The 57,347-nt window shown below is 70.1% G+C and carries 51 protein-coding genes and 1 tRNA gene (1 of these 52 running past the window's edge); 31 read left to right on the top strand and 21 right to left on the bottom strand.

The window, feature by feature from the left end:
* Positions 1-1,059: the 3' portion of an ATP-dependent DNA helicase gene (locus HYV14_17335; GenBank protein ID MBI2387753.1), read on the top strand. 867 nt of this gene lie to the left of the window's left edge; 1,059 of the gene's 1,926 nt are visible here — the last part of the coding sequence; its start codon lies off the left edge, out of view; its stop codon occupies positions 1,057-1,059.
* Here HYV14_17335 and HYV14_17330 read toward each other — a convergent pair.
* Entirely contained in the window at positions 1,037-1,372 is a 336-nt protein-coding gene (locus HYV14_17330) for a DUF962 domain-containing protein (protein MBI2387752.1), read from the bottom strand. The genes HYV14_17335 and HYV14_17330 overlap by 23 nt on opposite strands.
* Positions 1,373-1,395: 23 nt before the next feature.
* Here HYV14_17330 and HYV14_17325 point away from each other — a divergent pair, with 23 nt between their 5' ends.
* Complete coding sequence (locus HYV14_17325) at positions 1,396-2,592, top strand: hypothetical protein (protein ID MBI2387751.1); 1,197 nt, start codon at positions 1,396-1,398, stop codon at positions 2,590-2,592.
* Positions 2,593-2,645: 53 nt separating this feature from the next.
* Here the strand turns inward: HYV14_17325 and HYV14_17320 are convergent.
* Positions 2,646-2,736, bottom strand: a tRNA-Ser gene (locus tag HYV14_17320).
* Positions 2,737-2,878: 142 nt separating this feature from the next.
* Here HYV14_17320 and HYV14_17315 point away from each other — a divergent pair.
* The 3 genes from HYV14_17315 to HYV14_17305 all read left to right on the top strand — a co-directional run bounded on the left by HYV14_17315 (position 2,879) and on the right by HYV14_17305 (position 5,449).
* Positions 2,879-3,841, top strand: a complete 963-nt coding sequence (locus HYV14_17315) for a magnesium transporter (protein ID MBI2387750.1) — start codon at positions 2,879-2,881, stop codon at positions 3,839-3,841.
* Between the two features lie 70 nt (positions 3,842-3,911).
* Positions 3,912-5,207 (top strand): HAMP domain-containing histidine kinase, encoded by a 1,296-nt coding sequence (locus HYV14_17310; GenBank protein MBI2387749.1) that lies wholly within the window; start codon positions 3,912-3,914, stop codon positions 5,205-5,207.
* Positions 5,208-5,227: 20 nt separating this feature from the next.
* A complete protein-coding gene (locus HYV14_17305) occupies positions 5,228-5,449 on the top strand; it encodes a hypothetical protein (protein MBI2387748.1) in 222 nt (73 codons plus the stop codon).
* On the opposite strand, the gene HYV14_17300 is transcribed toward HYV14_17305, so the two are convergent.
* The 4 genes from HYV14_17300 to HYV14_17285 are packed head-to-tail and all read right to left on the bottom strand — an operon-like array spanning position 5,446 to position 7,567.
* Positions 5,446-5,829: a hypothetical protein gene (locus HYV14_17300; GenBank protein ID MBI2387747.1), complete on the bottom strand. Its 384-nt coding sequence runs from the start codon at positions 5,827-5,829 to the stop codon at positions 5,446-5,448. The genes HYV14_17305 and HYV14_17300 overlap by 4 nt on opposite strands.
* Positions 5,820-6,524 carry a TonB family protein gene (locus tag HYV14_17295; protein ID MBI2387746.1) on the bottom strand — a complete coding sequence of 235 codons (705 nt, stop codon included), beginning with the start codon at positions 6,522-6,524 and terminating at the stop codon, positions 5,820-5,822. The genes HYV14_17300 and HYV14_17295 overlap by 10 nt, the downstream gene beginning before the upstream one ends.
* Complete coding sequence (locus HYV14_17290) at positions 6,521-6,940, bottom strand: biopolymer transporter ExbD (GenBank protein MBI2387745.1); 420 nt, start codon at positions 6,938-6,940, stop codon at positions 6,521-6,523. The genes HYV14_17295 and HYV14_17290 overlap by 4 nt, the downstream gene beginning before the upstream one ends.
* Entirely contained in the window at positions 6,941-7,567 is a 627-nt protein-coding gene (locus HYV14_17285; protein MBI2387744.1) for a MotA/TolQ/ExbB proton channel family protein, read from the bottom strand.
* A 29-nt stretch (positions 7,568-7,596) separates the two neighbouring features.
* On the opposite strand from HYV14_17285, the gene HYV14_17280 reads away from it, so the two are divergent.
* The 10 genes from HYV14_17280 (at position 7,597) to HYV14_17235 (ending at position 23,108) form a co-directional block, all read left to right on the top strand.
* A complete protein-coding gene (locus HYV14_17280) occupies positions 7,597-8,634 on the top strand; it encodes a zinc-binding dehydrogenase (GenBank protein ID MBI2387743.1) in 1,038 nt (345 codons plus the stop codon).
* Between the two features lie 566 nt (positions 8,635-9,200).
* Positions 9,201-10,235: a caspase family protein gene (locus HYV14_17275; protein ID MBI2387742.1), complete on the top strand. Its 1,035-nt coding sequence runs from the start codon at positions 9,201-9,203 to the stop codon at positions 10,233-10,235.
* Positions 10,217-10,921, top strand: coding sequence for a ceramidase domain-containing protein (locus HYV14_17270; GenBank protein MBI2387741.1), 705 nt, complete (start codon positions 10,217-10,219; stop codon positions 10,919-10,921). The genes HYV14_17275 and HYV14_17270 overlap by 19 nt, the downstream gene beginning before the upstream one ends.
* Before the next feature lie 57 nt (positions 10,922-10,978).
* Positions 10,979-12,049: a hypothetical protein gene (locus tag HYV14_17265; GenBank protein MBI2387740.1), complete on the top strand. Its 1,071-nt coding sequence runs from the start codon at positions 10,979-10,981 to the stop codon at positions 12,047-12,049.
* Complete coding sequence (locus HYV14_17260) at positions 12,046-13,038, top strand: MoxR family ATPase (protein MBI2387739.1); 993 nt, start codon at positions 12,046-12,048, stop codon at positions 13,036-13,038. Before HYV14_17265 ends, HYV14_17260 begins: the two co-directional genes overlap by 4 nt.
* Positions 13,025-13,897 carry a DUF58 domain-containing protein gene (locus HYV14_17255; protein MBI2387738.1) on the top strand — a complete coding sequence of 291 codons (873 nt, stop codon included), beginning with the start codon at positions 13,025-13,027 and terminating at the stop codon, positions 13,895-13,897. Before HYV14_17260 ends, HYV14_17255 begins: the two co-directional genes overlap by 14 nt.
* Entirely contained in the window at positions 13,894-16,677 is a 2,784-nt protein-coding gene (locus tag HYV14_17250; protein ID MBI2387737.1) for a DUF4159 domain-containing protein, read from the top strand. Before HYV14_17255 ends, HYV14_17250 begins: the two co-directional genes overlap by 4 nt.
* Entirely contained in the window at positions 16,674-18,878 is a 2,205-nt protein-coding gene (locus HYV14_17245; GenBank protein MBI2387736.1) for a hypothetical protein, read from the top strand. Before HYV14_17250 ends, HYV14_17245 begins: the two co-directional genes overlap by 4 nt.
* The gene (locus HYV14_17240) at positions 18,871-20,922 is read left to right on the top strand and encodes a DUF2723 domain-containing protein (GenBank protein MBI2387735.1); all 2,052 of its coding nucleotides are present in this window, start codon (positions 18,871-18,873) and stop codon (positions 20,920-20,922) included. The genes HYV14_17245 and HYV14_17240 overlap by 8 nt, the downstream gene beginning before the upstream one ends.
* Complete coding sequence (locus HYV14_17235) at positions 20,919-23,108, top strand: DUF2723 domain-containing protein (GenBank protein ID MBI2387734.1); 2,190 nt, start codon at positions 20,919-20,921, stop codon at positions 23,106-23,108. The genes HYV14_17240 and HYV14_17235 overlap by 4 nt, the downstream gene beginning before the upstream one ends.
* Positions 23,109-23,275: 167 nt before the next feature.
* Here the strand turns inward: HYV14_17235 and HYV14_17230 are convergent, their stop codons facing one another.
* The 15 genes from HYV14_17230 to HYV14_17160 all read right to left on the bottom strand — a co-directional run bounded on the left by HYV14_17230 (position 23,276) and on the right by HYV14_17160 (position 37,763).
* Complete coding sequence (locus HYV14_17230) at positions 23,276-23,866, bottom strand: CoA pyrophosphatase (protein MBI2387733.1); 591 nt, start codon at positions 23,864-23,866, stop codon at positions 23,276-23,278.
* Between the two features lie 22 nt (positions 23,867-23,888).
* Positions 23,889-24,986 carry a hypothetical protein gene (locus HYV14_17225; GenBank protein ID MBI2387732.1) on the bottom strand — a complete coding sequence of 366 codons (1,098 nt, stop codon included), beginning with the start codon at positions 24,984-24,986 and terminating at the stop codon, positions 23,889-23,891.
* Positions 24,987-25,120: 134 nt separating this feature from the next.
* The gene (locus HYV14_17220) at positions 25,121-25,597 is read right to left on the bottom strand and encodes a phosphatidylglycerophosphatase A (protein MBI2387731.1); all 477 of its coding nucleotides are present in this window, start codon (positions 25,595-25,597) and stop codon (positions 25,121-25,123) included.
* A complete protein-coding gene (gene pgsA / locus HYV14_17215) occupies positions 25,594-26,160 on the bottom strand; it encodes a CDP-diacylglycerol--glycerol-3-phosphate 3-phosphatidyltransferase (protein MBI2387730.1) in 567 nt (188 codons plus the stop codon). Before pgsA ends, HYV14_17220 begins: the two co-directional genes overlap by 4 nt.
* A 3-nt stretch (positions 26,161-26,163) precedes the next feature.
* Positions 26,164-27,027, bottom strand: coding sequence for a helix-turn-helix domain-containing protein (locus tag HYV14_17210; protein ID MBI2387729.1), 864 nt, complete (start codon positions 27,025-27,027; stop codon positions 26,164-26,166).
* Positions 27,024-27,806: an outer membrane lipoprotein carrier protein LolA gene (locus tag HYV14_17205; protein MBI2387728.1), complete on the bottom strand. Its 783-nt coding sequence runs from the start codon at positions 27,804-27,806 to the stop codon at positions 27,024-27,026. Before HYV14_17205 ends, HYV14_17210 begins: the two co-directional genes overlap by 4 nt.
* 12 nt (positions 27,807-27,818) lie before the next feature.
* Positions 27,819-30,107, bottom strand: a complete 2,289-nt coding sequence (locus HYV14_17200) for a cell division protein FtsK (GenBank protein MBI2387727.1) — start codon at positions 30,105-30,107, stop codon at positions 27,819-27,821.
* Between the two features lie 167 nt (positions 30,108-30,274).
* Entirely contained in the window at positions 30,275-30,934 is a 660-nt protein-coding gene (locus tag HYV14_17195) for a peroxiredoxin (GenBank protein MBI2387726.1), read from the bottom strand.
* A gap of 93 nt (positions 30,935-31,027) precedes the next feature.
* On the bottom strand, positions 31,028-31,546 hold the full coding sequence (gene accB, locus HYV14_17190) for an acetyl-CoA carboxylase biotin carboxyl carrier protein (protein MBI2387725.1): 519 nt from the start codon (positions 31,544-31,546) through the stop codon (positions 31,028-31,030).
* 22 nt (positions 31,547-31,568) lie between these two features.
* A complete protein-coding gene (pnp, locus tag HYV14_17185; GenBank protein MBI2387724.1) occupies positions 31,569-33,797 on the bottom strand; it encodes a polyribonucleotide nucleotidyltransferase in 2,229 nt (742 codons plus the stop codon).
* A 3-nt stretch (positions 33,798-33,800) separates the two neighbouring features.
* Entirely contained in the window at positions 33,801-34,067 is a 267-nt protein-coding gene (gene rpsO / locus HYV14_17180) for a 30S ribosomal protein S15 (protein MBI2387723.1), read from the bottom strand.
* Between the two features lie 39 nt (positions 34,068-34,106).
* Positions 34,107-35,159, bottom strand: coding sequence for a PAS domain-containing sensor histidine kinase (locus HYV14_17175; protein ID MBI2387722.1), 1,053 nt, complete (start codon positions 35,157-35,159; stop codon positions 34,107-34,109).
* Positions 35,146-36,420 (bottom strand): CinA family nicotinamide mononucleotide deamidase-related protein, encoded by a 1,275-nt coding sequence (locus HYV14_17170; GenBank protein ID MBI2387721.1) that lies wholly within the window; start codon positions 36,418-36,420, stop codon positions 35,146-35,148. The genes HYV14_17175 and HYV14_17170 overlap by 14 nt, the downstream gene beginning before the upstream one ends.
* Positions 36,417-36,710, bottom strand: a complete 294-nt coding sequence (locus HYV14_17165; GenBank protein ID MBI2387720.1) for a DUF3467 domain-containing protein — start codon at positions 36,708-36,710, stop codon at positions 36,417-36,419. The genes HYV14_17170 and HYV14_17165 overlap by 4 nt, the downstream gene beginning before the upstream one ends.
* 9 nt (positions 36,711-36,719) lie before the next feature.
* Positions 36,720-37,763 carry an NAD(P)-dependent alcohol dehydrogenase gene (locus tag HYV14_17160; protein MBI2387719.1) on the bottom strand — a complete coding sequence of 348 codons (1,044 nt, stop codon included), beginning with the start codon at positions 37,761-37,763 and terminating at the stop codon, positions 36,720-36,722.
* 165 nt (positions 37,764-37,928) lie between these two features.
* Between HYV14_17160 and gmk the strand changes: the two genes are divergently transcribed.
* The 16 genes from gmk to HYV14_17080 form a co-directional block, all read left to right on the top strand.
* Positions 37,929-38,549 (top strand): guanylate kinase, encoded by a 621-nt coding sequence (gene gmk, locus HYV14_17155; protein ID MBI2387718.1) that lies wholly within the window; start codon positions 37,929-37,931, stop codon positions 38,547-38,549.
* A 13-nt stretch (positions 38,550-38,562) separates the two neighbouring features.
* Positions 38,563-38,832 carry a hypothetical protein gene (locus HYV14_17150; protein ID MBI2387717.1) on the top strand — a complete coding sequence of 90 codons (270 nt, stop codon included), beginning with the start codon at positions 38,563-38,565 and terminating at the stop codon, positions 38,830-38,832.
* 4 nt (positions 38,833-38,836) lie between these two features.
* Positions 38,837-39,376 (top strand): hypothetical protein, encoded by a 540-nt coding sequence (locus tag HYV14_17145; GenBank protein MBI2387716.1) that lies wholly within the window; start codon positions 38,837-38,839, stop codon positions 39,374-39,376.
* Positions 39,377-39,383: 7 nt separating this feature from the next.
* The gene (locus HYV14_17140; protein ID MBI2387715.1) at positions 39,384-40,031 is read left to right on the top strand and encodes a hypothetical protein; all 648 of its coding nucleotides are present in this window, start codon (positions 39,384-39,386) and stop codon (positions 40,029-40,031) included.
* Between the two features lie 64 nt (positions 40,032-40,095).
* A complete protein-coding gene (locus HYV14_17135; GenBank protein MBI2387714.1) occupies positions 40,096-40,761 on the top strand; it encodes a uracil-DNA glycosylase in 666 nt (221 codons plus the stop codon).
* Entirely contained in the window at positions 40,758-41,447 is a 690-nt protein-coding gene (locus tag HYV14_17130) for a hypothetical protein (GenBank protein ID MBI2387713.1), read from the top strand. Before HYV14_17135 ends, HYV14_17130 begins: the two co-directional genes overlap by 4 nt.
* Before the next feature lie 97 nt (positions 41,448-41,544).
* Positions 41,545-43,518, top strand: a complete 1,974-nt coding sequence (gene priA / locus HYV14_17125) for a primosomal protein N' (protein MBI2387712.1) — start codon at positions 41,545-41,547, stop codon at positions 43,516-43,518.
* Between the two features lie 83 nt (positions 43,519-43,601).
* Positions 43,602-44,771: a tyrosine--tRNA ligase gene (locus tag HYV14_17120; GenBank protein MBI2387711.1), complete on the top strand. Its 1,170-nt coding sequence runs from the start codon at positions 43,602-43,604 to the stop codon at positions 44,769-44,771.
* Positions 44,772-44,781: 10 nt separating this feature from the next.
* A complete protein-coding gene (locus tag HYV14_17115) occupies positions 44,782-45,630 on the top strand; it encodes a FecR domain-containing protein (protein MBI2387710.1) in 849 nt (282 codons plus the stop codon).
* Positions 45,630-47,240 carry a methylmalonyl-CoA mutase gene (locus HYV14_17110; protein MBI2387709.1) on the top strand — a complete coding sequence of 537 codons (1,611 nt, stop codon included), beginning with the start codon at positions 45,630-45,632 and terminating at the stop codon, positions 47,238-47,240. Before HYV14_17115 ends, HYV14_17110 begins: the two co-directional genes overlap by 1 nt.
* 4 nt (positions 47,241-47,244) lie before the next feature.
* Positions 47,245-47,952, top strand: coding sequence for a response regulator transcription factor (locus HYV14_17105; GenBank protein MBI2387708.1), 708 nt, complete (start codon positions 47,245-47,247; stop codon positions 47,950-47,952).
* 91 nt (positions 47,953-48,043) lie between these two features.
* Entirely contained in the window at positions 48,044-52,771 is a 4,728-nt protein-coding gene (locus HYV14_17100; GenBank protein ID MBI2387707.1) for a hypothetical protein, read from the top strand.
* The gene (locus HYV14_17095; GenBank protein MBI2387706.1) at positions 52,749-54,530 is read left to right on the top strand and encodes an O-antigen ligase family protein; all 1,782 of its coding nucleotides are present in this window, start codon (positions 52,749-52,751) and stop codon (positions 54,528-54,530) included. The genes HYV14_17100 and HYV14_17095 overlap by 23 nt, the downstream gene beginning before the upstream one ends.
* Positions 54,527-56,242 (top strand): O-antigen ligase family protein, encoded by a 1,716-nt coding sequence (locus tag HYV14_17090; GenBank protein MBI2387705.1) that lies wholly within the window; start codon positions 54,527-54,529, stop codon positions 56,240-56,242. The genes HYV14_17095 and HYV14_17090 overlap by 4 nt, the downstream gene beginning before the upstream one ends.
* 264 nt (positions 56,243-56,506) lie before the next feature.
* Positions 56,507-57,166 (top strand): hypothetical protein, encoded by a 660-nt coding sequence (locus HYV14_17085; protein ID MBI2387704.1) that lies wholly within the window; start codon positions 56,507-56,509, stop codon positions 57,164-57,166.
* A gap of 22 nt (positions 57,167-57,188) precedes the next feature.
* The coding region (locus HYV14_17080) for a hypothetical protein (GenBank protein ID MBI2387703.1) at positions 57,189-57,347 on the top strand (159 nt) is incomplete at its 3' end.

Here is a 57,347-nt window from a genome sequence, read left to right as displayed (position 1 = left end):
ACCGCCCCCGACGAGGAGAACCAGGGCAAGCTTCTCGAGCGCACGCCCGACGCGCCGCCGCCCGAGCTGCTCGCCCTCGACAAGGCGCTCGCCGAGGCCGCGGCCGCCGCCGAGGGCCGCGCCGACGAGACCGAGATGCGCATGCTCCACGCGCGCGTGGCGCAGTTCGGCCACGACCTGATGGCCGTGCTCAAGCCCGACTCGTCGGCGACCGCGCGCTGGGTGGCCTGGCCGCGCACGGGCCCGGAGCTGCGCGCCGCCCCGCTCGACGTGGGCCGGCGCCTGGCCGAGGGCCTGTTCTCCCGCGGCATCCCCGCCGTCCTGACCTCGGCGACCTTGTCCACCGGCGACGGCCTGAAGGACTTCAAGGCGCGCGTCGGCCTGCCCGAGGCGCGCGAGCTCGTCCTCGACTCGCCGTACGACTACTCCACGCAGGCCGCGTTCTGGGCCGTCGAGGGCATCCCCGACCCCAAGGACGAGGAGGCCCACGCCGCCGCGATCACCCAGGCCTGCGCCGACATCGTCGCGCGCGTGCCGGGCGGCGTCTTTCTCCTGTTTTCCAGCTGGAAGCTCCTCAAGCGGGTCCACGGCCTTCTGCGCAAGAAGATCGCCGACCGCCCGGTGTGGGCGCAGGGCGCCTCGGGCCACGAGGCGCTCGTGCGCGAGTTCGAGAGCGCCGGTGACGCGGTGCTCCTCGGCGTGGACACCTTCTGGCAGGGCATCGACGTGCCCGGGGAGGCGCTGTCCTGCGTCGTGCTCGTGAAGCTCCCCTTTCCGAACGTCTCCTCCGCCCTGGAAGAAGCCCGGCGGCGCTGGCTCGAGGAGAACGGCCGGGACTACTTCAAGGACTGGTCCTTGCCCCGCGCCGTCATGAAGTTCCGCCAGGGCTTCGGCCGCCTGATCCGCACCGGGACCGACCGGGGCGCGGTGGTGTGCCTGGACTCGCGCGTGCTCAAGAAGGGCTACGGGAAGATATTCCTGCGGTCCCTGCCGCCGTGCAAAAAACTGAACGGATTGGACGAGCTCGAGGCGTTCTTCAAACCCGCCGTAGGCGCTTGAGCTCTTTCATCAGGATCAAGATCTCGGTGTCCATCTCGCCGCGGAGGGTGAGCCGATACATGCGGAAGTCCGCCTGCAGGGACAACAACGGATGAGTGAACGTCGCCGGTCTGTTTTTTTCGTAAAAGAAGTGACCGGCCCAGGCGAAGCCATAAGCAACGACGACGGATGAAACGGCAAGGAATGGAGTGCTCGTTACGAGGGCCGCGGCGGCAAGAACGATCCCTAGGGTCGTTCCGACGGCGTGTAAACGGCGGTTGATCGGGTTTAGATGCTGAGACACATAGTAAGGCCAGAATTCGGCGGCGGTCATCGATGAGATTCTATAATAACGGCGTGAAGCGATTTATATTTCCCGCCGTTTTGATGTTGTTGGCGATGCCGGGTCAGGCGGTATTCACCCGATCCTTGATGGATCGGACCGACACCGAACCTTTATTCGACTCGGAGTATTTCCTGGATCTCAACAGCTTCGCGTGGTCGAGAGCGTGGGATGACGCCTGGTCCGCGTCCTCCGGCGGCTATCGCGTCAACGGCGCGTCCCTTGATTGCTGCGACCTCTACCTTGATCAGACCCTCTTGTTCACGCGCCGCCTGACTCCTCGCCTCGAGTTCCGCTTTCGTTATGTCGAGCTCTCCGACAAAGACCGGCAAGAGACTCATGCGTGGCTCGAATTCGAGCACGACTTGGGCGCGGGCTGGTCGGCGGAGGTGTTCGGGGAGCCCACCTATCGTAAGGAAGACGCGGACATCGGCTTGGGCGTGCGCTGGCGGCGCGGCGGCTGGGAGGCGCGGGCGCGGCGCTCGGCGGTGGATTGGAACCTCAACGGGCGCGGCAGCACCACGCAGAGCTACTCGCTCAAGCCCTATACCGATGAGCTCTCCTTCCTCGCGCCGCTCGGCGCCTGGAGCCTGCGCCTGGCCGGCGACCTCGACGAGCCGACGCGGCGGCTGATCCCCGACGAGAGGCGTTCGTTCCTCTACCGGCGTCTGCGCGCTCGCGCGGAGGCCGGGACCGACGAAGGCTGGGCCCCGCGCCTGCGCTACTCCTACGAGGAGCAGGCGAAGCTCAACAGCGTGGCTCCCGGCGGGACGGGGACCTCCGAGGAGGCCCGCCGCAAGGTGCACGAGGCGTCCGTCTCGGGACGCGTCCGCCCTTCGCCGGACGACGAACTCGAGCCGGGCGCGGCCTTCCTCCTGCGCGCCGCGCGCACGGACCTCCCGGGAACGCCCTCGGGCGGGTCGTTCTACCGCCGCTGGGAGGTCCAGCCCTACCTGCGCTGGCGCCGGAGCCTGAGCGCCCGCCTCACGAGCGAGCTCTCCCCCTCGTTCTCCATCGGCGAGAACCGCCTGCGCCGTCCCGGCGGCGCCGGGCCCGAGCGCTACGAGTCCGTCGGCGAGGCGAAGCTCGGCGCGGCGCTCGAGCTCAAGTTCGGCACGGCCGGCCTGATCACTTTGGGCGGCGTCGTCGACGTCGACAAGCCGGGCAAGGCCTGGGACGGCGGCAGCGTCAAGGCGATGTTCCTCTTCTAAAAAAAGAACGGCCGGACCTCGAGTGAGATCCGGCCGCCCGTCGTCTTGAGATTCGGAGAGGGAGGGATTCGAACCCTCGATACAAGTTTTCACTCGTATAACGGTTTAGCAAACCGTCGGTTTCAGCCGCTCACCCACCTCTCCAGAGATCGTGATCGGACGCGGCCGAAGCGATTCTAGCAAATCGCGCGAAGATCGGGGGCGATCTTCGGGTCGTCACGCGGACGTGACCCGGATACGGTGGACTTTCTCGGGCCCGCAGAGCTACGATGCGGCGAGGAAAGTGATGCGAGGCCATGAGCCCGTCGCCGGTCATCTTGTCCGCTCGGCGCTGCGAGCGCGCCCCGATGAGAGCGCGGCCGCGGTCCTGGCGCGGCTCGCGGCGGAGAAGCCGGCGAGCGTCGAGCTCGTGCTCGTGGTGGATCATGACGGCCGGTTGACCGGCGCCGTTCCGCTCGCGAAGCTGCTCGCGCTGGAGCCGGGCCGCCCGCTCTCGGAGGCGGCGGAGGAAGGGTTCCCGAGGACCACGGCCGACGCCGACCAGGAGCGCGCGGCGTCGCTCGCGCTCCATCGAGGCGTGGATGCTCTTCCCGTCGTGGACGCGAAGGGACGGCCGCTGGGCGTGATGCCGGCTCAGGCGCTGCTCCAGGTGCTGCGCCGCGAGCACGTCGAGGATCTGCACCTCCTCGCCGGCATCCAGCGCGAGGGAGCGCAGGCGCGCCATGCGATCGAGGACCCGCCCATGCGTCGCGTGCGCCACCGCCTCCCGTGGCTGCTGGTCGGCTTGGCGGGCAGCTCGGTCGCCACCGCCGCGATGGCGGCCATGGAGGAGACGCTGCGGGCCAACATCAAGATCGTCTTTTTCGTGCCCGCGCTGGTGTATCTCGCCGACGCCGTCGGCACCCAGACCGAGACGGTCGCCGTGCGCGGGCTTTCGCTCACCCGGGCCGGTCTGGCCCCTCTGCTCGCGGCCGAGCTGCGCACCGGGATGCTGCTCGGGGCGATACTCGGCGGGATCAGCATCGCGCCGATCTGGCTGTGGTCCGGCGACATCCGGCTGGCCTCGGCCGTGGCCGCGTCGATCTTCGCCGCCGGCACCGTCGCGAACGGCCTCGGCCTGCTCTTCCCCTGGACGCTCAAGACGCTCGGCTTCGATCCGGCGTACGGCACCGGCCCGGCCAGCACGGTGGTCCAGGACGTGTGCACGATCCTCGTGTATTTCGCGATCGTGAGCGCGTTCGGGCTCTGAGACGGATCGTCGTCATATGTTTACACCGCCGCAGCAGACTCCCGGCGCCGGGCATCCTACAATCATCTCCGTGACCGCTCTCACCAAGTCCGAGGTCCGCTCTCTCCCGCCCGCCTCCCGGCGCCTCGCGTCCCTTCACGAGATCGGCTGGGTGCTGCTGTCCCCGATCTCGGGCGTGGAGACCACGGTCTCCGCCGTGCTGGCCGTCATCGTCGAGGCCGTCCCCCTGCGCGGCGCGGTCCTCGTCGAGTGCCGCGACTCGCGGGCGCGCCTGTTCGCCTGGCTCTCCGCCGGGGACCGTCCCGAGCGCCTCGCCTGTCTCGAGCGCCGGGCCGAGGCCGCCTTCGAGCTCGTCACCGGCCTCCCGCCCGCGGACCTCGAGACGCGCCGGGCCCCGCTTCCCGGCGCGGCGCCGGCGGAAGACGCTTCCCCCGAGCCGCTCGTCATCCCGCTGGCCCTGCGCGGGCAGGCGGCCTTCGGCGTGCTCCAGCTCGAGACCGCGGCCGCGGTCGACCGCGAGGACCGCGTCTTCCTCGAGACCGCGGCCAACCAGGTCGCGATCGCGATAGACCGCTACTACGGCCGCCGCCGGGAGCGCCTCCTGCGCCGCCAGGCCGAGCACTCCGAGAAGGAGGCCCGGCGCGTCAGCGAGAACCTGGAGCGGCTCGTCGCCGAGCGCACCGCCCGCCTCGAGCAGACGGTCAAGGACCTCCACTCCTTCGCCTACTCGATCGCCCACGACCTGCGCGCGCCGCTGCGCCACATCCACGGCTACACCGAGTTCGTCGTCGAGCGCGCCGACCCCGAGTCCAAGCGCTTCGCGCGCCGGATCATGGCCGCGTCCGTGCGCATGGACCATCTCATCTCGGACCTCCTCCAGTTCAGCCGCCTGACGCTCGACGAGGTCGCTCCCGCGCCGGTGACTCCCTCCCCCGTCCTCGCCCAAGTGATCTCGGAGCTGGACTCCCAGATCCGCGAGAAGAAGGCCCGCGTCGACGTCGAGCCCTCCCTGCCGGCCGTGATGGGCGACCCCGGGCCCTTGTCCCTGATCTTCTCGAACCTCCTCTCCAACGCCCTGAAGTTCACGCCCGCGGGCGTGCCGCCCTGGGTCCGCGTGCGCAGCGAGCGGCGCGACGGCTGGGTCCGGCTCATCTTCGAGGACGACGGGATCGGCGTGGCTCCGGCCTACCAGAGCAGGATCTTCGAGGTGTTCCAGCGCCTGCACACGGCGGAGCAGTACCCGGGGACCGGCATCGGCCTGGCCATCGTGCGCCGGGCGGCGGAGCGCATGGGCGGGTGCTGCGGCGTGGAGTCCGCGCCGGGGCGGGGCAGCAGGTTCTGGGTGGAACTGAAGAAGGCGCAATGACCGTGAGGGAGGCGCACAGGATGATTCGAAAGACCGCGACGGGCGAGGCGGAGGCCAAACGGCGTCAGGGCGCCGTGGACGGACGCGAGATCGTCGCCGCGATACGCGACGGAAGCCTCACGCGCGGCCAGTTCGACGCGTGGCGCTCGCTGCGCCGCCGCACGGCCGGGAACATCGTGATCACGCTCCGGGACTCGAAGCCGCCGCGCCGCGCGGCGCGCAGGCACAAGGGCCGGCGTTAGCGCTTCGGGAACAGGTCGACGACGCGCGAGGCCACGGGGCCGTTCGGGTCGACGCCCAAGCGGCTGAAGCCCCTGCGCGCGCTATCGCGCGTCGGCCTCACGCCCTCCGCGAACTGAGTGAGGGGCGGCTTCCCCGACTTCTGCGGCATCGTGTAGCCGGCGAACAGCAGGATCCCGACGGGGAAGGACAGCTCGAGGAGGACCTTCGCGGCGCCGCTGCCGAGATCCAGGATCTTGTCGAGGAACCAGACGGCCACCGCGCCGCCCGCGATCGCCGAGATCATCACGACGTGGTATATCTCCCCCTTCCAGTCCGGGTAGCTCACCGCGATCGCGCCGTACGCGAGCAGGCCCAATATCAAGGCTCTGATCAGCGCCAAGAGGCCTCCGACTTCAGGGTCAGGTGGATCTTCAAGAAGGGCTCGCCGAAATCCGACGGCAGAGCCGGGAACGGCGCCGCGGCCTGCACTGCCTCGACGGCGGCGTCGTCGAACGCGGAATCGCCGGAGCTCGACTCCATCCTCAGGTCCACGAACGCCCCGTTGCGCACGATGGAGAACACCACCGTCCCCTCGCCCGACGCGGCGGGCATCCTCTTCTTCCACGACACCCACAGCATCTGCCTCACCTGGGTGATGTACCAGGGGTAGGGGAAATTGGGCAGGTCGGTCGAGATGCCGGCGGCGTCGCCGGGCATCCCCGACGCCGCCCCCGCGCCCTGGCTCATCGCGGCCTGCGTCCCCCCCGACATCGAGGGCTTGGGCGGCGCCTTCCGGTCGGTCCAGCCCGACAGGAGGCTCGGCCGCGGCAGAGCGACGGCGCGGTGCTTCTTCGTCGCGAACGAGTCCGGGTCCTCCGCTTGGGGCGTGGGGCGCGCCGGCGCGGCTTCTGGTTCCGGCTTGGCCGCCGAAACGGGGCCGGCGGACTGCAAAGCGGCGGGCCCCCCGACGAAGTCGATCATGTAGACCTTGTCGGCCTTCTTCAGGGCCGAGGGCGCGTAGAAGGCGGCGGCGGCGATGAACGCGACGTGCAGGCCGGTGGAACGCGCGAGGTACGGCTTCAGCGCGCCGGTCATGACGCGTCCGGGGTGACTCCGATGCCGAGCTTGCCGACCCCGAGCTTCTTCGCGAAGTCGAGCACCATCACGACCTTCTCGACGGGGGTCAGGCGGTCCGCCTGGACGAGCACGGTCTTGCCCGAGGCCTTCGACAGCCGCAGGGTCATCTCGCGCTCGACCTTCTCCCACTTCACGGCCACGCCCTCGATCGTCACGGCGCCGTTCTTGGTGATCTGGATGGTGATCGCCGAGTCCTGCGCGGCGGGCGCGCCGGACGAGGCCTTGGGCAGCTTCACCGTCAGCTGATGGTTCACGAGGATCGGGGTCAGCACCATGAAGATGATCACCAGGATCAGCGAGACGTCGATCAACGGCACTAAGTTCATCTCCGCGAACACGCGGCGGCGCTTGGGGGCGCCCGTCTCGACGTGCATCTAGCGGTGAGCCCTCTCGGCGAGGCCGTCCAGGACCTCGTCGATCATCCACCGCAGCTCGGACTCGAACTGGGAGATCTTCTGGTTGAAGTGGTTGAAGGCGGCGACCGCGGGGATGGCGACGAGCAGGCCCGCGGCGGTGCAGATCAGCGCCTCGGAGATGCCGACGGCCACGAGGCCGGGCCCCGCGCCGGCGGCGCTGGCCAGGTCCTTGAACGCGCGCATGACGCCGAGCACCGTGCCGAACAGGCCGATGAACGGGGCCACGGAGGCGATGGTGCCCAAGGTCGAGATCCCGCGCTCGAGCTCGGCGACGGCGCGCTGGGAGGCGCGCTCCGCGGCGCGGCGGCGCTCGTCGCGGTTGGTCGGGCCGCTCAACGTCGCCATGACGACGCCGGAGGCGAGGCCTTTGTGGCTCTTCGCGAAGGCGGCGGCGTCGGGGAGCTTGCCGGCTTCGGCGGCGGCCCGCACCTTGGACAGGAACTCGACGGCTCCGCCGGTGGTCCGCTTGAAGAACTTATAGCGCTCCCAGATGAGGGCGACGCAGTAGACCGACAGCAGGATCATGAAGACGAGAACCGGTCCGCCGGCGATGAGGATATCCTTGATGCCTGCCTGTTGTCCCATGCCGTGATTATATATTTTAATGCCGGGACATGAAGAGAGTGGTCGTCGAGCGTCCCGGCGGGCACGAGGCGCTGGCTCTCGTCGAGGAAGCCGACCCCGTCCCCCTCCCCGGCCAGGTGCGCGTGCGGGTCCGCGCCGCGGGGATCAATTACGCCGACACCATCGTGCGCGAGGGCTGGTACGAGGCGGCCAAGGGCAAGTATCCCATCACCCCGGGGTTCGAGTTCGCCGGCGTCGTGGACGACGACGCGGGCGGCTTCAAGGCCGGCGACCGCGTGTTCGGCTTCACGCGCTTCGGGGGCTACGCCTCGGTCCAGGCGGTGGCGTCGGGGCGTCTGCGGCTGATGCCGGACGACTGGTCGTTCGCCGACTGCGCGGGGGTCCCGGCGACGCACTTCACGGCGTACCACGCGCTCCATCAGACGGCGAAGGTCGCCTCGGGCGAGACCTTGTTGATCCATTCCGCCGCGGGCGGGGTGGGCACGGCCCTCCTTCAGCAGGCGAAGCTCGCCGGGTGCAGGACCGTCGCGGTCGTGGGCTCCGCGGCGAAGGCGAAGGTGGCGCGTGAGTTCGGCGCCGACGCGGTCGTCGTGCGCGGGCCCTCCCTCTGGAAGGACGTCGACAAGGCCGCGCCGGAGGGGTTCGACGCGATCTTCGACGCGAACGGCGTGACGACGCCTCGCCCCGGGTTCAAGAGGCTCAAGCTGGGCGGGCGGCTCGTCATCTACGGCTTCGCGGAGATGTTCCCGCGCGGCAAGCGGCCGTCGGCGCTCTCTTTGGCGTGGAACTGGCTGCGCGTGCCGCGGTTCTCCCCGCTCGAAATGACGGCGACGAACCGGGCCGTGATGGGGTTCAACGTCGTGTTCCTCACCGACAAGGCGGAGCTCGCGCGGGACGGCTTCGACGCGATCTCCGGGTGGCTGAAGAAGGGTCTGCTCAAGAAGGCGCCGGTGACGGAGTTCCCGGTCGAGCGCGTCGCGGACGCGCACCGGGCTCTCGAGTCGGGCGACACGGTCGGGAAGCTCGTCCTGACTTTCCCGCATACAGCGGAACGAAATAACTATTGATAATCACTGTTCCCGGGAATAGTGATTATCATTAGTGACAGATCGATTCGACGGATCCGGAGAGCCTCCTTCTTCTAAATGACAAAAACATGGCGTTCCCCGCTTTTTCCCACTATAATCCGTGAGCGGACCTTGTCCGGAACTTGACGGAGGACCTTTCGATGAAGACTTTGACTTTCGCGCTCCTCGCCGCCGTCGCCTTCCTCCTTCCCGCCTGCGCCGTCCAGCAGACGGACGGCGGCGGTCTGGCGTCCACCGGCATGATGCGCGCGTCCTCCGGCTCGGGCGGCTTCACCTATATGCCCACCCAGGCCCCCGGCGCGCGTCTTCCCTCCGACCGCCTCCCCCGCCTGCTGCTCGGCAAGGTCTCCGACGAATCCGGCGGCGGCGAGTTCCGCGGCCCCATCGGCTACAACCTCAACGTCCGCTGGTCCGAGGTCGTCTCCGACGCCCTGAACACCGAGCTCGGAAGAGTCGGCTGGCCCGTGACGCGGAGCAAGGACCTCGCGGGCGCGACCTTGAAGGCCACCGTGACCAAGGTGTACGCCCAATGGGGCGCCGGCTTCATGGTCCGCGTGACCGGCGAGATCCGCATCGGACTGATCCTGCGCGACGCCAACAACGTCGACGTCTGGGAAGGCGAGCTGACCGGCAGCGGCATCGGCACGGCCGGCGGCGGCGGCATCCCCGGCAACGGCATCAAGCAGGCGCTCGGCGCGGCGTTCACCGACGCCATCGGCAAGCTCGGCGGAGTCCTCGAGGCCGAGCGGCCCTGGGAGCAGCTCGGCAAGGCCCGGCCCGCCGCGATCGCCGCGGCGCCCGCGCGCGCGACGGTCGAGGAGCCCGCGCCCCCCGTTCCCGGCTGGTCGGACGTGGACCAGGTGCCCTCGGCCCGGGCCAAGCGCAAGGGACACGCCGTCATCATCGGCATCGAGCGCTACCGCACCAAGCTCCCCCTCGCGGACTTCGCCGCCGGCGACGCCGTTCTCATGGGCAAGTACGCGACCGCCGTGCTCGGCTATCCCGAGGAGAACGTCGTCGTCCTGAGCAACGACGCCGCCGCCAAGAGCGACTTCGACAAGTACTTCGACAAGTGGCTGCCCAACCGCGTGGAGAAGGACGACGAGGTGCTGGTGTACTTCTCCGGCCACGGCTCGCCCAACGCGACGACCGGCGACGCCTTCCTGGTGCCGTACGACGGCGATCCCACCTACCTGGAGGAGACGGGCTACCCGCTCGCGAAGCTGTACGCGGCCCTGGGCAAGCTGCCGACGAAGAAGACGACCGTCGTGCTCGACTCCTGCTTCTCAGGCGCGGGCGGACGCTCGGTGCTGGCCAAGGGCGCGCGGCCGCTGGTGGCGGTGAAGACCGCGGAGGCCGGGGCCGGGATCACGGTGATCGCCGCGTCGTCGTCCGATCAGATCAGCAACTCCTATCAAGAGAAGGGCCACGGCCTGTTCACCTATTTCTTCCTGAAAGGCCTCAAGGAGAAGGGCAGCGACCTGAAGGCCGCCTTCGAGTACCTCAAGCCCGAGGTCGCCAAGGTGGCGCGGCGCCAGTACAACACCGAGCAGGAGCCGCAATGGCGCGAGGGGCGCTGACCCTCGTCGCGATCTCGGCCGCCGCCGCGCTCGCCGTTTTCCTCCACGCGCCTATACCGCAGGATCAGGCGTACCACGCCTTCGCCGACGTACGGCCCCTGTTCGGACTTCCCAATTTCGGCGACGTGATGTCGAACGCGGCGTTCCTGGCCGTCGGCCTGTACGGCCTGCGCCGAAAGCCCTTGATGAACCGCCCGGCGTACACGACCTTGTGCGCCGGGGTCCTGCTGGTGAGCCTCGGCTCGGCGTACTATCATCAGGCTCCCTCCGACGCGACCCTCCTCTGGGACCGCCTGCCCATGACCGTGGCGTTCATGGCCTTGTTCTCGATGATGCTCGAGGAACGGGTGACGAGCGTCAAGACCTTGCCGGTCCTGCTCGCGCTCGGCATCGCGAGCGCTTTGTATTGGCGTGAGACCGGCGATCTGAGGGCATACATGCTCGTGCAATTCTTGCCGTTGGTCCTCCTGCCGTTGATCCTGCTCCTGTTCCCGCGAAAATATCTGGATGGGCGTCTCCTGATGGTCGCCGTGGCTTTTTATGTCCTTGCGAAGGCACTCGAGACCTACGACCGTCAGGTGTTCTCCTCCATCGGTATCGTCAGCGGCCACACTCTCAAGCACCTGTCCGCCGGCGTCGCCTCGTTCTTCGTCATCGCCGCCGTGCCCGCGAAGCCCGCCGGCTGAACTATCCTTGAGGATGGTATTGCGGCGGGGTCCAGAGTTGATAAACTCAATCCCACGATGAGAAACACCGTCTACGCCTCGCTTTTCCTGGCCCTCTCCGCGGCGCTCTCCCAGGCCGCCGCCCCCACGCTCGAGGCCCCTCCCGGCTGGAAGGACGTCCTGGGCGAAGGGAAGGTGCGCAACGCCGTCATCGCCCTGAAGGGCCCGGAGACGGCGTCCTTCATCGTCAAGCGCGCCCCCTCGGCGCCGCTCGACAATCCCGCGGGGACGCGCGGCTATCTCCACGACGTCCTGGGCGGCCTGCGCGAGGGAAGCCGGCAGGATTATCGCTCGAGCGGGCGCGTGGAGACGCGCGTGTTCCGCAACGGCCTGACGGCTCAGATGCTGCGCGCCCAGCTCGCGGGCGAGGACCGGGTGATCATCGCCTTGTTCGGGACCGGCGGGACCCCGCACCTGGCGGTGCTGATGAGCGCGGCCCCGGAGGCGATGGTCAATTCCCTGCTCGGCGCGATCCAGACCGGGCGCGTCGAGGGCGCGGTGCAGAGCGCGGGCGTCAAGCGCAGCCTCGACGGCCAGCTGGAGCTGTCGCTCGGCGGCGGGCTGCGCTCGCGGGCGCTGCTGGACTCGGAGACGGCCAAGGGCTTCGTGCTCGTCGTCCAGGGCTCGGGCTCGGAGATCCTGTTCCAGAAGCTGTCGGAGGCGGACGCGACTAAGCCCGGAGAGCAGGCGGCGATCGTGCGCGAGCTGACGGCCGCGTCGGCCGGCGTGCCGGCGGAGCGGATCGCGCCGGTGCGGTCCGCGCCCACCGCGGCGGGACCCGTCGCCGTCTACTCGTGGGCCCGGTCCGGCCCGGCGGACAAGCTCTCCGTCGGCTACCTGCCGTGGGGCTACTGGGGCTATCAGCTGTTCGGACGCGGCCCGGCCGCCGACGAGCTGATGGTCGGGACCTTGGCGGCGCTCAAGGCCGGGTCCACGGCCGTGCCCGGCTTGCTGGCCTCGACGCCGCGGATCCCGATCGAGAAGCCGCTGCCCGCCCGCAAGCTGGCGCTGTGGGGCCTGGCGGCGCTCGGCGCCGTCGTCCTGCTGGCCTGGAGCCTGCGGCGCAAAACAGGTAGGCTACCCTCATGAGCGAGTCCAAGGACGACGTCAAGAAGGCGGCGCGCCTGCGCGAGGCGCGGGCGGCGATACTCGATCAGCTGGGACGCGTGATCGTCGGCCAGGAAGGGACGGTCGAGGAGGTGCTCATCGCGCTGTTCGCGCGGGGGCATTGCCTGCTCCAGGGCGTGCCGGGACTGGCGAAGACTTTGCTCGTGACGAGCCTGGCGCGCATACTGGACCTGCAGAGCTCGCGCGTGCAGTTCACTCCCGACCTGATGCCCTCCGACGTTACGGGCACCGAGATCCTGCAGGAGGACCCGGTCACCCGCGCGCGGGCGCTGCGCTTCGTGAAGGGGCCGGTGTTCGCCAACTTCGTGCTGGCCGACGAGATCAACCGCACGCCGCCCAAGACCCAGGCCGCGCTGCTCCAGGCGATGCAGGAAGGGCAGGTCACCGCCGGATCTCAGACGTTCGCGCTGCCTCGCCCTTTCTTCGTCATGGCGACGCAGAATCCCATCGAGCAGGAAGGGACGTATCCGCTGCCCGAGGCCCAGCTCGACCGGTTCTTCCTCCAGTCGCTGCTGGGCTACCCGACGCTGGAGGAGGAGCGGCGCATCGTCACCGAGACGACCGGCGCCTTCCTGCCCGACCTCAAGCCGGTGCTGACCGCGGCCGAGGTGCTGGAGCTCCAGGACCTCGTGCGCCGCGTGCCCGTGCCCGGGCCGGTCGTGGACATGGCGGTGAACCTGGTGCGGGCGACGCGGCCCAAGGACGCGCTGGCCTCCGACAGCGTCAAGCAGTGGGTGTCGTGGGGCGCCTCCCCCCGCGCGTCGCAGGCGCTGGTGCTGGGAGCGAAGGCGCGGGCGCTGCTCGAGGGGCGCCTCGTCGCCTCCCAGGAGGATCTCGTGCGCGTCGCCAAGCCCGTGCTGAGACATCGATTGGTGCTGAACTACCAGGCCGAGGCCGAAGGCGTGCTCGCGGACGACCTCATCGCGCGCCTGTTAGATGCGGTGGCTTGATCCGGAGTCGCAGGCCCGGCTGAAAGGCCTGGCGCTCTCCCCGAGACGCGCCTCCGGCCTGTCCGGCGCGCCGGGCAAGCACCGCTCGCTGGCCCGCGGCCATTCCCGCGACTTCGCCCAGCACCGGCCGTACTCCTACGGCGACGAGTCTCGGAGCATCGACTGGAAGGCGTACGCGCGCCTCGACCGCTTCTACGTGCGCGAGTTCCGCTCCGAGGACCGCATCCCCGTCTTCGTCCTGCTCGACCGCTCCGGCTCGATGGCCTACGCGGGCGCGGGGCGCCCGTCGAAGCTCGACCTGGGGCGCCGCGCGGCGGCCGGCGTCGCGTGGCTCGCGCTCTCGCAGGGCGACGAGGCCGGCCTCGTCGCCTTCGGGACGGAGGCGAAGCTCTCCTTGTCCCCGCGGGCGGGCGCGGCCCAACTCGGCGCGTTCGACGCGGCGCTGAGCGAGGTCGAGGCTTCCGGCGAGACCGACCTCGCCCGCGCCATCGAGGCCGCCGCCGAGGAGCTGCCGCGCCGCGGGATGGTGGTTCTGATCAGCGACCTGATGGGCGACACGGCGGGCGCGCTCAAGGCGGTGCGCGGCCTGGCCGCGCGGCGCCACGAGGTGCTGGTGCTGCGGACCATCGACCCCGACGAGCGCGACTTCCCGTATGACGGGCCCTGCCTGATGGAGGGCCTGGAGGGCGGCGAGCCCCTGTTCGTGGACGCGCGCGAGGCGGCGCCCGCCTACCGCGCCGCGTTCGCGCGGCAGGCCGAGGCCTACGCCGTCGCGCTGCGCCGCGCGGGCCTGGCCTACGCCACGGCGGAGACCGGCGGGCATTGGGAGGCGGCGCTGGGGCGCCTGCTCGCGCGGTGAGGTTCGGCCTCCCGGCGGCGCTGTGGGTCCTGCCGCTCGCGGCCCTGCCCGTCGTCGTCCACCTGCTGTCGCGGCGCGCCGCGCGGCGCGTGCCGTTCTCCGACCTGACCTTGCTCAAGGCCGTGGACGCGCGCGCCCGCCCCAAGGCGCGCCTGCGCGAGCTTCTCCTGATGACCGCGCGCTGCGTCCTGCTCGCAGCGCTCATTCTCGCGGCCGCCGCCCCGGCGCGGCGCGGCGACGCGGCGGCGGGCGGCGCGGGCCTCGACCTCGTGCTCCTGCTCGACGCGTCTTACTCGACGCGCGCGCGCGACGGCGTCACCGTCCGCTTCGACGCGGCCCGCGAGGCGGGCCGGCGCCTGCTCAAGCGCCTCGCGCCCGGCGACCGCGTCGCCGTGGGCGTCTTCGACGAGAAGCTCAAGGCGCCGCTCGCGTGGGGCGACGCTCGCGCCGCGGACGCGGCCCTGGCCGCCGCGCGCCCGGGCTGGCGGGGCACGAACGCCGCCGCCGCCCTGGCCGACGCGCGCAAGGCCCTGGAGGAGGCGCCGCGCGGACGCAAGCGCGCCGTCGTCGTCCTCGGCGACGGCGCGGAGCACGGCTTGCGCGAGGCCGCCCCTGCGCCCGCCGAGGGCGCCGCCGTGGTCGGACTGCGCTTCCCGGCCCTGCCCAACGCCTGGATCGCCTCCGCTGGGCCCGCTCCCGACTCGAGCGCGCGCTCTCCCCGCGTCGAGGTCCGCCTCGCGGCCTCGGGCGCTCCCGCCGTCACACCGCTCGACCTGTGGGTCGGCGACCGCCGCGCCGGCTCCGTCTCCGCCTCCGTCCCCGCCGGCGGCGAGGCCCGCGCGGCCTTGGCCCTTCCCGCCGCCGAGCAGAGCGCCGCCCCGTCCTGGACCGGCCGCGTCGCCGCCCGCGCCGGGGCGCTCGCCGAGGACGACCAGGCGCACTTCTCGATCGCCCACCGGCCGTCGCCGCGCGTGCTCGTGCTGTACTCCGACCCGCAGTTCTTCCGCGCGGGCAAGACCGGCTGGTTCCTGCGCGAGCTGTTCGGCGGCGGCCGCGAGACCTTGGCGGGCCGCGACGCGGACCTCCTGGAGGCCGCGCGCTGGAACGAGGCGGACCTGACCAGATATGGGACCGTGATGATGGCCGACGCGTCGCGCCCGTCGCCCGGGCTCTCGGCCGCGCTCGAGGCGTTCGCGGAGCGGGGCGGCGGCGTCGTCTTCATCCCGGGAGTCAGGGGCAACGAGGCCGACCTCGCCGCGTATCCGTGGCTTCCGGCGCGGCTCGGGGCGGCGCACGAGCCGTCCGCGCCGGGAATAAAGGCCGCGCGCGAGGGCGAAGCGACGTCGGGCTGGGGAGATCTGGACTTATCCAAGGTCGTCGTGCGCCGGATCTTCTTCCTCGAGCCCGCCGCCGGGTCCGAGGTGTGGGCGCGCGCGGCCTCCGGGGAGCCGCTGCTCGTCGCCGGGAGCATCGGACGAGGGCGGGCCGTCGTGTGGGCGTCTCCTCTCGACGCCGGCTGGACGAATCTCGGCCTCAAGCCGTTCTTCATCCCTTGGGCCCGCGCCTGCCTGGCCTTGAGCGTCCCCGAGTCCGCCCGCGACGCCGCAAGAAAAGTAAAGGTTGGAGACCCGATCGTCCGCGAGTGGTCGCGCGGCGAAGCCGCGCCGGATCGGATAACGGTGATCTCGCCCGAGGGCCGTCGCACGTCGTTGTCGGTTTCCGGCCGAAGGGCCGTTTTGCCGGAAGCTTCGACGCCCGGCTTATATACGTTCGTGGACGGCGTTCGCAGCGTGACCTTCGCCGCCAATATCGATCCGTCGCGCGGGGAGAGCGACTTGCTGCCTTCGAGCTCTCCACCATGGCGCTCGTGCGAGGTTGAAGATCTCGAGAATGAATTTCTCGATTCCGTTTACGGAAAAGATCTTTCCGTTTGGCTTCTCGGCCTGGCGGCGCTCATGTTGATCCTTGAAATGTTTTTGTCGTTGCCGTTGCGCCCCGCTCCGCTCGCGACCCATAAAGCCACGGGGAAGGTCGCGGGGGCGACAGCCTTATTTATTTTTATTTGTCTGTCCTCGTTCCCATCGCGTGCCCGAGCCCAACAAGGAGACCGCTTCGTCTGGACGCAATTGCAGCTCGGCGACACCTGGGATCCCTACCCCGACGCTCCCGACATGATCGCGGCATGGCTCGGCGAGGTCACCAGCGTCCGCGTCTCCCCCGCGCGCCGCGCCATTTCTTTGAGCGACCCCGCTCTTTTTTCCTCTCCCTTCGTTTACCTGGCCGGTACCTCGGCCCCGCCTGAATTGCGCGACGACGAGCTGCGCCGCCTGCGTCAGTTCATCTCCGGCGGCGGCTTCCTCTGGGTGGAGGACTCCGGCGGCGGCCCCCCCGGGTCCTTCGACCGCTGGCTGCGGCGCGAGCTCCCCCGCGTCCTGCCCGACTCCGCGCTCAAACCCCTCCCTCCCGACCACGTGCTGTTCCGCACCTTCTTCCTGCTCCGCGGCCCCGCCGGCCGCGTCCGCGTCCACGGCGCCCTCGAGGGCGTGGACTGGGGCGGACGCGTCGCCGTCCTCTACACCCGCGACGACGCCCTCGGCGCCTGGGCGAAGGACGCCCTCGGCAAGCCCCTGCGCGCCTGCGTCCCCGGGGGCGAGCCCCAGCGCGAGCTGGCCAAGCGCCTGACCCTCAACGTCGTCATGTATTCCCTCACCGGCTCGTACAAGTCCGACGCCGTCCACCAGGCCGCCATCCTCGACAAGCTGAAGGCGGCCGCGCCATGAGGTCCTGGGGCCTCGAGTCCTCCGCCGGCCCGTGGACCTGGCTCGCCGTCGCCGTCCTCGCCGGCGCGTTCTGGGCCCACGCCCGCCGCTCGCCCGCGCGGCGCTCGCTCCTGGTCCTCCGGGGCCTCGCCGCGGCGGCGCTCGCGCTCTCTCTCCTGCGTCCCTCCGTCCTCGCGCGCGAGGGCGTGCTCGCCAAGCCCCGCCTGCTCATCCTCCTCGACGCGGGCCACACGATGAAGGGCAAGGCGCCCGGCGCCGCCTCGCGCCTCGCCCAGGCCGTCGCCTGGCTCAAGAAGAACCGCGCCGCCATCGAGTCCCGCGCGGAGGCGACCGTGACCGTAGTCTCCGACCGCGCCCGGCCGCTCGGCGGCCTCGACAAGCTCGACGCGGCCGCCGCCGAGGGCACCGCCTTCAAGCCCGACCAGAGCCTTCCCGACGCCTTGCCCGCCGAGGGCGCCCCCGCGCGGACCTGGCTCGTCACCGACGGCATCGCCGAGGGCGGCGGCGACCTCGGCCGGCTGCTCGCGGGGCTGGGCTCGCCCGTGGACATGCTCGGCGTCGGCCCGACGAAGCGCGAGACCGGCGCCGCCTTCCTCGACCTGAAGGCCCCCGACTTCGCCTTCCTGCACGGCGCGATCCCGGTGACGGCGAGCGTCGAGGCCACCGGACTCGCCGGACGCGACGCGACCGTGACCTTGTCCCGCGCCGACGAGAGCGCCCCCGGCGGCTGGCGCGAGGTGGGCCGGGTCAAGCGCCGCGTCAACGCCGACCTCGAGACCTTCCCCGTCGAGCTCGCCGCCCCGGCGGACGCTCTCGGCACGGCGCGCCTGCGCCTCGTCGCCTCGGGCGGCGGGCGCGAGAGGGCGCGCGAGTTCCGCGTGGAGACCGTGCGCCAGAAGTACCGGATCATGTACCTCGCCGGCCGCCCGAGCGCGGAATACTCCGCCTTGCGCGAGTTCCTCAAGGCCGACCCGAACCACGAGCTGGTCTCCTTCGTGATCCTGCGCAACCCGGAGAACCCCTCCCCCGCTCCCGACTCCGAGCTGTCCTTGATCCCGTTCCCGGTCGACGAGATCTTCGGCCGCGCTTTGCCCCAGTTCGACTTGTTCATCCTGGAGAACTTCTCCGCCGCCCGCTTCCGCCTGCCGCCTCAGCACCTGGACGCGCTCAAGAGGTTCGTCCTCAACGGCGGGGCCCTGCTCGTCAAGGGCGGCGACAACGCCTTTTCCTCCGGAGGCTACAAGGGTTCGCCGCTGGAGGAGGCGCTGCCGGTAGCGCTCTCCGCCCGCGCGCCCGATTTCGTCCCCGGCCTGTTCTCCCCCCGGCCCGGCCCGCCCGAGCATCCGTTGGTCCGCCTCTACGAGACCCCGGAGGCGTCGCAGCGCGCCTGGGCGGCCCTGCCGCCGCTCGACGGCTGGGGCCGCTTCGCCTCGGTGCGCCAGGGCGCCACCGTCCTCGCGTACCACGCCGGGCAAAGCACCGACGACGGCAAGCCCCTGCCCGTGGCCGCGGTGCGCTCCTTCGGGCGCGGCAAGGTCATGCTGATCTCCACCGACTCGTCGTGGCGCTGGAAGCTCGGCGCGGCGGCCGACCCGGACGCCGCGGGCTTCTACGCGCGGTTCTGGACGCGCGCGGTGCAGTACCTGACCGGCGGCCTCGACCTGTCCAAGGTGAAGTTCGCCCCGCTGCCCGACCGCGTGCCGCCGCGCGAGCCGGCGCGCCTGTCGCTGCGCGTCTTCGACGAGGGCTTCGGCCCCGCGCCGGCGGCGGACACGCGCGTGACCGTGACGTGGAAGGGGCCCGACGGACGGGCCCTCGAGGTCCCGGCGAGGTTGACCGAGCCCGGCACCTACGCCGTCGAGCTCCTGGGCCTGGCTCCCGGCGCCCACAAGGTCCGCGCCTCGGCGCGCGTGCGCGGCCGGCCGTGGGGCGAGGACGAGGTCCGCTTCGCTTGGGAGCCGGTGCAGGACGAGCCGATGGACCGCGGCTGGCTGGCCAAGGCCGCCGCGGCCGGCGGCGGGACCTTCGTGGACCTCTCCTCGGCGCGCGCCTCCGCGCTGCTCGACCTGCTCCCGCCCCCGAGCCCGCGCGGGGAGACGCTCCGGCGCCTGCGGCCGTTCGCGTCGCCGTTCTGGCTGGCCCTGGCGGGGCTCCTGTTCCTCGGCGAATGGGTCCTGAGGAGGCGCTCCGGCCATGCTTGAGAGCGCGCTCCTGTTCCTCGCCTTCGCGGCCCTCGGCGTCCATCAGGCCGCGCCCTCGGTCACCACCGGCGACGCCGGGGAGTTCGCCGCCGCGGCCGCGTCCTGGGGCGTGCCGCACGCGCCCGGGTACGCGGCCTGGACCGTGCTCGCCAAGGCGCTGGGCACGGCCCTGCCGCTCGGCGACTGGGCGTACCGCGCCAACCTGCTCTCCGCGCTGTGCGCCGCCGCGGCCCTGGCCCTGCTGTGCGACGCGCTGCGGCGCTGGGGCGCGGGGCGCGCCGCACGCGTCGGCGCGGTCGTCATCCTGGGCCTCGCCCCGCTGTGGCGCGAGCAGAGCGCGGTGGCGGAAGCCTTCGCCCCGCTCGCGCTGGCCGGCGCGGGGCTGCTGTGGGTCGCCGCGGCGGCGGGCGAGCGGCTGCTCCAGCCGGGCCCGGCCGCGGCCCTCGGCCTCGTCTTCGGCCTCGGCCTCGGCGTGCACCAGACCTTGCTCCTCGTCCTTCCCGCCCTGATCCTCGCCGGCCTCGGCAAGAAAGGATCGTGGCCCAAGGCCCTCGCCTGCGCGGCCCTCGGCGCCGTCGCCGGTTTCGCCCTGCACCTGGCCATCCCCCTGCGCGCGGCGGCCTCTCCGCCGGTGGACTGGGGCCACGCGACGACGCCCGAGGCGCTGCGGCGCCTGCTCCTGCGCCGCGACTACGGCACCTTCGCGCTGACCGTCGACGGGGCCCGCGAGTTCGGGCCCGCCGAGCTGGGCGCCCAGCTCCGGCGCTTCATCGGCGCGCTGGTCCGCGCCTTCGGCCCCGCCGGCTTCCTGCTCGCCGCCGCGGGCGCGGCGTCCTTCCGCCGCTCGGGGCTCGCGCTCGAGGCCGCCGTCCCCGCCGTCTGGCTGCTCGCCGCGGGGCCGCTGTTCCTGTTCCTCGGCCGCCCGGGCTTCGACGCGCAGACGAGCGGCGCGCTCGAGCGCTTCTTCCTCCTGCCCCTGCTCGGCGTCGTCCCCTTCCTCGCCGCGGGCCTCGCCATGCTCGGCGCGCGCGTGGCGAAGTTCTCCGCTTTAGCCGCCGTGATCGCGGCTCTCTCGATGATTCCTGAGGCGTTGGCCGAAACAAGAAGAAATGATTTTTTGACCTACGATTACGGAAGGGGCATTCTTAGGAGCCTTCCCCCGAACGCGATCGTAGTAATGGACGGCGGGGACGACACCTTCTATTCGTTATCGTTCCTGACCGTCGCCTCCGGCCTTCGTCCCGACGTCGAGTTGCGCGACCGCGGCGGCGTCGTCTTCCCGGGAGGCTACGGCGCCGATTTCCGTTCGTTGACCAAGGACGCCAAGGAGGCCCGCCGCCGAGAGGTCGAGGGCCGCTGGTTCGCCTCGGGCCGCCTGTGGTACTCGACCTTGAACGAGAACGTGCTGCCCGGCGCCGCGCTCGCCCCCGCGGGATTCCTGCGCCGCCCCCTGCGGCCGGGGGCCCCTTTCCCCGACGGTCCCGCCTTGCGCGAGACCATGGCCGTGCGCTGGACGCGCGAGGCGGCGGCGGCGCGCTACCGCGACCGCGCGCTCGCGGCGTTCATCCCCTATCAGCGCGGCGTCGAGGCGCTCTCGCGCGGCGACGGGGAGGCGGGCGTGCGCTGGATCGAGTCGGCGGCCTCGCTCGCTCCCGACGCCCTGTGGGTCGTCCCGACCGCGGCCTACGCGCTCGGCGCGGCCGGCTTCCGCGCCATGGAGCGCCGCGACTGGCCGTCGGCCGAGCGCGCGTACCGCGCCGGCGCCGCGCTCGAGCCCGCGAAGGCCGAGGCGATGTCGAACCTGGGCGTGGCCCTCGAGCGCGCGGGCAAGACCCGGGACGCCGAGGCCGCCTTCCGCGAGGCCGTACGCCGCGAGCCGCGCTCCGCCCGGGCCTGGTCCGCGCTCGGCGCCCGCCTGTGGGCCGACTCGCGCTGGGCCGACGCCGCCGACGCCTTCGCCTCGGCCGCCGAGCTCGATCCGGCCGACGGGCGCTCCGCCGCGTGGGCGGCGCAGGCCCGCTTCCGGGCGACGGGCAAGAGATGAGCTTCGGGGTATTCCTCGGCGTCCTCGCGCTGTATCTGACGAGGCTGCCTCCCGTGCTGGCGCCCTGGCGCGACACGGGGGAGATGACCTTGGCCGCCGCCACGCTCGGCGTGGCGCACCCGACGAGCTATCCGCTGTACGTGCTCCTCGGCCGTCTGGCGAGCCTGCTTCCGCTCGGCAACCCGGCCTACCGGCTCAACCTCCTCTCCGCGGCCGCCGGCGCCGCCGCCTGCGCCCTGCTTTTCGCCGTGATCCGCCCCCGCAAGGGAGCCCTGGCCGGGCTCGCGGCGGCGCTGTGCCTGGCCTTCAACCCGGGCTTCTGGGCCGTCGCGCAGGTCTCCGAGATGTACTCTCTGTGGGTCCTGAGCGCCGTCGGCCTGATCGCTTTGGCCGGGCGCCTTTCGACCGACCCCTCCGAGCGTCTGTGGCCCGCCTTCTGCTACCTGTGCGGCCTCCTGCTCGCCAACCGCCTCGACCTGATCCTTCTCGCGCCCGGCCTCGTCTGGCTCGCGCTGTCCTGCCGCCGGGCGGTCCCGGGCGAGGACAACCTCTGGCTCGGCGCGGCCCTCGTCCTGTTCCCGGCCGTCTCGGCGCTGTCGGGCTCGAACATCCCCGCCGCCGCCTTGATCCTGGGCACCTTCGTCGCGCGCGCGCGCGGCGAAGGCGCGGCGCGCCGCGCCGCGTGGGGCGCGGCCGCCGGCCTCGCGGGCTTGTCCGCGTACCTGTACCTTCCCGTGCGCTCCGCCACGGGGCCTCTGCTCGACTGGAACCATCCCGCCGCCGCCGCCGGCTTTCTCGACTCCCTGCTGCGCACGCGCTACGGCGGCACGCTCGACCTGATCTCCCGCAACTACGGGACCGGCGAGCTGTTCGCCGACAACCTCCGCCTGTGGGGCGCGCACCTGTGGGACGCCTTCGGCCCGGCGCTGGCGCTGGCCGCGCTCGGGGCGTTCGCCGACCTGCGCGAGGACCGCTCGCGCTTCTACGGGCGCCTCGTCGCGTGGTGGTGGGCCGGGCCCGTCTTCCTGTTCCTCGCGAACATGCCGCCGAACCCTCACGCCGCCGCCATCCTCGACCCGCATTACCTGCTCTCCGACGCGATGCTCCTGTTCTGGCTGGCCGGCGGCGTCGCCGCGCTCGGCGCGTACCGCCGCGCCGCCGCCGTCGCGGCCGTCCTCGCCTGGCCGCTGGCGCGGGCCGTGCCCGAGCGTCTCGACCGCCGCGCGCACTTCCACACGCTCGATTTCGCCGCCAACGTCTTCCGCGCCGCGCCACCGGGCTCCGTCGTCGTCGCCAAGAAGGACGTGCAGCTCTACGCTCTGTGGCATTACCAGACCGTCGCCGGGCGCCGCCCCGACCTGCGCATCGTGTCCCAGGGACTGGCCGGCTCTCCTTGGTATCAGGCCGACTGGCGCCGCCGGGACCATGCCCTGCTCGTCACGAGCCTCGCCGCTCCCGAGGGCTGGAAGGCCCTGGGCGTCTCCGGCGCCCCGGTGCTGATGACGCAGGACGCCGAGCCGCCCGAGAGCCTCGTCCCGGCCCTGACGCCGCGCGGCCTCCTGCAGGCCGTCTCCGGCGCCCCGGAGGAACTCCCGCGCGACCTGCTCGTCCGCCGCGGCGCGCGGCGCGTCGAGGAGGCGCCGGATTTCTTCACGCGCGACCTCATCGAGGGCTACGCCGCCGCCGCATACCGCAGCGCGGTCGGCCACCAGCGGAGGAACCGGCTCGCCGCGTCGGAGGAAGCCCTCCAGGAGGCTTGGGCCGCGAACTGGCGGTTCCCCGACGTCCCCCTCTTCCTCGGCTACCTCCAGGCGAGCGGCGGGCGCATGGCCGAGGCGGCCGCGTCTTATGCGCTCGCCGACGGCCTGTTCGCCGAGAAGCTCGCGCTCGCCGGCCGCTTCCGGGCCCTGCCCGGCGTGGTCTCCGACCTGCGCCGTCAGGCCGCCGAGTCCGCCACGCACAGCGGCGTGGCGCACGAGAAACTGGGCGACGCCGCCGGCGCCGAGGCGCATTACCGCCGCGCCCTGGCCCTGTATCCCCTCGCGGAGACGCGCTACGACCTCGCCGTTCTGGCCTGGGGCAAGGACTGGGCCGCCGCCGAGGAGCACCTCTCCGAGGCCGTGCGCCTCGACCCCGGCCACGCCGCCGCCGCGCGCTCCCTCGCCGTCCTGCGCGCCCGGCGTTGAACCGCTTCCGGACTGTTTCCGGAAACAGTCCGGGGAACGGATGAACCACAAAGACACCAAGACACAAAGAACGGAAAGCATGGTAACGGCATATGGCCACGGCCGTCGACTTTATCCGTTGCCGTTCTTTGTGGCTTGGTGTCTTTGTGGTTGAATCCGTCCGCCGTTCAAGGCAGCAAAGGCAGGAGCCCGTTGACGATGCGGTAGGTCAGGCCCCAGACGACGAGGCCCTCGGGAAGGTCGGGCAGCTTGAAGCAGGGGACCTCGACGGACTTCTCCCGGATCGAGACCTTGGTCAGGCTCCGTGCCGCGTGGAGCGACTCGAGCGGGACCCAGAACGACGCGGCGACCTCCGCGCTGGTCCCCGCCTCCGGGCGCGGGCTCACGCCGAAGACGAAAGGCCGGATCATCAGCGGCGGCAAAGCGGGCGTGCTGGGCTGGAGGTCGTCGAGGGCTCCGAGCAGGGCCCCCGGCGGCAGGTCGACGCCGATCTCCTCGCGCGTCTCCCGGATCGCGGTGGCGAGGAGGTCCGCGTCCCCCGCCTCCCGCCTTCCGCCGGGCAGGCCGATGTTCCCCGACCACGGGTCGCCCGCGCGCACGGCGCGGCGGATGAACAAGGCTTCCAGTCCTCTCTCCCCGGGCGCGAGCATCAGCGCGACCGAGGTCTCGAGGAGCCCGGGCCGCGGAGGGTTCCGTCTCGCGGCGGCGAGGCGCGGCGTCAGGGAATCGAACAGGGGGTGAGGACGTTTATCGATCATTTTCCGTCAACCGGGGAGGTCGTTATTTTTTCGGAAAATGGTTGTACCTGAACTGGAAGAAGCCCAGCAGGTCGTAGCCGCCCTGGTACTTGAGCAGGGCCAGGTCGAAGTTCATCTTCAGGAAGCGGCCGATCTTGAAGTTGATCAGCATCGGCTTGCGCGCGGCGCCGTTGAACTTCATCACCTCGACGCCGATCGGATAGTCGGGCTTGAGCAGGTAGAAGGCGCTGGCGAACGGGACGGTTCGGGAGACGACCTGCGTGCCGGTGTTGTCCCGGGTGTAGAACTTGAGGGCCTCGGGCGTCAGGAACTCGGACATGTTCGCGGCGAGGTTGCCGATCGTGCCCTGCATCAGGCCGGCGCTGGTGCGGATGGGCCCGAACTTCTTGGACGCGACGAAGTAGCCGTCGGTCAGGATCTTCGTGTTCTTCGTGTCGATCTTGACCGACACGCCGGGCGCGGTCACCGTCGGCTGGGGCGAGTCGCGGAAGACGAGCATCGCCTGGCCGCCGACCGCGACGGCCGGCCGCAGGCGGGTCTCCGACTGGATCTGCATCTTGCCGTCGGCGGTCAAGGTCCAGAGGCCGATGCGGTCGATGTAGTTCGTCTTGCGCGGCGAGTCGGGATAGGAGTTCTTCCCGTAGAGGCGGCCGATGAAGTAGGCGGCGTTGATGTCGAGCGCCATGCCCGGGTTCTCGAAGCGCCCGGCGCCGCGCCACGCCGTCGGGGTCAGCAGCACGCCGCCGACCGCGGTGGGCGGCGTGACGAAGACGACCTTCGGGGCTTCGACCGGCTTCTCCATGACCTCGAAGACGACGCGGACCTGGTTGGTCGAGACGGAGATGGCGGAGAACTCGGGGGGCACGGGCGAGCCGGGGATCGCGTACACGGCGGGCGTCAAGGTGGTGAAGCGGCCGAGCGTCATCAGGTCCTGCACGTCGCTCTGCAGGTCGGCGGCGGTGTAGAGGTGGCCCCGGCGCGCGCGCACGGAATCGCGCCACGCGTAGTCGGCGACGACCCGGCCGGCGGAGAAGAAGAGGACCTCGGCGGGCACCCAGGGGCCGCCGGACACGGACAGCGGCGAGCCGAGCGTGAGCACGGGCGAGGGCGCGACGGGCACCGCGGTGGCCGCGGGAACGGCCCAGGGGTTGGTCTGGCCGGTCGGAGGGGTCCAGGGCGTCTCTTGGGCGGCGACGGGCGCGGTCGTCCCGAGAAGGGCGGCTACGGCGATGAACAGCGCGGTCCTCGTGGACTTCAGATCATTCTCCCAAGTATCAAGCGTGCGAGCAGGTTCGCGACGATTCCGGCGCCGACGTCGTCCATCACGACCCCCGTCCCGCCCGGAAGGCGTTCGAGGTACTTATACGGCGGCAGCTTCACCGCGTCGAAAAAACGGAACAGCACGAAGGCCGCCAGGGCCGCCGTCCAGGTCCTGGGCAGCCACGCGGCCGCGACCCAGAAGCCCACGATCTCGTCGAGCACGATGCGGGAATCGTCGTGCGTCTTCAACGCCTTTTCGGCGATCCCGCAGATCCAGCACGCCGCCGCGATCGCCGCGACGACGACGAGCGCGTAAGCCGGGGGAGCCTCCGGGAGCAGGAACCAGAGCGCGAGCCCCTCGAGCGTCCCGAGCAGCCCCGCGCCGGTCCACTTCCGGCCGCGTCCCGTCGGGGCAATATAGCTTATCCCTAGGCCGGTCGCCAACATGACGCCGGCCCGTTCGAGGGTCATTCCCAGGACTTCTCGAGCATCGCGCGGTACTGGCGCAGGTAGGAGGCGAGGCTCGACAAGGCGAGCGCGGCGCACAGCGCCGTCAGCGGGTAGACCGCCTTGATCATCCAGGGCCGGGCCTGGCCGCGGTCCTTGGCGACGACGACGCCGATCATCAGCATGATCGCGACGAGCTGGATCGCGGTCTTGATCTTCCCCCACTTGTCGGCGGCGAGGACCTTGCCCTGCGCGCCGGCGATCACGCGCACGCCGCCGATGACGAGCTCGCGCATGACGATGACGAAGACCGCCCACAGCGGGACCTCGAGCTCCTTGAGGCGGATGAGGGCGATCAAGGTCCCGATGACGAGGATCTTGTCGGCGATCGGGTCGGCGACCTTGCCGAAGGGGCTCACGGACTTCATGCGGCGCGCCAGCCAGCCGTCGAGCCAATCCGTGATGATCGCGAGGACGAACATGACCAGCGCGGCGGAGTGCCAGCCCGGCTCCTCGGACATCAGGGCGCCGAACACCGCGGCCGCCAGGACGATGCGCAGCATCGTCAGGCGGTTGGGAAGGGACATGGCCTAGGGGATCTCGACGCGGTACTGCCCGTCGGGCCCGGGGGCGCCGAGCGTCACGGGCAGGCCGTTGAGCGTCAGCTCGAGCGCCGCGGGCTCGGTGGTGCGCAGCTCGACGAACTTCACCGGCTTCCATTCCTGCACGGCCTCGCGGGGAGCGCGGCCCTCGAAGGCGACGACGCCGTCCACCGAGACGCGCAGCCAGGCGTCGTTCTTGAGGCGCACGACGAGCTTCGGCTCGACGGAGCGCGGCATCGGCTGCAGCGCCGCGGGCGCCGTCCCGGAGGGCTCGGCGGCGCGCTTGTCCTGGTCCTTGAACAGGAACACGGCCAGTCCGATGGCGAGGAGGACGGCGAGGACGATCGCTCCGGTCGCGCCGGAGCCGTGCGCCTGGGCCTCGCGGCCGTGCGCGGCCGCCGCCGGATGCGCGTGGCCGTGAGCGGGCGCGGGCGCATGCTTCGCGGGAGCGGGCGCGGGCGTCGCCGCCGCCTTCGGTGCGGGCGTTCGCGCCGGAGCGGCGGGCGCGGGCGTCGCGGCGTTCGCCGCGGCGGGAGCGTCTCCGGGGGCCGCGGGCGCCTCGGGAGCCGCGTTCAATTTCGTCCAGATCTCGTCGAAGTTCACGTCCAGATGCTCGCAGTAGCCCTTCAGGAACCCGCGCAGGTACACGACGGCCGGGAACTGCTCGAAGCGGTTCTCCTCGAGCGCCTCCAGGAAGCGCTTGGAGATGCGCGTCTGCTGGGCCACGGCCTCCAGCGACTGGCCGCGCTTGAGGCGCGCCGCGCGCAGGATCGGTCCGATCTCGGCTCGAAGGGCGGTGGTGTGCTTGGTCGGTATGCGGCGAAGGGGATCGGGCTCTTTGTCGAGACTCATTTTTTCGGCTCCGGAGACTTGAAGAGGTCCGCGTCGGCGGGAGGCGTGAACTTGAACGTCTCCTCCGGGATCGCGGGGTTGAGGCGCACGCCCTCGAAGCGCGAGCGGATCTCCGCCCGGCCGACCTTCAAGGTCGCGTCGCCGGGGAAGAAATCCCTGGTGCTCGCCTTGAGCGTGAGGACGAAATCGGAGTCGGGCCCGCGCTTGTCCGCGGCCTTCGGGGTGAGCGTGAGCGTGAACATCCGGTGGCCGTCCGCGTCGGGCGCGGTGACGGTGGTCAGGGTCGTCTCGTAACGCGAGAGCATGTCGGCGGACTTGCCGAAATCTAAAAGCCCCTGTGCGAGAGGCTCGGATTTTCGCCAGGTCTCGAGCCGTGATTGGATGACTTGGTTGGTGCTGTTACGGTAGACCCACAAATAGGTGCCGTCCGAAACGACGGTCTGCGGCTCAGGGATCCGATGAGTCAAGCGCAGCAGGTCGGGCTTTTTAAACAACACGTCGCCCTCCACGGTTTGCACGACGTCAGATCCCTCCATGCGCACCGATTGCCTGAACGAGGCCTTAAGAGTGCTGATCTTTCCGTCGGTCTCCGCGAAGCGGAGACCAATCTGTTCCAGCGTCAAAGGAGAGGTCGATGCCGCATATTCCGTTAACGCCGTTCCTGCAGCGGCGGAGGAGACAGCCGCCGGTTTCACCGCCGTCGGGCCCGTCTTCTTCCCCTCCTTCGCGAAGCACGAGGTCGTCAGAGCGAGCAGCGCGGCGACAGCAAGGTTCCCCATGTCGTTAATCCGTTAATCCTTCCGATCGATCGGCACCTGCGGAAAATGCACCTTCATGTAGTCCTCTATGGTATCAAAACGGATCTCCCACCGATTGGTGCCTTCCGGCTTGTGGATGAAATCCTTCACCTCGAGCGCCGACAGTATGTTCGTCGCCCGCGCCGAGGACCCGAACTGCGACTTCAGCAGGTCCTGCGATATCCGCCGTCGTTCCAAAATCAATTTTAATGCCTGCGAGAACTCCAGCGGCTCCACCCCGAACTGCGACAGGTCCGCCGCCGCCCCGCCCTTGGCCGCCATCGTCTCGAGCATCGGGTAGTCGGCCTTCCCCTGCGTCTTCAGGTAGTCCACGAGGCCCCGTATCTCATCCTCCGACACGTACGCCCCCTGGCATCTCTCCGGCTTCTGGGCCCCGCTCGACAGATACAGAAGATCTCCTCTCCCCTGGAGGCTCTCCGCGCCCGACCCGTCGAGGATGACCTTGGAGTCGATCTTGCTGATGACCTGCAGCGCGATGCGCGAGGGCAGGTTGGCCTTGATGACGCCGGTGATCACGTCGACGCTCGGCCGCTGCGTGGCGAGGACCATATGTATCCCGACCGCGCGCGCCATCTGCGTCAGCCGCTGGATCGCGTCCTCGACGATGTCCCCGGCGATGAGCATCAGGTCCGCCAGCTCGTCGATGATGACGACGACGTAGAACTCGCGCGGCAGGCCCTTCTTGTCCGCCATCGCGTTGTAGCCCTCGATGTTGCGCTGGCCGTGCAGCTGCAGCCGCTCGTAGCGCTTCTCCATCAGCGAGAGCAGCGCCTTCAGCGCCTTCGCCGCGTCCTTCGGGTTCGTGATCACCGACACGCGGGCGGGCTCGACCATGGGGTCGAACAGGTGCGGTATGCCTTCGTAGAAGGTCAGCTCGGTGCGCTTCGGGTCGATCATGACGAACTTGACCTCGTCGGGGCGCGCGCGGAACAGGATCGACATGACCATCGAGTGGATCAGCACCGACTTGCCCGAGCCGGTGGCCCCGGCGACGAGCACGTGCGGCATCTTGGCGATGTCGGCGGCGACGGGCTCGCCGGACGCGGAGAGGCCGAGGCCGAAGGACAGCAGCGGGGCGCTTTGCGGGATCGCCTCGGACTGGAGTATCTCGCGCAGGACGACGGCCGCCTGCCGCGGGTTGGGCAGCTCGATGCCGACGGCGGCCTTCCCCGGGATCGGGGCCACGATGCGGATGCCCTTGGCGCGCATCGCGAGCGCGATGTCGTTCTCGAGCGCGACGATGGAGGACACCTTCACGCCGGGCGCCGGCGAGATCTCGTAGCGGGTGATGACGGGCCCCGGCGAGTAGCCGGAGACGCGCGCGTCGATGTCGAAGCTCTTCAGCGTGCGCTCGAGGTCGGCGACGGCCTGGGCGATCTCCTCCTCGGTCGGCTTGCCGCGCTTGCGCGCGTCGGAGGGCATGGAGAGCAGCTCGAGGCTCGGGAGCTTGTAGTCCTTGTACGCGGCGGTGGGCGGCGCGGGGGCGATGCGCTCCCCCTCCACGGCCTTGACCTTGGCGTCCTTGTCGACGACGAGCTTGGGCGCGCCGTTCAGGGGCTTGATCTCGCGCGTGTCCACCGCCTTGGGCAGCGGCAGGGACTCGGGCGCGGGCTTGGTCTTGGGCAGCTCCGCGTCCTTGGCCTTCGATTTGGCCTTGGCCGCCTCGTCCTGCGGCGGCGCCTTGGCCTTGAGCGCCTTCATCTCCGCGCGGGCCTTGGTCCATTCCGCGTAGTCCTCGGCGAGGAGCTTGGCGAAGGTCTGCGCCACGGCGGCCCAGCGGATCTCGAAGCACACCTGCAGCGCGAACAGGAAGCCGCCGAGGGCCATCAGGAAGGCGCCGACCGCGCCCATGCCCGACGTCAGCCAGCCGCCGAGATTCGCGCCCCACGTCCCGCCCGAGAGCGCCGCGTCCATTCCTACCCAGCCGCCGATCTGCGCCGACAGCGCGGTGCCCGCGAGCAGGCCGAAGAACGAGGCGAGGCTCGTGACCATCCAGCCCGACGACTTGCCGCGCAGCACGTGCTGCAGCAGGCCGTTGAACAGGAACACGGGAAGCAGGTACGAGGCCGCGCCGAAGCGCCGGAACAGGAACTCGGAGAGCCCCTGGCCGATCACGCCCGAGTACTGCGGGAACGCGAGGGCCCAGCCGAGGTAGACGGCGCCGAGGAAGAACGCGACCCAGCGGATCGCGGACGGCAGGATGTCCTTGCGCTTGGTTCCCTTCGTCGCCTTAGCCGCCGAACGGTATCGGTTGATTGCCATGGAAGCGAATTATAGCGGTTTTTTGTGAGTTTTCCAGGGGGCGAGCGCGGTGCTTGGCGAGCGGTGCCTGGCCTGACAATTCGACCAATTCTCGGGAACTGTTTCAGGAAACAGTCGGGCCCCGGCGGGATGCGGCCGCCGGGGCCCCGAGTCCGAGCCGGCGCGGCCTACTTGTTCGGCTGAGGGGTGACGCGCAGGTACGGCTTGATCGTCTTGAAGCCCTTCGGGTAGTTCTTCTTGAGCTCCTCCGGGTCCTGGATCGCGGGCGGGATGATGACGTCGTCGCCGTTCTTCCAGTTCACCGGGGTCGCGACCTTATAGCCGTCGGCGAGCTGCAGGGCGTCGATGACGCGCAGGATCTCGTCGAAGCTGCGGCCCGTCGAGGCGGGATAGGTCATCGTCAGGCGGATCTTCTTCTGCGGATCGATGATGAACACCGTGCGCACCGTGAAGCTGTCGAGCGCCTTGGGGTGGATCATGCCGTAGGCGTTGGCGACGGCCCGCGACTCGTCGCCGACGATCGGGTAGTCGACCTTGCAGTTCTGAGTCTCCTCGATGTCTCCCTTCCACTTCTTGTGGGACTCGGACGAGTCCACGGACAGCGCGAGGACCTTCACGTTCCTCTTCTTGAAGTCGGCGGAGCGCTTCGCGGCCTCGCCCAGTTCGGTGGTGCAGACGGGCGTGAAGTCCTTCGGGTGCGAGAAGAACACGCCCCAGGAATCGCCGAGCCATTTGTGGAACTCGAGCTTGCCGATCGTCGAGTCGGCGACGAAGTCGGGGGCGGTGTCGCCCAGGCGCAGGTTGGCGGTCTCTATGGCGGCGGTCATATTGGTCTCCTTGAAAGGGAAAGGCGACCCCATGCTAACAATAGGACCATGGCGCGTCAATGGCGGGGATGCGACGGAGGCGCGCCGGCGCGGTTATCGCGCGACGATGATGAGGTCTTGGCCGGACTTGACCGGCTTGCCGTTCTCGACGAGGCACTTCACGATCGTGCATGGGAACTCGGCCTTGATCTCGTTGAAGACCTTCATGGCCTCGATCATGCAGATGACGTGTCCCGGCTTGACGACGTCGCCCTCTTTGCAGAAAGGCGGGCTCGACGGCGACGGGGCGCGGTAGAAGATGCCCATCATCGGCGACTTGACGGCGGTGCCCGCGGGTGCGGCCGGGGCGGGCGCGGCATGCGCGGCGGGAGCCGCGTGGTGAGCCGGCGCGGCCGCGACAGGGGTGTTCATCCCCCCTGTCGCGACCGGCACCGGAACGGCGACCTGCTGCACGTTCGCTTTTCGGCGCACGAGCTTGACGGTCGCACCGTCCTCGACGATCTCGACGGAGTCGAGGCCGTTCTGGATCATGAAGTCGTAGACGGACTTGAGAGTCTTGAGCGGGCCTTCCGCTCCGTTCCCGTTCGTTTCCGCCGGCGTCTTCTTGGCCATGGGTTAACTTATTAAATGTCCCTTAGCGCCGTCCACCGCGATCGCCGCCGCGTCCGCCGCGGTCGCCGCCGCGTCCGGAGTGCTCGCGAGGCGGACCGTCCCGGCGCGGGCCGGGCGTGTCGTTCTCGGAGCCGGGAGAGAGGACGGCCTTGCGCGACAGCCGGATCTTCCCGTCGCCGTCGATCTCGAGGACCTTCACGTCGCACTCGTCGCCGATCTTGAGGACTTCCTCGACGCGCGCGATGCGCTTGACGTCGATCTGCGAGATGTGGAGCAGGCCTTCCTTGCCCGGGAATATCTCGATGAACGCGCCGAACTCCTTGATGGAGACGACGTGACCCTTGTAGATCTTCCCGATCTCCGCCTCGAGGGTGAGCGCCTCGACCTCGGCCTTCGCCTGGTCGCAGCCGATGGGATCCGTGCCCGCGACGAACACGCTCCCGTCGTCCTCGACGTCGATGTTGACGCCGTAGGTCTCCTGGATGCGGCGGATGTTCTTGCCGCCGGGGCCGATGAGGGCTCCGATCTTGTCGCTGGGGATCTTGATGCGATAGAGACGGGGCGCGTTGGCCGAGAGCTCCTTGCGGGGCTCGGGGAGGATCGCGTCCATCTTATCGAGGATGAACAGGCGGCCGCGCTTGGCCTGGGCCAGCGCTTCCTTCATGATCGAGATGGAGAGGCCCTCGATCTTCATGTCCATCTGGAAGCCGGTGATGCCGTTGCGCGAGCCGGCGACCTTAAAGTCCATGTCGCCGTTGTGGTCCTCGATGCCGGCGATGTCGGTCAGGACGGCGTACTTGCCGCCCTCGAGGACGAGGCCCATCGCGATGCCGGCGCAGGCGGCCTTCATGGGCACGCCGGCGTCGAACAGCGAGAGGGAGCCGCCGCAGACGGAGGCCATCGACGAGGAGCCGTTGGACTCCCAGATCTCGCTGACCACGCGGAGCGTGTACGGGAACTCGTCTTCCTGCGGGAGCAGGGCGGCGAGGCTGCGGCGCGCGAGCGCGCCGTGTCCGATCTCGCGGCGGCCGGGTCCGCGCTCGGGGCGGACCTCGCCGACGGAGAAGGACGGGAAGTTGTAATGGAGCATGAAGCGCTCCTTATATTCCCCCTCGATGACGTCCATGATCTGCATGTCGCCCGGGGTGCCGAGCGTCGCGGAGCAGAACGCCTGCGTCTGGCCGCGCTGGAAGACGACCGAGCCGTGCAGGCGCTCGAAGGGCTTCATCATGATCTCGATCGGGCGGATCTCCTCGAAGCCGCGGCCGTCGGGGCGCTGCTTCTCGTCGAGCGTGAGCGAGCGGCTCTGCGTGTAGAGGATGTCCTCGACGATCTTGCCGACCCACTTGGAGCCGTCGAGGTAGGCCGGGTCGGCTTTCTTCTCGTCGAGCTCTTTTTTCACCGCGTCCTTGAGCGCGTCGACCTGGGCGTCCAGGCCGTGCTTGTCGAGCTTGGAGCGGAGGGCCTTCTTGATGCCGTCCTCGCAGCGCTGCTTCACCAGGGCGGTGACGGCGGCGGGGATCTCGAGGGCCTTGACCTGCTTCTTGACCGGCTTGCGGCCGGAGGCCTCGGACTGCGCGACGAGCTTCATCTGCAGGTCGCAGAGCTTGTTGATCTCCTTCTGGGCGATGTCGAGCGCCTCGGCGAACACTTCCTCCGAGACTTCCTGGGCCGAGCCCTCGACCATCAGGAGGGCGTCCTTCTTGCCGGCGACGACGAGCTCGAGGTCGGCGAGCGCGCGCTGCTCCCACGTCGGGAAGATCACGAACTCCCCGTTGACGCGGCAGATGCGCAGGCCGCCGACGGGGCCGTTCCACGGCGCGTCGGACAGCATCAGCGACGCGGAGGCGCCGGTGATGCCGAGGACGTCGGGGTCGTTCTGCAGGTCGCAGGAGACGACGATCGACTGCACCGAGGTCTCGTGGTTCCAGCCTTCGGGGAAGAGCGGGCGGATCGGGCGGTCGATGAGGCGCGACGTCAAGGTCTCCTTGTCGCGGGGGCGCATCTCGCGCTTGAAGAAGCCGCCGGGGACGCGGCCGGTCGCGTAGGCGCGCTCGCGGTAGTCGGAGGTCAGCGGCACGAACATGACGTCCTTCGGGTTCTTCTGCACCGTGGAGGCGCAGAACACGATGGTCCCGTCGAGGTGCACGGTGACGGCGCCGCCCGCCTGCTTGGCGAGGGTGCCGGTCTGCAAAGTAATGGTCTTACCGCCCACAGTCTCCTGCAGGCTGATCTTTTGGTTGAAGCTCATGGTTTATTTCCTCAGATCCAGCTGCTTCAGGATCGTGTTGTAGCCCGTCAGGTCGCGCTTCTTCAGGTAGGACAGGAGGCGACGGCGCTGGCCGACGAGCATCAGAAGACCGCGCTGCGTGGCGTAGTCCTTCTTGGAGGCCTTGAGGTGGGAGGAGAGCGCCTTGATGCGCTCCGTGATCAGGGCGATCTGGACCGACGTGGAGCCGGAGTCCTTTTCGCCCTTGCCATGCTTCTTGAATATCTCGATTTTGTTTTCTTTCGTTATCATCCTCACATTCTATGAAACCGGGGCCCAACCGTCAAGACGTCACTTCCCGGCGGCGAGCGGGAGGACGACGGTGAAGACCGAGCCGCCCCGGGTCCCGTCCTCGAACGCGACGGTCCCCCCATGCAGCTCCGCGAGGCGGCGCGCGATGGCCAGCCCCAGGCCGAGGCCCCTTCCGCGCGTGGACTGGTCCGCGGCGGGCTGGCGCCCGAGGTCGAACAGCGAGGACCGGAGCTCGGGCGGGACCCCGGGACCCGCGTCGGAGACGGAGAGGACGGCCGCGTCGCCGCGGCGCTCGAGGCTCGCCTTGATGACCGCGCCGTTCGGGGAGTACTTGACCGCGTTCGAGAGGAGGATCCAGGCGATCTGACGCACGCGCGCCTTGTCGGCGGGGCCCTTCAGCGCGGGGGCGGCGACCTCGAGGGTCTGGCCCTTGGCCAGGGCGGCGGAGGCCAAGGACGCCGCCGCGTCGCGCAGCGCCGCGCCGAGGTCGCAGGACTTGATCTTGAGCGACAGCCGTCCGGTGGCCGCGCTGGAGGCGTCGCGCAGCTCGCCGATGAGCCGCTTCATGTCGCCGAGGTTCCGGCAGACGACCTCGAGGGCCTTCTCGGTCTCGGCGGGATCGAGCTCGCCCTCTCGCATCATCGCGGCCCAGCCTGCGGCGCTGCTCAGCGGGGTGCGCAGCTCGTGCGAGATGACGGACAGGAACTCGTCCTTCGACAGGATGCAGCGGTAGGGCTCGGTGACGTCGGTGGCGACGCCGAGCACGCCCGTCACTTTGCCCCCCCAATCGAGCTGGGGCGCGTAGCGCGCCTCGAACACCAGGCCCTGCAGGGGCACGACGGTGGCGACAGTCTCGCCCTTCAGCGCGCGGCGGTACGCGTCGAGGATCAGGGGGTGGGCCTTGTACACGTCGAAGATGGACTTGCCGACGACCTCTCCCGGCTCGAGGCCGAGGGCGTCGAGGCCCCGGCCCTCGGACAAGGTGAAGTAGCCGTCGGGATCGACGGCGAAGAGCACGATCGGGGCGTTGCGGACCACGGCCATGAGCAGCTCGACCGGGTTCGACGAGGGGACGGCGCTACGGTCGGCCATCGAGAGCCTCCTTTAGAAGGGCGAGAGCGGCGCCCGCGGCGCGGGAGCGCACGGCCTCGCGCGGGCCGTTTATTTCATGGCGGCGCGCGCGCAGCGCGCCGCCGGGGCCGTAGACCGAGACGTAGACCAAGCCGACGGGCTTTTCCTTGGTCCCGCCGTCCGGGCCGGCGATGCCGGTGATCGCGACGCCGACGTCCGTCCTCGCCGCCCTGCAGGCGCCTTTGGCCATGGCCGCGGCGCACTCCTCCGACACGGCGCCGTGCTTCTTGAGCAGGGCGGCGCTCACGCCGAGCAATCCGGTCTTGACCGAGTCATCGTACGCGATCACGCCGCCGTGGAACCACGCCGAGGAGCCCGGCACCGAGGTCAGGCGTCCTCCCACCAGGCCGCCGGTGCACGACTCCGCGACCGCCAAGGTCAGGCCTTTCTTCTTGAGGCCCGCGCCCACGACCGACTCGAGCGTGGCGTCGCCCTCGCCGTAGCACCACCGGCCCGCCGCCTCCAGCGCCGCGGCGCGCAGGGCCGCGAGCTCCTTGCGGGCGGCGGCCGCGGTGCTGGCCCTGACCGCGGCGTGGAAGGAGACCTCTCCGCCGGAGGCGAGGATGGTGAAGGACGCGTCCGGAAAGCGGCCCCGGACCGGGTCGAGCGCCTCGGCGGCGACGGACTCGCTCACGCCGACGAGGCGCAGGGAGAGGGAGGCGCTGCCGCCGCGGGCGTGGCGCGCGGCGAGCCGCGGCAGGACGCGCGTGAAGATCGGAGCCATCTCCGAGTAGGGGCCGGGGAGCAGGATCATCGTGCGCGGGCGCCCGTCCTTCCACCGGAACTCGAGGCGCTGGCCCGGCGCCGAGCCCGCCTCGTTGGCGAGGACCTCCGCGCCGTCGATCACCTCGGCCTGGCGCTTGTTCTGCTCCGGCACGGCGGCGTGGTAGCGCGCGAAGCGCTTCCGGATCACGCGCCACAGGGACGGGATGAAGCGGAGCCCGCGGCCGAGCGCGGCGGAGGCGGCCTCGCGCGTCAGGTCGTCGAACGTCGGGCCCAGGCCTCCGCTGACGACCACCGCGTCCGCCGAGTCGAGCGCGCGGCGCAGGGCGGCGCGGATCTCCGCGACCGAGTCGGGCAAGGACGACTCCCCGGCCACCTCGAAGCCCGCGCGGCGCAGGCGCACCGACAGCCACGCCTGGTGCGTGTTCACCTGCCCGGCGAGCAGCTCGCTGCCGACGCAGACGAGGTACGCGCGCGGGGCGCGGCGGACCCGGCTCACTGATAGACGCCGGCCCGGGCTTCGGCGGGAGCTTCCCCGGCGTTGATCGTCCCGTGCCGCGCCTCGTACTTGTCGAGGTTGTCCTTGAGCGCCCAGAGCAGGCGCTTGGCGTGCACGGGCGAGGTGATCAGGCGCGTCAGGACCTTCGTCTTCTGCGACTGAGGCTGGAGGAACAGGAAATCGAGGAGGAACTCGGTCTCGCTGTGCGTGATCAGCGCGAGGTTCGTGTACAGGCCGCGGGCGACGGCCTCGTCGATCTCGACCTGCAGCGGCGCTTGGTTGTCTTCCATGGGTCCATCCTACAACTTCGAGAGGTCGATGGAGAACCGGTAGCGCACGTCGCCCTTGGCCAGGCGCTCGTAGGCCGCGTCGATGCCGGCGGGAGCGATCACCTCGACGTCGGCGAAGACTTTCTTTTTCGCGCAGAAGTCGAGCATCTCCTGCGTCTCGGCGATGCCGCCGATCAAGGAGCCGGCGACCTGCCGGCGCGCGAGGATGAGCGGGAACGCCGGCAGCGCGAGCGGCTGCGGCGAGACGCCGACGAGCGCGAGCGTCCCTCCGGTGTCCAGCAGGCCGAGCGCGGCGCCGACGTCGTGCGGCGCGGAGACCGTGTCGATGATGAGGTCGAGGCGCCCCGCGTGCTTCGCCATCGCGGCCGAGTCCGACGTCAGGATGAAGTCGTGCGCGCCGAGGCGCTTGCCGTCGGCCTTCTTCGCGGCCGTGCCGCTGAGCACGACCACCTCGGCGCCCATCGCCGCGGCGAGCTTGACGCCCATGTGCCCGAGGCCGCCGAGGCCGAGCACGCCGACCTTGCTCCCCTTGCGCGTCCCGAAGCGCTTGAGCGGCGAGTACGTCGTGATGCCCGCGCACAGCAGGGGCGCTACGCGCTCGAGCGGCAGGCCGGCCTTGATCCGAAGGACGAAGTCCTCGTCGACGACGACGTGCGACGAGTAGCCGCCGTACGTCGGCGTCTTCCCGTCGAGCTCGAAGCCGTTGTAGGTGAACGCGACGGGGCCCGCGCAGTGCTGCTCGAGGCCCTTCCGGCAGTTCGCGCACTTCCCGCAGGAGTCGACCAGGCAGCCCACGCCGGCGCAGTCCCCCGCCTTGAACTTCCGCACCTTCCTGCCGACCGCGGTCACGCGCCCCGCGATCTCGTGGCCGGGCACCATCGGGAACTTGGAGCCGCCCCACTCGTCGCGCGCCTGATGCAGGTCGCTGTGGCAGATGCCGCAGAACGCGATCTCGATGACGACGTCCCGGTCGCCGGGCTCGCGGCGCTCGAACGTCCAGGGCTGGAAAGGGCTGGTCGGGCTCATGACGGCGCAGGCTTTGGCTTGGCTCATGCGGAGACCTTAATAAAAAACGAACGGAGGAACCACGAAGTCGCGAAGACGCCAAGAAAGACTTGCCGTCAACTCCTGATCCGCGTCGAATTCTCTTTGTGTCTTAGTGCCTTTGTGGTTCATCCGTATCCGTTTCAGTTGCTCTTCCCTTAATAATCAGCTAGAATGTCCGACTACATGAGGAAAGGGGCCCTTCTCATCATATCCGCGCCGTCCGGCGCCGGCAAGACCACCATCTGCCGCAAGCTCCTCGCGCGCCGCAAGGACCTCAAGTATTCGGTTTCGTGCACGACGCGCGCGCCGCGGCCGGGGGAACGGGCCGGCAAGCACTATTTCTTCCTGAGCCGCGAGGAGTTCAAGCGCAAGATCCAGCGCGGCGAGCTGCTCGAGTGGGCGATGGTCCACGACGAATACTACGGCACCCCGCGGCATTTCATCGAGGAGCAGACGAAGAAGGGCCTCAACGTGATCATGGCGATCGACGTGCAGGGCGCGATGTCCATCCGCCGCAAGCACCCGGCGGCGATACTCGTGTTCGTGCTCCCCCCCTCGATGGACGAGCTCAAGGCCCGTCTCGCCGGCCGCCGCGACGCGTCGGAGATCGTCGCCAAGCGCCTCGCCAACTCCCGCGGCGAGCTCGCCGCGGCCAAGGACTACGACTACGTCGTGGTCAACGACGACCTCTCGATGGCCGTCGACCAGATCTCATGCATCCTCACCGCCGAGACGCTCAAGACGTCCCGGCTCGATCCGTCCGCTTCGTCGTTCGTCACCGCGCTCGCTTAAGGAGAAACGCTCAATGGCCAAGAAGGAACCCGTCAAGGACGCCCAGCCGTACAAGACCACCGAGGAAATGATCCTCAATTTCCCTCGCGGAAAGTATTCCGCGATCCCGATGGCCGCCCTCTGGGTCAAGGAGCTCAAGAAGCGCGAGGAGAACCGCCACCTGACGCCGGCGGAGCTGCTCGACCTCGCGGTCCGCGACGTGCTCGGCGGCAAGGTGGACTGGAAGGACCTGAAGAAGGCCGCGGCCGCCAACGGCGACGAGGCCCCCAAGAAGGCGGAGTAGGGCCATGGCGAAGCCCGTACGCCGCGTGGTGCTGGGAGTGACCGGCAGCATCGCGGCGTACAAGGCCCCGCTGATCGTGCGGGGCCTCGTCAAGAAGGGCGTCGAGGTGCGCTGCGTGCTGACCCCCACCGCCGCGCAGTTCGTCTCTCCGCTGACCCTGACGACGCTGTCGAAGCACCCGGTCGCGCAGTCGATGACCGACCCGGCGCTGTGGGAGATGGCGCACCTGTCGCTGGCGGGCTGGGCCGACCTCGTGCTGATCGCGCCGGCGACCGCGGACTTCATCGCGCGGCTGGCGCAGGGCCGCGCGGCGGGCCTGCTCGACGCGCTCGTCCTCTCGACGAAGGCCCCCGTCGTCGTCGCCCCGGCGATGGACGCGGAGATGTGGGAGCACGCGGCGACGAAGGCGAACGTCTCGCGCCTCGAGAGCTTCGGCTACCGCCTGCTCGGCCCCGAGAAGGGCGAGCTGGCCAGCGGCAAGACGGGCTTCGGACGCCTCGTCGAGCCCGACGAGATCGTGCGCTCGATCCTCAAGCGTGCCTGAGCTTCAAATGAGCCTACGGGGCCGGTCGGTGCTCATCACCTCGGGGCCGACCCGCGAATTCCTGGACCCCGTCCGGTTCCTGTCGAACGCGTCGAGCGGCGCGATGGGCTTCGCGCTCGCCGCGGCGGCGAAAAAGGCGGGCGCGAAGGTGACGGTCATCAGCGGACCAACGGAACTGGAACCGCCTCGCGGCATCCGCGTCGTCAAGGTGGTGACGGCGCTCGAGATGCGGAAAGAAACATTGCGACGCGTTCGCGGCGCGGCCGTGATCATCGGCGCGGCGGCCGTGTCGGACTGGCGCGTCGCGAAGGTCGAGGGACACAAGATCAAACGGAATGATTCAGCGCTTCGCTTGACCTTGATTCCCAATCCCGATATCATCAAAGACGCCGCCGCTGAACGCCGCCCGGGCCAGATCTTCGTCGGATTCGCCCTCGAGACGCGCCGCGAGACGGCGCACGCGCGCGGCAAGCTCGCGCGCAAGGGCCTCGATCTGGTCGTCGCCAACGGGCCCGCCTCGCTCGCGTCGGGCCGCATCGCCGCGACCATGGTCGGCATTGGTTGGACGCGCCGTCTGCCCCCGGGGCCGAAGGCGCGCGTCGCGAAGACCGTCGTCGCCGAGATCACGAGACTGCTGAATGAGCGCCGAGCTTGACGAATTGAAGGAACTCACCAAAGCGCTGCGGCGCCGCGTCTCCTTGTCCGACTCGTCGGATTGGATGGTTTCGCCTGCGGCGAAACCCCCGGCCGAGGCGCTTAAAAAAAGCGCGGACTCTCGGCCGCCGCGTGCCGGCTCCTTATCTGAACTCGCCGAGGGCATCAAGGCGTGCCGCGATTGCCCGCTCGGCGCGACGCGCATCCAGGCCGTGCCCGGCGTCGGCAGCGCCGGGGCCGAGGTCATGTTCATCGGCGAGGGCCCCGGGTTCAAGGAGGACCACACCGGCGAGCCCTTCGTCGGCCGCTCGGGACAGCTCCTCGACAAGATCCTGGAGGCCATCGGCCTCTCCCGCAAGACCGTGTACATCGCCAACATCGTGAAGTGCCACCCGATGAAGGACCCCTCCGACCCCGAGAGCCGCGGCAACGACCGTCCCCCGACGCAGGAGGAGATGGACGCCTGCCGCGGCTGGCTCGAGGCGCAGATCCGCGCCATCAAGCCGAAGGTCATCGTGACCTTGGGGGCCGTGCCCGCGAAGGCCCTGCTGGGAGACCTGACGCCCATCACGAAGATCCGCGGCCAGTGGCGGACCTACGACCCGGGCGGCGGCCTCGCCCCGATCAAGCTGCTGCCGACCTTTCATCCCGCCGCGCTGCTGCGCAACCCGGACCTCAAGCGCGACGTTTGGGAAGACATGAAGAGCCTGAAAAAGGAGATTTCCAAATGAGCAAGCCCGACCCCCGCGCCTCCAGATCCGACCGCGACGTCCTCGACAACCTGGGCGCTCTCATCGGCGGACAGATCAAGAAGGGCATGAGCAAGCTCGAGGAGGTCATCTCCGACGGCAGGAAGGAGCACGCCGACTCGAAGTTCATGGGCTACGTGAAGGTGTTCATGGACGATCCGGCGGTGGCCGCCGTCACGCCCTCGAGCCGGTTCCTCGTCGACCGCACGGTCAAGGCGATGGACCTCGCGCACGCGAAGGTCATCGTCGAGTACGGCGCCGCGCGCGGCGTCATGACGCGCAAGATCCTCGAGAAGATGCGCCCCGACGCGAGGCTCCTCGCCATCGAGTTCAACGCCGACCTCTTCAAGGAGCTTCAGGACCTCCGCGACCCGCGCATGACGGCGATCCACGGCGACGTCCGCGAGATCGAGAAGATCCTCGCCAAGCACGGCTTGAGCGGCGCCGACGTCATCGTCTCCGGCGTGCCGTTCGCGTTCTTCTCCGGCCGCGGCCGCCACGAGCTGCTCACCAAGACCTCGTCGCTGCTCAACCCCGGCGGGCGCTTCGTCGCCTACCAGGTGACCACCCACCTGATCCCGATGCTTCCGGACTACTTCTCGAAGGTGGACACGCAGTTCGAGGTGCGCAACATGCCGCCGCACTTCGTCTTCACCGCGCTGAAGTAAAAAGTAAAAGGAGTAAAAGGTGCCAGGCCTCCCATTATCCCATTACTCGGGAGGCCCCGTGATCGAAGTAATGGGATAATGGGAGGCCTGGCACCAGATGAGGATTGCCGAAGTCGCCTTTCCCGTTCCCCTGCCGAAGGGCTACCACTATCAGGTCCCGGACGGCATGAGCGTCGCGGCTGGCCACCGCGTCCGAGCCCCTTTCGGCCCGCGTAAAGCCGTCGGCGTCGTTCTGTCCGTCTTCGAGGGAGAGCCCTCACGACCGCTGAAGGCGATCGACTCGCTGATCGACTCCCGCCCCGCGCTGAGCGCGGAGGGCGTGGCGTGCGCGCGCTTCATGGCGCGGCGCTTCGGCGCGCCGATCGGCGAGGCGCTCAAGGCCCTGGCGCCTCCCTTCGTCAAGTCGCTCGACGAGCCCGTCGAGGTCTTCTCCGCGCCCCCGCGCGCGGACGTCCCGGCGGCCTTCACGCTCACGCCCGGCCAAGCCGGCGCGCTCGAGCGGCTCGAGGCGCTGCTCGACGCGAGGAAGCACGCGACGACCTTGATCTTCGGCGTGCCCGCCTCGGGCAAGACCGAGGTGTACCTGCGCCTGATCCGGCGCGCGATATCAAAAGGCGGCCAAGCCGCCTTCCTCCTGCCCGAGATCTCCCTGACTCGGCCGTTCTTCGACGAGTTCGCGGCCTCCCTCGGCGTGCCCGTGGCGCTGTGGCACTCCGGCCTGACGCCGCGCGAGCGGCGCCGCGCGTGGCTGGCGATCTCCCGCGGCGACGTGAAGGTCGTCGTCGGCGCGCGCTCCGCGTGCCTCCTCCCTTTCAAGGACCTGCGCCTCGCCGTGCTCGACGAGGAGCAGGACGAGTCGTTCAAGCAGGACTCCAATTCTCCCTTCTATCACGCGCGCGAGGTCGCCATCGAGCGCGCGAAGGCGTTCGGCGCGCTGGTCGTGCTCGGCTCGGCCACGCCGAGCATCGAGTCATGGAGCATGGCCCGCTCGGGGACGGCGGAGCTCCTGGCGATGCCGGACCGCGTCTCCGCGGTCCCGCGCCCGCCGGTGACGACCCTGCCGCCCGGGAAGTTCGGCGAGGTGCTCTCCGAGGAGCTCGTCGACAAGATGGCCGAGCGCCTGCGGCGCGGCGAACAGTCCATCTTGTTGGTTAATCGTCGGGGGTTTTCGACGCTGACCACTTGCTCCAAATGCCGGTGGATCGACCGCTGCGCGGACTGCGGCGTGGCCAAGATCACGCACGAGAAGCCCGAGGGCGGCTTCGTCCTGATCTGCCACCACTGCGGCCGCAAGTGGCCGCCGCCGCAGACGTGCGGCGCGTGCGGCGACCCGGCGATGCGCACGGGCGGCGTCGGTACCCAGCGCGTGGCGGCCGAGGTCAAGCGCCGCCTGCCCGGCGCGCGCGTCCTGCGCATGGACCGCGACACCGTCTCGAAGGAGGCCAAGCTCGAGGAGCGCGTCTACGACCGGTTCCGCGCCCACAAGGCCGACGTCCTCGTCGGCACCAAGCTCGTCGCCAAGAGCTTCCATTTCCCCGAGGTGACCTTGGTCGGCGTCGTGGACGCGGACACGATGCTGCACATGCCCGACTTCCGCTCCGCCGAGCGCACGATGCAGCTGCTCGCCCAGGTCGCGGGCCGCGCGGGCCGCGCGGACAAGCCCGGCGAGGTGCTCCTGCAGACCCTGTCGCCGGATCACGAGGCGATCAAGGGCGCGGCCGACGGCGACTACGCCGCCTGGGCCGACGCCGAGCTCGCCGCGCGCGTCGAGCTGAGCTATCCCCCCGCGGGAGGCCTGATCCGCGCCGTCCTCGCCTGCGCCGACGAGGCGAAGCTGACCGAGGCCGGCGCCGCCTGGGCCGACGCGCTGCGCCTGCTGCTGCCCGCGCCGGCGGAGGTCGTGGGCCCCGCGCCCGCGCTGCTGCGCCAGGTACGCGGCAAGTTCCGCGACACGCTCCTCATCAAGCTCCCCGCCGCCGGGGTCGAGGAAGGCCTCAAGCGCGCCCGGGGCTGCCCGCTGCCTTCCTCCGTCAAGCTGACCCTCGACGCCGACCCCTACGACTTCCTGTAAATGTAAAGGTGCCATCCCGCGTACCTCGTGTGATCGTTTGAGGGTGGACGCCGGGCCGCTAGAGTTGTAATATTCCTCATAGCATGGAGCAGAACCCGCTCGCCCGCCTCAAGCGCGGCACTCTTTCCCTCGTCAGCGACGAGGAGCTGACGAAGAAGCTCGCCTCCGGGCGCGTCCTGCGCGTCAAGCTGGGCGTGGACCCGACCTCGTCCGACCTGCACCTCGGCCACAGCGTCGTGCTGACGAAGCTCCGGCAGTTCCAGGACCTCGGCCACACCGCCGTGCTCATCATCGGGGACTTCACCGCGATGGTGGGCGATCCCTCGGGGCGGGACTCCACTCGCCCCACGCTCACCGCCGCCGAGGTGAAGGCCAACGCCGCGACCTACCAGGAGCAGGCGTTCAAGATCCTCGACAAGAGCAGGACCGAGCTGCGCTTCAACTCCGAGTGGCTGACGCCGTTCATGAAGGACCACTTGCTGGACACCCTCAAGAGACACACCGTCCAGCAGGTGCTCTCCCGCGAGGACTTCAAGAAGCGCATCGCCGAGAACTCCCCTATCTCCTTGCTCGAGGTGATGTACCCGCTGATGCAGGGCTACGACTCCGTCGCCGTGAAGGCCGACGTCGAGCTCGGCGGCAACGACCAGCTGACCAACCTCCTGATGGGCCGCAAGATGCAGCAGGACGCGGGCCAGGAGGCGCAGGTCGCGCTGACCGTCCCGCTGCTCGTCGGCCTCGACGGCGAGAAGAAGATGTCGAAGTCCTACGGCAACTCGATCGGCTTGAACGACCCGCCCAACGACATGTTCGGCAAGACCATGCGGGTCAACGACGAGCTGATGCTGGATTACTACACGCTCCTGACCGACGTCGACCTCGAAGCGGTCAAGGCCATGCATCCGATGAAGGCCAAGAAGGAGCTCGCGCGGATCCTCGTCGGCAAATATCACGGCGACGCCGCGGGCGACGCCGCGCTGTCCTACTTCGAGAGCACGTTCTCCAAGAAGGAGCAGCCGGTCATCGCCGAAGGCGATGAAAAACAGGTCTCGCAAACGGTGCTCTCCAAGATCATCGCCGAGGTCGCCGGCATGTCCGGCGGCGAGGCCCGCCGCCTCGTCGAGCAGGGCGGCGTGCAGATCGACGGCGTGAAGGTCACCGTCGACGGCCCCGTCAAGGACAAGACGACCTTCACGCTGAAGGTCGGGAAGCACAAGTTCTTCAAGATCGCGCTGATTCCGTCGAAAGCCTAGGGAGATACCGATGAAACTCATCGCCGCCGCGCTCGCCCTGCTGCTCGCCTCCGCCGTCCCCCTCCGCGCCCAGGAGGAGAAGTGGGACGCGCGCCTCGGCGCCGTCTCCGGCGACGTGACGATCGTCGCCGCCGACGGCTCGCCCGACGCCTCCGGCGAGGCCGGCATGCCGCTCGAGGAGGGCGACCGGGTCGTCGTCGCCGACGGCGCCTCGGCCGAGGTGGCGCTCGACGGCGGCAGCCTGATCACCGTGCGCGAGAACTCCGACTTCAAGATCGAGCAGGCCGCGAAGGGCGACTCGACGTTCTTCCTGTCGGTCGGCTCCCTGCTCGCGAAGATCCAGAAGCTCGGCAGCCAGCGCCTGCGCGTGCGCACCCCCACCGCGGTGGCCGCCGTGCGAGGCACGGAGTTCGGCGTCGAGGCCGGCGACGAGACCTACGTCGGCGTGTTCGACGAGGGCAAGGTCGAGGTCACCGGCGACGCCGGCGGGCCGCCCGAGCTCCTGATCGCCAACCAGGAGACCTCCGTCAAGAAGGGCGCGGCGCCGGTCCACGCGATCCAGCTCCAGCGCTTCGCGGCGCACCGCGCGCTGATGCGCGGCCACGGCCGGCGCCTGGCGGCCATCAAGGCGAAATGGAAGGCGCTGCCTCCCGAGCAGCGCCGCGAGATGCGCAAGAAGACGATGGAGCGGATGCGCGAGAACCGCAGGAAGTTCATCGAGAAGCGCGCCGCGATGAAGCAGAAGGTCGAGGACAAGCGCCGGCAGAACGTCGAGCGGGGCCGGCAGCGGCGTCAGGAGAACCTGCGCAAGATGGACGAGCGCCGCAGCCGCGTCAACCGGCCGCGGAAGGACCGCTGATGCGGCCGGCCGCCGATAAGGCGACGGCCCCCGCCGCGCCGCCTGCGGACCCGACCACTCTGTCGGGCATCCCGGTCAAGCGCGAGTACGGGCCTGAGGACGCGCCCGCGGCGGAGTCCGTCGGCCGGCCCGGGGAGTTCCCCTACACGCGGGGCCTGAAGAGCGGCGGCTACCGCATGACGCCGTGGACGATGCGCATGTTCGCCGGCCACAAGACCGCCAAGGACACCAACGAGCGCTTCAAGTACCTCCTCGAGCACGGCCAGACCGGCCTCTCCACGGCCTTCGACCTCCCGACCTTGATGGGCCTCGACTCCGACGATCCGCGTTCCCTGGGCGAGGTCGGCCGCGAGGGCGTCGCCGTGGACAGCCTCGCCGACATGGAGGCGCTGTTCGCCGGCATCGACCTGGGCAAGGTCTCGACGTCGATGACGATCAACCTGCCCGCGCCGGTCATCTTCGCGATGTACATCGCGCTGGCCAAGAAGCAGGGCGTGCCCCTGACGCGCGTGCGCGGCACCTGCCAGACCGACATCCTCAAGGAGTACATCGCGCAGAACGAGTATCTCTACCCGCCGGAGCCCTCGATGCGGCTCGTCCTCGACCTCATCGAGTACTGCGTGCGCGAGGTGCCGCGCTTCTATCCGATCTCGATCTCGGGCTACCACATCCGCGAGGCCGGCGCGGACGCCGTGCAGGAGCTCGCCTTCACCCTCGCCGACGGGCGGGACTACGCCGAGCGCCTGATCGCGCGCGGCCTCCCGGTCGACGACTTCGCCTCTCAGCTCTCGTTCTTCTTCGACGTCCACAACCACTTCTTCGAGGAGATCGCCAAGCTCCGCGCCGCGCGCTCGATCTGGGCGAAGCTGATGAAGGACGAGTTGGGAGCGAAGAAGGAGATATCCTGGATGCTCCCGATGCACTGCCAGACCGCGGGCGTGAGCCTCACGGCCCAGCAGCCGCTCAACAACCTGGCGCGCGTCGCCTACCAGTCGATGGCCGCCGCGCTCGGCGGCACGCAGAGCCTGCACACGAACTCCTTCGACGAGGCGCTGGCGCTGCCCACCGACGAGGCTGTGATGCTCGCCCTGCGCACGCAGCAGATCCTGGCGCTCGAGACGGGCGTCACCGACACCCCGGACCCGTTCGGCGGCTCGTACTACCTCGAGAGCCTCACCGCCGAGGTCGAGAAGCGCGCGACCGCGATCATGACCCGCATCAAGGAGCTCGGCGGCGTCGTGCCCGCGCTCGAGAAGGGCTACTTCCACCGCGAGATCGCCGAGACCTCGTACCGCTTCGAGCTCGACCAGGCCGCGAAGCGGCGCAAGATCGTCGGCGTCAACACGCACGAGACCGAGGGGCAGGTCCCCCCGATCCTCAAGATCGACCACGCCGTCGAGAAGGGCCAGGTGCGGCGCCTCAAGAAGCTGCGGGCCGAGCGCGACAACGGCAAGGTGCAGGCGTGCCTCGCACGACTTCGCGGCGCCGCGAAGACCGAGACGAACCTCATGCCGCTGATCCTCGAGTCGGTCGAGGCCTACGCGACCGTCGGCGAGGTCACCCAGGCGCTGAAGGACGTCTTCGGCGAGTACCCGGTGTTCGGGGGCTGATGAGATGCTGATCGCGGTCGAGGCCGAAGTCGAGGGCGCCAAGTTCCGCGCCCAGCTCACGGCTCTGCTCGAGTCCGTCGGCCACAAGGTCCTGGAATTGCCGGACCGCGCGGGAGCGCTGGCGCAGCTTCGCGCCGCCAAGCCCCATCTTCTCGTCATAGCCTGCGCCCCCGGCTGCGGCGCCGCCGAGTTCATCCGTTTCCTGCGATCCCAGCCGGACATGCGCCTGCTGCCCGTCCTGTGCGTCGATCCCAAGGCCGGCTCGGGCGACACCGTGGCCCTGCTCGACGCCGGCGCCGACGACGCGATCACCCGCCCCTTCCAGCCGCCGATCTTCCTCGCCCGCGTGCGCACCTTGCTTCGCCGCGTGGTCTGGGCCGGCGACGCCCCCGAGGAGACCGTCACCACCCTGACCGGCGGCCCGATCCTCCTCAAGCTCGTCTCCCGGCAGGCCCTCGTCGTCGGCAAGCCCGTCGAGCTGACCCGGCTCGAGTTCGACCTGCTCGCGCACATGCTCAAGCATCCCGACCGCGCCTTCAAGCGCGACGAGCTGCTGGCGGCCGTCTGGAACTACCCGGGCAACGTCGAGACCCGCACCCTCGACAAGCACGTGGAGTCCCTGCGCCGCAAGGTCGGCCCCTGCGCCCCGCTGATCCAGACCGTGCACGGCGTCGGCTACCGCTTCGCCCCCGGCGACGCGGTCCGGTCCTGACCCTGCGAAGATCATTTCGCAATTTGTTTACGGGACGCGTTGGCCCCGGGGCTCGCGCTCGGTTATACTCTGGAACACGCGCGCGCGTACGATGACAAGGAAAAACCACTCGTGGACGCGGTTCCCGTTCGTGGCGGCTTGCGCCGCCCTTCTCCTGAGCCCCTCCCCCGCCCGGGGCCAGGCCCTTTTCCAGGAGAAAACCTCGGCGAACGCCACGAGCATCACGGGAACGAACTGGACCACGCCGACCAACATCCAGACCGATAACGGCGCGTACGCCAGCTACAACAACACCGCCCAGGACTGGCTGGTCGTCAAGACGTTCGGCTTCTCGATCCCGACCGCGTCGGTCATCGACGGCATCCAGGTCGTGGTCCAGGGCTATTCGCCGAACACCCAGACGGCCCGCCGCGCGTTCGACGCGGCCCTGACCAAGGACGGGTCGACCGCGGCGGGCTCGGCCGTCCTGGCCCTGCAGATGCCGAACCCGAGCGACGCGGACGTCGCGGTCAGCAGCGCCGGCGCCTTCTGGAACACGACCTGGACGGCGGCCGACCTCAACAGCGGAAACTTCGGCGTGATGTTCCGGGACAACAACACGACCGCCCACGTCCTCTACTTCGACTCGATGACGGTGACGGCCCATTACCGGACCATCGACGACATCACCGTCACCCCGACCGCGATGGCCCCGGCCACGATCGCCCAGGGCTCGGACTACGCCGTGGAGAAGCTGTCGCTGGCGACGAACGCGAACTCCGCGACGTGGACGGCGGTGACGATCACCAAGACCGGGACCCTCGCCGACGGCAGCGTGACGGCGGTCAAGATCTACCTCGACGCCAACGCCAACGGGACCTACGAGAGCGCGTCGGACACCTTGGTCTCCTCCGGCGCCGACGCCTTCACCGCCGGCTCGGCCGCCGTCACCCTTTCCGCGCCGCAGACCATCACGACGACGGCGAAGGTCTACTTCGTCGTCTACAACCTGGCGACGCTGGCGGCGGTCGGCGGCACCATCGGCGCGACGGTCGGCGCCGGCGCCCTGACCGTGACCTACCCCGACACCGCGCTCGCGACCAATCTCCCCGCCAGCTCGGGCAACTCGACGGTGACCGACGGGGCCGACACCGTCACGGTGACGCCCACCGACCAGGCGGGGGCCAGCGTCGCCCAAAGCGCGGACTATTCCGTCGAGCGGCTCTCACTGGCGACGAACCAGGAGACCGCCACGTGGACGGCGGTCACGGTGACCAAGACCGGGACCTTGGCCGACGCCAAGATCACGACGGTCAAGATCTACCTCGACGCCAACGCGAACGGGACGTACGAAGCCGGCTCGGACACTTTGATCTCCCCGGCCGTGACGACCTTCTCGGGCGGATCGGCGGCCGTCACGCTCTCCGCCGCCCAGACCATCACCACGACGGCGCAGGTCTATTTCGTCGTCTACTCGCTCGAGGCGACCGCGACGCCGGGGGCGACGGTCGGCGGCTCGGTCGCCGCCGGGGCCTTGACCGTCACCGGCCCTGCCCTCGTCGCCTCGACGAACCTGCCCGCCAACTCCACGAACTCCAGCGTGACCGACGTCGCCGACACGATCACCGTCACCCCGACCGGCGTCGCGCCGGCGAACATCGTCCAGGGCGGAGATTTCGCCCTCGAAAAGCTCTCCCTGGCCACCGGCGGCGACGAGGCGACCTGGACCGCCATCAACGTGACGAGGACCGGGAGCCTGGTCGATGGCGACGTGGCGACCGTCAAGATCTACATCGACGACGGCAGCGGGACCTATGACGGCGCGGACACCTTGATCTCCCCCGCGGTGACCGCCTTCTCCGGAGGCGCGGCCGCGATCACCTTGAGCGCGGCGCAGACCATCACGACGACCCCCAAGGTCTATTTCGTCGTCTACACCCTGCAGGTCACCGCGACGGTGACGAACACGATCGGCGCGCAGGTGTCCGTCGGCGCTCTCACCGCGACCGCGCCCGACTCGGTGGCCGCCACGAACCTGCCCGCCAACTCGAGCAACGCGACCGTCATCGCCCTGGGCGACACCATCACCGTGACCCCGACCGACATGGCCCCGGGGACGATCGCCCAGGGGACGGCGAACACGGCGATGCAGAAGCTTTCCCTGGTCACCAACGCCAACAGCGCGACGTGGACGGACATCACGGTGACCAAGAGCGGCACGCTCGCCGACGCCCAGGTCACGACCGTGAAGATCTACCTCGACGCGAACGCCAACGGCACCTTCGAGTCGGCCTCAGACACCTTGATCTCCCCGGCGGTCAACACCTTCAGCGCCGGGCTGGCCGCCATCACCTTGAGCGCGTCCCAGACGATCAACACGACGCCGAAGGTCTACTTCGTCGTCTATACGCTGGAGGCCTACGCGCCGCCGGGCGCCACCATCGGCGCGTCGGTGGCCGCGAACACGGCCCTCACCGTGACCTCCCCCGACATCGTCGCGACCGCGAACTTTCCGGCCAACTCGAGCAACGCGACGGTGACCGACGTCGCCGACACCGTCACGGTCACGCCGACGAGCATGGCGCCGGGCTCGGTCGCTCAGGCCACGGATTACGCGGTCGAAAAGCTGTCGATGGCGACCGGCGCCGACGAGGCGATCTGGACGGCCGTCACGGTGACGAAGACCGGGACGCTCGCCGACGCCGGCGTGACGACGGTGAAGATATACCTCGACGCCAACGCCAACGGCACCTACGAATCCGGCTCGGACACCTTGATTTCCCCCGGAGTGACGACTTTCTCCGGCGGCTCGGCGGCGATCACGCTCAGCGCGGCCCAGACCCTGACCTCGACGGCCAAGGTCTATTTCATCGTGTACACGCTCGCGACGACCGCGACGGAGGGCGCCACGATCGGAGCGTCGGTGGGGTCCAACGCGGACGTGACCGTCAGCGGAGCGGACGCCGTGGCGGCGACGAACTTCCCCGCGACCTCGGCGAACTCCACGGTGACCGACGCGGCGGACACGATCACGGTCACGCCGACGAACATGGCCGCGGGCAGCGTCGCGCAGAGCTCCGACTACGCGGTCGAGAAGCTCTCGCTCGTCACGAACCAGGAGACCGCGTCGTGGACGGCGCTGACGGTGGCCAAGACCGGGACTCTCGCCGACACCAAGATCACGACGGTGAAGATCTATCTAGACGCCAACGCCAACGGGACCTACGAGTCCGGCTCGGACACCTTGATCTCGCCGGGCGTGACGACCTTCTCCGGCGGCTCGGCGGCGGTCACTTTGAGCGCGGCGCAGACCATCACGACGACGCCCAAGGCCTACTTCATCGTCTACGTCCTCGACGTCGAGGCGACGATCGGGGCGACCGTCGGGGCCCAGGTCGCCTCGGGGGCCCTGACCGCGGCCGCGCCGGACGCGGTCGCGACGACGAACCTCCCCGCGAACTCGACCAACTCGTCGGTGACCGACGCGGCGGACACGATCGCGGTCACCCCGACCGATGTCGTCGGGGCGCAGTTCGGCCAGGGCGAGACGAAGGCCCTGCTCAGGCTCTCGATGGCCACGGGCGCGGACTCGGCCGCGTGGACGGCGATCACGATCAACAAGCTCGGCAACCTCGCCGACGGGAGCGTCACGACGATCCGGATCTACCTCGACGATGGCGACGACGTCTTCGACTCGGCGCTCGACACCTTGGTCTCCCCCTCCGCGAACACCTTCACCGCCGGCTCCGTCGCGATTACCCTGAGCGCGGCCCAGACGCTGACGGCCACGCCCAAGGTCTATTGGGTCGTCTATCAGCTCTCCGTCTCCGCGACCGTCGGCAACACGATCGGCGCGCGCGTGAACGCGGCCGGCAGCCTCACGATCACCGCCCCGGACGGGGTCTCGGGCGCCTTCCCGATGGACTCGACCGCCGCGACGGTGGCCGCCCCCGATACGGTCACGGCCGTGCCGACCTCCCTGGCCCCCGCCAGCATCGGCCAGGGCGCGGACTACGCGGTGGAGAAGCTCTCTCTGACCACGAACGGGAACACCGCGTCCTGGACCGCCGTCAAGGTGACCCTCAGCGGGACCATCAACCGGACGAACGTCACGGCGGTGAAGGTCTACCTCGACGCCGGCACCGGCGACTACGGCAACGAGGACACCTTGCTCGCCGCGGGGACCTTCGGCGGCGCCGGCAACGTGACCCTCACCTTGAGCCCGGCCCAGACGATCACCACGACGGCGAAGGTCTACTTCATCGTCTACACCCTCAACGCGGCCACCCCGGTCGGCAACACGGTCGGCGCCTCGGTGGCCGCCGCGGCCGACATGACCATCGCCTCTCCGGACACGATGGCGACGACGAACTTCCCCGCCAACTCGAGCAACTCGACGGTCGACCTTCCCGACTACGGAGTCACGGTCTCGCCGTCGATCGTCACCGTCGGCAGCGTCGCGCTCAACCAGAACTATATCGTCACGACGGGGGTGACGGTGACCAACGTCGGCAACATGGGCACGACCTACGAGCTCAAGGCGACGACGGTGACCGCGGGCAGCCCTTGGGTCATCGCCGCGACGCCGGGGACGGATCAGTTCACGATGCAGGGCCTCTTCCACTCGGCGCAGCCCGTCGTCGGCGACTACACGGCGTCCGACCGCATACTCGATTCGGCGACGGCGTGCCTCGGCGGCAAGTTCGAGGGCGACCGGAGCTGCCAGCAGGTGCGTCCGGGCAACGTCCGCACCTTGTGGCTGAACGTCGGCATGCCGACCAACTCGTCGACCGAGGCCGTCCAGGACTTCAAGATCGATGTCACGGCGACCATCCCCTAGCCCCGCCGCGACGGACGGCTCCTCCGCGCCCGCGCGCTGGGCGCTCGGCCTGGCCGTCGCGGGCTCGCTGCTGGCCGTGTCGCCCATGCAGGCGGCGATGTACTCGATCCCCAAGCTCGTCGCCTTGTCCGCGGGGACTTTGCTGGCCTGGGCGGCGCTGGCGCGGACGGGCGCGCCGGCGCGGCGCACGCCGCTCGACCGGCCCCTGCTCGCCCTCGCCGCCGTCACGCTCGCGAGCTTCGCCGTCTCCTCCGACCGCTTCCTGAGCTTCGCCGGCCGCTACCAGATGTACTCGCTGGGCGTTCTGCCGCTCGCGCTGCTCGCCGCTTTTTTCCACGCGGCGCTCCGCTCCGGCCAGGCCGAGGAGCCGCGCCCGCTGCTGCGCCTGTGCGCCGCGGTCGCCGTCATGATGGGCCTCCACGCCCTGCTGCAGGGGGCGGGCGTCGAGCCGATCGCCTACATGCCGCGCAAGTTCCCGGACGGCCGGGCGGTGGGCACCCTCGGCAACCCCGCCTATCTCGGCGCCTGCCTGACGGCGCTGTTCCCCCTGGCGCTCGGCCTCGCCCTCGACCGGGAGGGCAGGGACCGCTGGCTCGGCCGGCTCGGGGCCGCGGGCGCCGCGGCCGGGATGTTCGCCAGCGGCTCGCGCGGGGCCTTCCTGGGCGCGGCCGCCGGGGCCGGGGTCTACCTGTGGCTCTCCGGGCGCCTGCGCGCCTCCGGCGGCCGCCGCCTGTGGGCGGGCGCGCTGGTCCTGCTCCTGATCGCGGGCGTCGCGGCGACTCTGCGCCTGCGCCGGGTCTCGGCTTCCGACTCGGCGCGCCTGGCGATGTGGGGCGCGGCGCTGCGCGCGGCGCCGTCCGCGCCCTGGCTCGGCTCCGGTCCCGACACGTTCGAGGCCGTGCTCCGGCGGGGACGCACGGACGGCTTCATCCGCGCCGTCGGCCCCGTCGCGGGGCAGGCCAACGCCCACAACGACCTGCTCCAGGCGCTGACCACGACGGGCGTCGCGGGCCTGGCCGCCTACCTGTGGCTGGCGTGGTCGCTGGCGGTCCTGGCCTGGCGGGCGCGCGGCGACGCGTACCGGGCGGCGGCGGCCGGCGCGCTGGCCGCGCTCTTCCTCCAGGCGAAGGTCAACCCGATCCCGCTTCCCGGGATGGTGCTGGCCGCGCTGTGCGCGGCCTGGCTGTGCCCCGCCGAGCCCGGTCCGGGGAAGCCGCGCTCCGCCGCGCTCGACGCCGCCGTCGCGCTCGGCTGCGCCGCCGCGTTCGTCCTGATCCTGAGCCTGGCCTCGGCCGATTGGAGCCACAAGAAAGCCGTCGTCTTCACGGCGGCCGGCCGGCCCGACGTCGCCCTGGCGTCGCACGAGCGCGCGGAGCGGCTCAATCCCGGCGAACTCCAGTATCGAATGATCCATGCGAGCCTCCTGCACCGGCTCGCGGCGAGCGACCAGGACCCCGAGCGCCGCCTCGCCCGTCTTGAGCGCGCGGTGCGCGTCGGGCGCGACGCGGTCCTTTGGCGGCCCGGCGAGGTGGACTCGCATCAGATCCTCGGCACCTCGCTGATCCTCCTCCGGCGCGCCGGCGGCCCCGACCATCTGGACGAGGCCGAGGCGGAGCTCGACCGGGCCCTCGCGCTTGATCCCAAGTTCACCCCCCTGATCCAGAACCGGATCGTGCTGGCTCGCGAGCGCGGAGACGCGGCGCGAGCGGAATCGCTGAGCGCGGAGCTTCTCCGCCTTCAGGGACTTCGGACGCGATGACGTACGCGCTGGGCGCCTGCGCCGCTTCGGCCCTGCTTTTTTTCTGGACCGGACAGGCCGACGCGTACGGCTCCCCCCGCCTGGCCGCGCTCGCGCTGACGGCCGCCGCGGCGTGGGCGGCGCTGTGGAACCGCCCGGGACGGCGGCGCACGCCGCTCGACGCGCCGCTCCTCGCGGTCCTCGCGGCCCTGCTGGCCTCGCTCGCCGGCTCGGCGGATCCGTACCTCGGCGCCGTCGGCATGTACAGCCTCCACGCCTACGGCCTGGCCGGGTTTCTCCTCTGCGCCTGCGTCTATCTCGCCTGCGCCTGGTCCGACGAGCCCGGCGAGCCCGACCGGCTTCTGCTCATCGCCCTGTGGGCCGCGGCGGCCGCGTCCGCCTACGGCGTGCTGCAGAAGCTGGGCCTCGAGCCGTTCGCGGGCGTCCGGGCCTCGGGGAGCGGGCGCGTCGGCGGGCCCCTGGGCGATCCCGTGCCGTTCGGCGCGTGCCTGCTCCTCTTCCTCCCCGTGGCCGCCCACTTCTGGCGCGACCCCGCTCCGGGCCGGCGCGCCGCCGGGCGGGTCGGCGGCGTCCTGGTCGCCGCGGCGCTCGCGCTGACTTTGTCCCGCGGAGCGTGGCTCGGCGCCGCGGCCGGCCTGGCCGTCTACGTCGGGCTGAGCGGCGCGGCGGAGGCCCGCCGCCGCCGCCTTCTCCTCATCGGGGCGGCCGCGGGGGCGGCCCTGGTCGCGGGCATCCTCCTCCGTCCGACGGCGAAGGCCTCCGACAGCGCGCGTTGGGCGCTGTGGGAATCCGTCGCCCGCTCGATCCCGCGCCGTCCGTGGCTCGGCGAAGGGCCCGACGGCGTCCAGACCTTGCTGCGGCGCGAGCGCACGGAGGGCTTCATCCGCGCGCTCGGCCCGACGAAATCCCAGGTCAGCGCCCACAACGATCTCCTCCAGGCCGCGGCCACCATGGGCTTCGCCGGCCTCGCCGCCTACGCGTGGCTCCTCTTCGGAGCGTGGCGCTGCCTGGCCGAGGCGCTGCGCGAGGAGCGCCGCCGCTCGCAGATCGCGGCGGTCGCGGGGGCGCTGGCCGGGCTGTTCGTGCAGGCGAAGTTCAATCCCGTGCCGCTCGGCGCGATGGTCCTCGCCGCGCTGTTCCTGGGCCTCGCCGCGCGCGGCTCGCCGGCGCCCGGGCGGGCCCGCCCCTTCAAGGCGGCCGCCGCCGGGATCTGCGCGGTCGTATTCGTCCTCGGGCTCTGGCTGTGCCGCGCGGACCGGGAGTTCCACCGGGCGCGCTCCTACGAGGCCGCCCGCCGCCCCGCGCCGGCCCTCAAGGCCTACCGGGCCGCCGTCCGGCTCAACCCGTACGAGCCGCATTACCGGCTGAACGCGGGGCGCTTCATGGCCGCCGCGGCGCTCGCCGTCCCGGGCCCGGAGGCCAGGCTGGCCCTGCTCGAGGAGGCGGTCGCGCTGGGGCGCGACGGCGCCCGCCTCCGTCCGGCCTTGGCCGACGGCTTCGCGATGCAGGGGACCTACCTCCTCCTAGCAGGGGCCCACGGGGCGCCCCCCCGCTGGGACGAGGCCGCCGCCGCGCTGGACGCGGCCTTGGAGCGGGATCCGGCGCTGCCGGCCCTGCTCGAGAACCGCATGAAGCTGGCCGAGGCGCTGGGAGACGTGGCCCGCGCCGGGACCCTTCGCGCCCGCTTGGACCGAGTTTTATCTAAAGACTAAAAAAGAATCTTAATAACACTAAACGACACTCAATGGAAATTCCATGGAGTGTCGTTTTTTATTGTTTACATAGCTTATTCCGCCGCCTGTCGCAATGATCCCTGTTGCGGGTTTGCGAAGGTTTTACGAAGAAAACTTCTCAAGGTTTGCGGCTAATAGGAATGACCCCGGGGACTTGACATGACACACTCTCGTACGCGCGCGCGAGAAGAGTATACGGGCGGGCGCGCGAACCATATAGCGAAAACGGAACGGAGACAGGACATGAACACGAAGACGAAGACTCTGCTGGCCGCGATGCTGACCGCGGCCTTGATCTCGCTGGGCGCGGGACCCGCGCTCGCGGACGCGAACCCGGCCAACGACTCGGGCTCGTTCACCATCCGCATCACGCCGAACGTCGACCTGGGGGTGACGGTGGACACGACCGGCGCCGCGTGGGAGGGTTCCTCGAACCTCGATATGACGCAGACGTTGGGGAGCGACGTCCGCCTTCAGACGCCGGTGGGCATCACGATGGCCGGCAACCTCAACAACCAGGAGCTCACCTTGACCGGCGCGGCGCTCAACACCTGGACGCTCGACACGGACGAGGCCGACGCGCAGGACCAGCTGCGGCTGTACGCGATGTTCGGAAAATCTTCGACGCCGGTGAAGCCGGCCATCGCCGATTTCGCGGGCGCTCAGAACTTGATCACGACCGCGGCGACGCGGGCGGGGCAGACCCAGGCCAACGAGGGCGGCGACACCGGCCACGTCTACGAGCTGTCGACCGGGCACGCGGAGTACGCGGACGTGGACGGCATGACGGCGACGGCGACTCGCGTGCTGTGGCTCCGCTCGAGCACGCCGAGCACTTCTTCGACGGAAGGACAGGCGGCGTTCACGATCACCGTGAACGCCGTTTCAGGCGCGGGACTTTAATTCGGACCCAAGGAGATAAGAGATGAACATCAAAATGAAGCTGAAGACGGTGAAGACGGCGATGCTGGCGGCGGCGCTGGCGCTGACGGCGGCGGGCGTCGCATACGCGGACACGAACCCGGCGAACGACTCGGCGTCGTTCACGGTGCGGATCACGCCGAACGTGGACCTGGGCGTGACG

Source organism: Elusimicrobiota bacterium (assembly GCA_016182905.1).
Classification (GTDB): domain Bacteria; phylum Elusimicrobiota; class Elusimicrobia; order UBA1565; family UBA9628; genus GWA2-66-18.
The sequence above is the reverse complement of the archived record's forward strand: the minus strand, read 5'-3'. Positions and strand labels throughout refer to the sequence as shown.

Coding starts and splice junctions, on each gene's coding strand:
- HYV14_17330 (MBI2387752.1), bottom strand. CDS start 1,372: ATGACCGCCGCCGAATTCTGGCCTTACTATGTGTCTCAGCATCTAAAC.
- HYV14_17315 (MBI2387750.1), top strand. CDS start 2,879: ATGCGAGGCCATGAGCCCGTCGCCGGTCATCTTGTCCGCTCGGCGCTG.
- HYV14_17305 (MBI2387748.1), top strand. CDS start 5,228: ATGATTCGAAAGACCGCGACGGGCGAGGCGGAGGCCAAACGGCGTCAG.
- HYV14_17295 (MBI2387746.1), bottom strand. CDS start 6,524: ATGACCGGCGCGCTGAAGCCGTACCTCGCGCGTTCCACCGGCCTGCAC.
- HYV14_17290 (MBI2387745.1), bottom strand. CDS start 6,940: ATGCACGTCGAGACGGGCGCCCCCAAGCGCCGCCGCGTGTTCGCGGAG.
- HYV14_17285 (MBI2387744.1), bottom strand. CDS start 7,567: ATGGGACAACAGGCAGGCATCAAGGATATCCTCATCGCCGGCGGACCG.
- HYV14_17280 (MBI2387743.1), top strand. CDS start 7,597: ATGAAGAGAGTGGTCGTCGAGCGTCCCGGCGGGCACGAGGCGCTGGCT.
- HYV14_17275 (MBI2387742.1), top strand. CDS start 9,201: ATGGTCCGCGTGACCGGCGAGATCCGCATCGGACTGATCCTGCGCGAC.
- HYV14_17270 (MBI2387741.1), top strand. CDS start 10,217: ATGGCGCGAGGGGCGCTGACCCTCGTCGCGATCTCGGCCGCCGCCGCG.
- HYV14_17265 (MBI2387740.1), top strand. CDS start 10,979: ATGAGAAACACCGTCTACGCCTCGCTTTTCCTGGCCCTCTCCGCGGCG.
- HYV14_17260 (MBI2387739.1), top strand. CDS start 12,046: ATGAGCGAGTCCAAGGACGACGTCAAGAAGGCGGCGCGCCTGCGCGAG.
- HYV14_17255 (MBI2387738.1), top strand. CDS start 13,025: ATGCGGTGGCTTGATCCGGAGTCGCAGGCCCGGCTGAAAGGCCTGGCG.
- HYV14_17245 (MBI2387736.1), top strand. CDS start 16,674: ATGAGGTCCTGGGGCCTCGAGTCCTCCGCCGGCCCGTGGACCTGGCTC.
- HYV14_17240 (MBI2387735.1), top strand. CDS start 18,871: ATGCTTGAGAGCGCGCTCCTGTTCCTCGCCTTCGCGGCCCTCGGCGTC.
- HYV14_17235 (MBI2387734.1), top strand. CDS start 20,919: ATGAGCTTCGGGGTATTCCTCGGCGTCCTCGCGCTGTATCTGACGAGG.
- HYV14_17230 (MBI2387733.1), bottom strand. CDS start 23,866: ATGATCGATAAACGTCCTCACCCCCTGTTCGATTCCCTGACGCCGCGC.
- HYV14_17220 (MBI2387731.1), bottom strand. CDS start 25,597: ATGACCCTCGAACGGGCCGGCGTCATGTTGGCGACCGGCCTAGGGATA.
- pgsA (MBI2387730.1), bottom strand. CDS start 26,160: ATGTCCCTTCCCAACCGCCTGACGATGCTGCGCATCGTCCTGGCGGCC.
- HYV14_17210 (MBI2387729.1), bottom strand. CDS start 27,027: ATGAGTCTCGACAAAGAGCCCGATCCCCTTCGCCGCATACCGACCAAG.
- HYV14_17205 (MBI2387728.1), bottom strand. CDS start 27,806: ATGGGGAACCTTGCTGTCGCCGCGCTGCTCGCTCTGACGACCTCGTGC.
- HYV14_17200 (MBI2387727.1), bottom strand. CDS start 30,107: ATGGCAATCAACCGATACCGTTCGGCGGCTAAGGCGACGAAGGGAACC.
- HYV14_17195 (MBI2387726.1), bottom strand. CDS start 30,934: ATGACCGCCGCCATAGAGACCGCCAACCTGCGCCTGGGCGACACCGCC.
- accB (MBI2387725.1), bottom strand. CDS start 31,546: ATGGCCAAGAAGACGCCGGCGGAAACGAACGGGAACGGAGCGGAAGGC.
- pnp (MBI2387724.1), bottom strand. CDS start 33,797: ATGAGCTTCAACCAAAAGATCAGCCTGCAGGAGACTGTGGGCGGTAAG.
- rpsO (MBI2387723.1), bottom strand. CDS start 34,067: ATGATAACGAAAGAAAACAAAATCGAGATATTCAAGAAGCATGGCAAG.
- HYV14_17175 (MBI2387722.1), bottom strand. CDS start 35,159: ATGGCCGACCGTAGCGCCGTCCCCTCGTCGAACCCGGTCGAGCTGCTC.
- HYV14_17165 (MBI2387720.1), bottom strand. CDS start 36,710: ATGGAAGACAACCAAGCGCCGCTGCAGGTCGAGATCGACGAGGCCGTC.
- HYV14_17160 (MBI2387719.1), bottom strand. CDS start 37,763: ATGAGCCAAGCCAAAGCCTGCGCCGTCATGAGCCCGACCAGCCCTTTC.
- gmk (MBI2387718.1), top strand. CDS start 37,929: ATGTCCGACTACATGAGGAAAGGGGCCCTTCTCATCATATCCGCGCCG.
- HYV14_17150 (MBI2387717.1), top strand. CDS start 38,563: ATGGCCAAGAAGGAACCCGTCAAGGACGCCCAGCCGTACAAGACCACC.
- HYV14_17145 (MBI2387716.1), top strand. CDS start 38,837: ATGGCGAAGCCCGTACGCCGCGTGGTGCTGGGAGTGACCGGCAGCATC.
- HYV14_17140 (MBI2387715.1), top strand. CDS start 39,384: ATGAGCCTACGGGGCCGGTCGGTGCTCATCACCTCGGGGCCGACCCGC.
- HYV14_17135 (MBI2387714.1), top strand. CDS start 40,096: ATGGTTTCGCCTGCGGCGAAACCCCCGGCCGAGGCGCTTAAAAAAAGC.
- HYV14_17130 (MBI2387713.1), top strand. CDS start 40,758: ATGAGCAAGCCCGACCCCCGCGCCTCCAGATCCGACCGCGACGTCCTC.
- priA (MBI2387712.1), top strand. CDS start 41,545: ATGAGGATTGCCGAAGTCGCCTTTCCCGTTCCCCTGCCGAAGGGCTAC.
- HYV14_17120 (MBI2387711.1), top strand. CDS start 43,602: ATGGAGCAGAACCCGCTCGCCCGCCTCAAGCGCGGCACTCTTTCCCTC.
- HYV14_17115 (MBI2387710.1), top strand. CDS start 44,782: ATGAAACTCATCGCCGCCGCGCTCGCCCTGCTGCTCGCCTCCGCCGTC.
- HYV14_17110 (MBI2387709.1), top strand. CDS start 45,630: ATGCGGCCGGCCGCCGATAAGGCGACGGCCCCCGCCGCGCCGCCTGCG.
- HYV14_17105 (MBI2387708.1), top strand. CDS start 47,245: ATGCTGATCGCGGTCGAGGCCGAAGTCGAGGGCGCCAAGTTCCGCGCC.
- HYV14_17100 (MBI2387707.1), top strand. CDS start 48,044: ATGACAAGGAAAAACCACTCGTGGACGCGGTTCCCGTTCGTGGCGGCT.
- HYV14_17095 (MBI2387706.1), top strand. CDS start 52,749: ATGTCACGGCGACCATCCCCTAGCCCCGCCGCGACGGACGGCTCCTCC.
- HYV14_17090 (MBI2387705.1), top strand. CDS start 54,527: ATGACGTACGCGCTGGGCGCCTGCGCCGCTTCGGCCCTGCTTTTTTTC.
- HYV14_17085 (MBI2387704.1), top strand. CDS start 56,507: ATGAACACGAAGACGAAGACTCTGCTGGCCGCGATGCTGACCGCGGCC.